We start from the raw sequence: 57,173 nt of genomic DNA, 5'->3' as shown, positions 1-57,173 counted from the left end.
ATTCGGCGGCATAGAATGGATCCCTGTGTCTCTCCGTCGTACGCCCGAAGTGAGTACGGACGGCGTGACACCGAAGGGCGCTTTGGCCTCTTTGTCCAACCCGAACTATCGGCTGTACTTCGCCGGGCAGACGCTGTCACTCACCGGAACCTGGATGCAGATGACGGCCCAGGCCTGGCTCGTTCTGACGCTCAGCGGGTCGGCATCTGTACTGGGTGCGATCGTCGCCCTGCAAGCGCTGCCGATCCTGTTGCTGGGCCCCTACGCGGGAGTGATCGCCGACCGGGTCGATCGCCGTCGGTTGATGATCGTGCTGCAGACCATCATGGGGATTCTCGCCGGCATCCTCGCGGTGCTGACACTCGGCGGGTGGGTGCAGATCTGGCATGTCGCAGTGTTGGCGCTGCTCGTCGGCCTCAACAATGCGTTCGAGAACCCGGCCCGCCAGGCGTTCATCCATCAGGTGGTGGGCGAGGAGCTGATTCGCAACGCCGTCACCTTGAATTCGGTGATGGTCAACGCGGCCCGAGCAGTGGGACCCGGCGTCGCCGGTCTCGTCCTCGCGGCCGTGGGCGCCGGATGGTGCTTCGCGATCAACGCGCTGAGCTTCGTCGCGGTGGTCGTCTCGCTCGTCGCGATGAACACCGCGACCATCGAACACGAAGAGCCCATCGCCCGCGCCAAGGGACAGCTCCGCGAGGGTCTGCGGTACGTTCGCGGCTCCCCCGCCCTGTGGATCCCGCTGGTGATGATGGCGCTCGTCGGCACGCTTGCCTACGAGTTCCAGGTGTCGCTGCCCGCGGCCGCCGCCGATACGTTCGAGGGTGGCCCGCAGGCGCTCGGGTTCATGACCTCGGCCATGGGGGTAGGAGCTGTGGTCGGTGGTCTGCTTGTCGCGGCGCGTGGCACCACCGGCCTGCGGCCCTTGACCATCGCGGCAGCCGGTTTCGGAGTGACCATTGCCGCGACCGCGATCGCCCCGTCGTTGCCGGTCGCGATCGCCGCGCTGTTCTTTGTCGGATGGCTCAGCGTCACCTTCATGTCCACCGGGAATGCGACGCTGCAGCTGAACGCGGACCCGCGGATGCGTGGACGGGTGATGTCGCTGTGGTCGGTGGCGTTCATGGGCTCTACCCCGATCGGAGGACCCATCATCGGCGCGATCTGTGAGGTCACCGATGCGCGGGTGGGTCTCGGAGTGGGCGCGGTCTCGTGCTTCGTCGCGGCCGCACTCGGTGCCGCCGTGTGGCGGCGCGGGAATCGTCGTCGACCGGTCCGGATGCGGTCGACGGAGGGCGGCCCTGCGTGACGCTCCCGGCCGCCGACCGCTCTGCTACCGCGCGACGAAGTACAGCCGCTGGTTGGCGAACTCGCCGATCCCGATGGGTCCCATTTCTCGTCCGAATCCGGAGGCCTTCACCCCACCGAACGGCAGCTCTGCGGACTCGGCAGCAATCGTGTTGACATGTGTCATACCGACTTCGAGTTCTGCCGCGATGCGCGCCGCGCGGGACTCGTCGGTGGAGAACACGGAACCGCCCAGACCCAGATGGCAGTCGTTGGCCAGTTGTAGGGCTTCGGCGTCGCTGGAGACCCGATAGATGGTGGCAACCGGACCGAAGATCTCCTCCCGATACGAGTGCGACCCCACCGGGACGTCGGTCAGAACCGCGGGCGAGTAATAGGCGGCGCTCCCCTCTGCGAGTTCGCCGCCCGCCACGAGCGTCGCACCCTCGGCAAGGGCTTTCTGCACTTGTGCATGCACGGTCTCGGCAGCCGATCGCGAAGACAGCGGAACATACTCGCCGTCGCCGAGACTCAGCTGATCGCCCGGCGTGAGCCCCTCGGCACGCTTCTTCAACTGTGCGACGAACTCGTCGTAGATGTCATTCATCACGATGATCCGCTTGTTCGAGTTGCAGACCTGACCGCCGTTGTAGGTGCGGAACTCCCAAGCCTGCTGCGCGACGTCGGCGACATCGTCTGCGTCGAGCACGACCATCGGGTCGATGCCCCCAAGTTCCAACACACACTTCTTGAGGTGTTTGCCCGCCTGCTGTCCGATCACCGCACCCGCACGCTCCGAACCGGTCAGGGAGACCCCTCGCACGCGCGGATCGGCGATGATCGTCGACACCTGCTCATGCGAGGCGAACACGTTCTGATAGCCCCCGCAGGGCACCCCGGCCTGCTCGATGATCTCCTGAACGGTCAACGAGGAACGTGCACATATCTCCGCATGCTTCAGCAGAATGGTGTTGCCCAACAGCAGGTTCGGGGCAGCAAAGCGTGCCGACTGGTAGTACGGGAAGTTCCACGGCATCACCCCCAGCAGCACTCCGATCGGTCGCTGCTCGATGCGGGCCTTTCCGGGGATCGAGCTGGGGATTTCGTAGTCGGTGATGAGGCTCGGACCGTGCACGGCGTAGTACTCGAAGATCGAGGCGGCGAACTCGACCTCCTCCACCGCCTCCGAGGTCGACTTGCCCATCTCCAGCGAGATCATCCTCGCCAATTCGGCCGAGCGCTCCCGGACCAGGTCTGCGATACGTTGGATCGCTCCGGCCCGGTCATGCACACTCCGCATCCGCCACTCCCGATAGACGTCATCGGCACGTTCGATGGCATCGGCGATATCCGCATCGCCGGCCGTGTCAAAGGCCTCCAGCACTTCGCCCGTAGCGGGATTCTGGACGCGGTAGGTGGAAATGGTCACTGGTTGAGATTAAGGCCATCGACGAGCATCATCCGGGTGAGCCGACGCCAACGCTCGTCATCCGGTCGTGCCGATATCGCCGAAACCGCCCATAGAAACCAACTCCTGCGATTAGGTTGAGCGGATCAACTGTCCCACTCTGGGGGGAGTCGGCTGTGTCTCACCGATCGCTGCTCGTCGACGCGCATCGATCCTCGCCCGGCCACCGGGCGCTGGTGTCGTGCGCGCTGTTCGCCATTGCCGTGACGCTCGCGACGATGAGCGCCGCTGCCGCGAGCGCCGCAACCCACTACTTCCCCGACATCTCGGAGAAGTCAGTCGCGAGAGCGGAATGCGGCCCCGGCGACCTGCCCGAACGCGGTCTGCAGGGTGACGTCAGCGCCGAGGACCGCAACTCGGGTCGCACACGCCTCGGCTACCGCTGCAACATGGCAGAAGTCGGCCAGGTGCGTGGCTCCGGCGGCGGTATCGTCTCGGCGACTTTCGACCACTGCAGCTACACCGGAAGCCTGTTCCCCGGCACCAACCTGGTGCCGCAGCCGGGCGTGCAGGTGGTCGACGTCGCCAATCCCCGCAATCCCAGGATCGTCGGCTCGCTGACCGAACCCGCCATGCGCGGCGGGACCTGGGAGACGCTCAAGGTCAACGAGGAACGCAAACTGTTGGCCGCCACCTCCGTTCCGCTGCTGTGGGGCGGTGGATTCTTCTCGGTCTACGACATCTCCGACTGCGCGCACCCGAAACTGCTCAACCACGGCCCCGGCACGGCCACACCGCTGCCGTTCACCTCGCACGAGGGCGGGTTCTCCCCCGATGGCCGAACCTATTGGGCCTCGGGTATCTCCCCCGGCCATCTGACCGCCATCGACATCTCTAATCCGGCTGCACCACACGTGATCTGGCAAGGACTGCACAGCTTCGTCGGACACGGGTTCGGAATCACCCCTGACGGTAACCGGATGTTCCTGTCCAACGCGGCCGGTGTCACCGTCCTCGACATCAGCGACGTACAGCGCCGCGCGCCCTACCCGCAGGTGCCGCACGAGGCGGCATACCTCTGGCCGGACGGGCAGGTGAATCAGCACACCATCCCGGTGACCTACCGGGGCCGCCCGCACATCATCACCGTCGACGAACTCGGTTCCGGCGGTGTGAAATTCTTCGATGTGAGCCGGGTGAACAAGCCCGGATACGTCGCCCAGATCAAACTCGAGATCAACCTGCCCGAAAACCTCGATACCAACCTGCGGTCGTCGATGGGCGGCGGCGTCTTCAGCAGCAACCCGCACTACTGCGCGGTCGACCGACGCGACAACCCCACCGCACTCGCCTGTTCCTGGGAGTCGTCGGGCATTCGCGTGTTCGACATCCAGAACATCAAGAAGATCAAGGAGATCGGCTACTTCAATCCGCCGGCCCAGAAGAACGCGACCGTCGTCGACCTACCCAACTCTCCGCATGTGTTGGCGTCGGCGTCGGGTGTGCCCGCCGTCGAGTTTCTCAGCCTGGGCATGTCGATCCTGAATGGGAAGGTCCGGTTCGAGGAGATGATCGGGCCGCGCACAGGCATGCTGGTCGGCGGCGACATGGCCACCGACTGGTGCTTCTCACCACCGGAGTGGCGCGGCAATCAAATCTGGACCACCTGCGCCGACGGCGGTTTCTATGCCATGACGTTGAGCCCCCGGGTGTACACCCCGCCGCCCGACCAGGACTCGTATCTCGGATGAGTTCTGCGGTACGGATCGTCGGCGCCCTGGGCGTCGCCTCACTGCTGGTCGTGGTGGGTGTGGTGTTCGGCATGGCCTGGCAAACCCACCGTGATTCCGACGCACAGCCACCGGCGCCGAGCGTCGTCGATGTGGGCTTCGCCCAGGACATGTCGACACACCACGATCAGGCGATTCTCATGTGCACCAGCCTGTCCCGTGATGTGGCCCCGCGGATTCGCGGACTCGCCGACCGCATGACGGCTGCGCAGGCCGCGGAAGTCGCCACCATGCGCGGCTGGCTGACCTGGTTCTCACTGCCCGTGACCACCGAGCACCCGATGTCCTGGATGGCCACGACCGACGGGCACTCCCACGCGCCGACCGCCGACGCACCGCCGATGCCCGGCATGGCCAGCATCGACGAACTGGACCGACTGGCCGCCGCACACGGCCGCGACGCGGAGATTCTGTTCCTGCAGTTGATGATCCGACATCATCGTGGAGGGCTGGATATGGCCCAGGCGGCATACAACGACCCTCGGTCGAGCTCGCCGACCAAACAGCTCGCGCTCACCATGATCGGGGAGCAGGGCGACGAGATCGGCCAGATGACACTAATGCTGCGGGAGCGTGACGCACAGCCCCTGCCGACGTGACACCCCGAGCCGTCAGAAGATGTCCGGCAGGTCTGTGGAGACGCGGTCGGAGAAGGTGGCGGGCCGCTTCTCCAAGAACGAGGTGACGCCCTCGGCGACATCGTCCATGGTGCCGCGGTAATAGATCGCCTTGGAGTCGGCGCGATGGGCGTCCCACGGGCTGGGCGCGCCGGCCATCCGCCACAGCAGTTGCCTGGTCAATGCCACCGAGACCGGGGCCGTCGTCGACGTCATCTCACGCGCCGTGGCGATCGCCGTGGAGAGCACCTCGTCCTTGGGCACCACCTGCTGCACCAGCCCCCGCTCATGCGCCTCGGCGACGGGCACCATCTTGGCTCCCATCGTCCACTGCAGGGCCGTCGGCAGTCCGACCAATTTCGGCAGGAACCACGTCGAGGCCGCCTCGGGCACCAATCCTCGTTGGGCGAAGACGAAACCGAACTTCGCGTCGTCGGAGGCGATGCGAACGTCGGCGGGCAAGGTCATGGTCACCCCGACGCCGGCGGCCGCACCATTGACGGCCATCACCACCGGTTTGAGTGATTCGAAGATGCGCAGTGTGACCTGCCCGCCCATGTCACGGGGTACCTCACCCGGTTCCTGCTGTTCGAGTTCGAACGTGGTGGCGCCGCCACCGAGGTCGGCGCCGGCGCAGAAGGCACGGCCGGTCCCGGTGATCACCACTGCCCGCACCGTGTCGTCGGCGTCGGTCTCGTCGAAAACCGCGATCAGCTCCTCCCCCATCTGGTGGGTGAAGGCGTTGAGCCGGTCGGGCCGGTTGAGGCGGATGATCGCGACGTCACCGTCGCGTTCGAGGACGATGTGCTGTTCGGCGGTCTGCTCGGTCGGAGAGGTCACCGACTCAACCTACTCGACGACCGAGCGATCGTTCGTGTCTGGCGAATGGGGCCCGGCACTCCGCCCGACAGCCTCCGCGGACGGTCGTCGAGAAATTATTCTGGGCGCAGTGTCGATCTGCGCTCGTCTCGTTCGACGTAATGGTGAGGGGCACCGAACGAGCCCTGATTCCCCAGAGATGTTCACCAGAGAAGGGCAAGACCATGAAGTACATGCTGATCATGCGTTCCACCGCCGAAGCCGAGGCCGCGGCCGCCGATGTCGACTTCACCGAGATCATCAACGCCATGGGCCGCTACAACGAGGAGATGATCAACGCCGGCGTGCTGCTGGCGGGCGAGGGACTCACGGATGCGTCAGAGGGTTTCGTGGTCAGCTTTTCCGCCGACGAGGACCCGTTGGTCACCGACGGCCCCTACGGCGAGATCCACGAATTGTTCAACGGCTTCTGGATTCTGCAGGTCTCCAGCAAGGAGGAGGCCGCGCAATGGGCGAAGAAGGCCCCCCTCGGCCCAGGCGTGAAACTCGAGGTGCGACGCGTCAGCGATGAAACCGACTTCGAGGAGTACTCCGACAACGAGTACGTCCAAAAGGAGAAGGGGTGGCGCGAACAGCTCGGCACCGCATGACCGATCCCGAGATCCGACGCACGATCGATGCGGTGTGGCGCGTCGAGGGCAGTCGTGTGGTGGCGACGCTGGCGCGCATCGTGGGTGACGTCGGCCTCGCCGAGGATCTCGCTCAGGAGGCGATCGCCGAAGCACTCGAGAAATGGCCGGGCTCCGGCGTTCCGCGGAACGCCGGAGCCTGGCTGACCTCGGTGGCCAAGCGACGGGCCATCGACGGATGGCGCCGGCAGGAACGGCTCGACGAGCGCTATCAGATGATCGCTCGCGATCTCTCCGAAGTCGACGAGGAGGAGTGGGTACCCGTCCGCGACGACGTGCTGAAGCTGGTGTTCGTTGCCTGTCATCCGGTCCTCAAGCGCGACGCGCAGGTGGCGCTCACGCTGCGGGTGGTCGGCGGGCTGAGCTCCGAGGAACTCGCCCGACTGTTCCTCACTTCAGTCCCGACGATCCAGCAGCGGATCGTGCGCGCCAAGAAGACGTTGTCGGCGGCCCGCGTGCCCTACGAGGTGCCCGAGCCGGCGCAATGGCCGCAACGCCTCAACGGCGTGCTCGCGGTCATCTACCTCATCTTCACCGAGGGATACGCCGCCACAGTCGGCGATAGCTGGATGCGGCAGGATCTGGCGGCGCAAGCCCTGCGGTTGGGCCGGGTGCTCGCCGCACTGGTGCCGCGGGAACCGGAGGTGCACGGTCTCGTCGCGTTGATGGAACTGCAGTCGTCACGGTTCGCTGCGCGGCTCGATGCCGATGGCCGTCCAGTCCTGCTCGCCGAGCAGGATCGTCACCGGTGGGATCGTGGTCAGATCTCCCGGGGGCTCGCGGCGCTCGACCGCGTCGACACCCTCGGTCGGGGTCGCGGACCGTACTCGTTGCAGGCCGCAATCGCGGCCTGCCACTCCCGCGCCACGACGGTAGAGGACACCGACTGGCCACAGATCGTGATCCTGTACGAGGCACTCGAACAGCTCACCGGCAATCCGGTGGTCACGTTGAACAAGGTCGTCGCGGTGTCGATGGCGGCCAGCGCGCACGACGCGCTCACGGTGCTCGACGCGGAGGTCGACGTGGCGAAACTGGCCGGATCTCATCTGTTGCCGAGCGTGCGCGGTGAGTTGCTCGCGCAGTTGGGCCGGACCGAGGAGGCGCGAGCCGAACTGTGCCGGGCCCGCGAGCTGGCCACCAACGGCGCTCAACGTCGGGTACTGGAGGACAAGATCGCGGCGTTGTGACGAGTGCTCACCCAGCAGCAGCCACCACACCAAGTCTGACCCAAAACTCACGACCAGACCCAGTAGCTCCCATTAGTAGGCCTGCAGCGCAATCCGCTGATCGTGTAGGCCGAGCCGCAGGTCCATACGCTGATCGAGTAAGCCGAGCCGCTGATCGAGTAGGCCGAGCCGCAGGTCCATACGCTGATCGAGTAGGCCGAGCCGCTAGGCGAGGGCGTATCGAGATCGCTTGCGGCTCACGTGGTCTCGATACGCCGCTCGCCTAGCGGCTCGCGACTACTCGACCACCGGGAACAACGACCACTCGACCACCGGGAACCACGACCACCGGGAACAGCGACCACGACCACCGGAAACAGCGACCACGACCACCGGAAACGGCGACCACGACCACCGGGAACAATGACCACTCGACCAACCGGAAACAGCGACCACTCGACCACCGGAAACAGCGACTAAACACCCCGAAACGACGACACCACCTTGCTTCGGAAGCAAGGTGGTGTCGTCGTTGTGGGGTATCTGCCTCGGGCTTAGCTCGCTTCGCCCTTGCCCTCGCCGGCATTGGTCAGCTCGGCAGGGGCGTCGGGCAGCTCTCGGGGCTTCTCCGAGCCGCTGAAGACGAACCGGGCGTCTTCGCCGTCGTCCTCGCCGTCCCAGCCTTCGACGTCGACCAGCACGATCTGACCCGCGGTCAGCTCGTTGAACAGGATCTTCTCCGACAGCTGATCCTCGATCTCACGCTGGATGGTGCGTCGCAGCGGACGGGCACCGAGCACGGGGTCGAAGCCACGCTTGGCGAGCAGCCCCTTGGCCTTGTCGGTCAGCTCGATGGCCATGTCCTTGTTCTTCAGCTGCTGCTCGACGCGGGTGATCATGAGATCGACCATCTCGATGATCTCCTGCTGCGTCAGCTGGTGGAACACGATGACGTCGTCGATACGGTTGAGGAACTCCGGCCGGAAGTGCTTCTTGAGCTCGTCGTTGACCTTGAGCTTCATCCGCTCGTAGTTCGACTGCGAGTCGTCTCCGCTGGTGAAGCCCAGTCCGACGGCCTTGGAGATGTCGGACGTACCGAGGTTCGAGGTAAAGATCAGCACCGTGTTCTTGAAGTCGACCGTGCGTCCCTGACCGTCGGTCAGACGGCCGTCCTCGAGGACCTGCAACAAGGTGTTGTAGATCTCCTGATGGGCCTTCTCGATCTCGTCGAACAGCACCACCGAGAACGGCTTGCGACGCACCTTCTCGGTGAGCTGGCCGCCCTCTTCGTACCCGACGTAGCCGGGAGGAGCACCGAACAGCCGCGACGCGGTGAACCGGTCGTGGAACTCGCCCATGTCGATCTGGATGAGCGCGTCGTCCTCGCCGAACAGGAAGTTCGCCAAAGCCTTGGAAAGCTCGGTCTTACCGACACCGGACGGGCCGGCGAAGATGAATGAACCGGACGGGCGCTTCGGGTCCTTCAGGCCGGCACGGGTACGACGGATCGCCTTGGAAACGGCCTTGACCGCGTCCTCCTGGCCGATGATCCGCTTGTGCAGCTCCTCCTCCATGCGGAGCAGACGGGTGGTCTCCTCCTCGGTGAGCTTGAACACCGGGATGCCGGTCCAGTTGCCGAGGACCTCGGCGATCTGCTCGTCGTCGACCTCGGCCACGACGTCCATATCGCCGCTGCGCCACTGCTTTTCCCGCTCGGCACGCTCGCCGACGAGCTGCTTCTCCTTGTCGCGGAGATTCGCGGCCTTTTCGAAGTCCTGCGCGTCGATCGCGGACTCCTTCTCCTTGCGCGCCTCGGCGATGCGATCGTCGAACTCGCGCAGGTCTGGCGGAGCGGTCATCCGGCGGATACGCATGCGGGCACCGGCCTCGTCGATGAGGTCGATCGCCTTGTCGGGCAGGAACCGGTCGTTGATGTAGCGGTCGGCCAGCGTCGCAGCCGCGGCGAGTGCACCATCGGTGATGGACACCCGGTGGTGGCTCTCGTAGCGATCGCGCAGACCCTTGAGGATCTCGATGGTGTGCTCGACGGACGGTTCGCCAACCTGCACCGGCTGGAACCGGCGCTCCAAGGCGGCGTCCTTCTCGATGTACTTGCGGTACTCGTCGAGGGTGGTGGCACCGATGGTCTGCAGCTCACCGCGGGCCAGCTTCGGCTTCAAGATGCTGGCGGCGTCGATCGCGCCCTCGGCGGCACCGGCCCCGACCAGCGTATGCAGCTCGTCGATGAACAAGATGATGTCGCCGCGGGTGTTGATCTCCTTGAGCACCTTCTTGAGGCGTTCCTCGAAGTCACCGCGGTAGCGGCTGCCCGCGACCAGCGAACCGAGGTCGAGGGTGTAGAGCTGCTTGTCCTTGAGCGTCTCGGGCACCTGGCCGTTGACGATGGCCTGGGCGAGGCCCTCGACGACGGCGGTCTTGCCGACGCCGGGCTCGCCGATGAGCACCGGGTTGTTCTTGGTGCGGCGGCTCAGCACCTGCATGACCCGCTCGATCTCCTTCTCGCGCCCGATGACCGGGTCGAGCTTGGCCTCGGCGGCGGCCGCGGTCAGGTTACGGCCGAACTGGTCGAGCACCAGCGAGGTCGACGGGGTGCCGGACTCGCTGCTGCGTCCGCCGGTGCCGGCCTCCTGCGGCTCCTTGCCCTGGTAGCCGGACAGCAACTGGATGACCTGCTGGCGGACCCGATTGAGGTCGGCACCCAGCTTGACCAGCACCTGAGCGGCCACGCCCTCGCCCTCACGGATGAGGCCGAGCAGGATGTGCTCGGTACCGATGTAGTTGTGTCCGAGCTGCAGCGCCTCGCGCAGCGACAGCTCCAGGACCTTCTTGGCGCGCGGCGTGAACGGGATGTGTCCCGACGGCGCCTGCTGGCCCTGGCCGATGATCTCCTCGACCTGGCTGCGGACACCCTCCAAGGAGATCCCGAGTGACTCGAGTGCCTTGGCGGCCACGCCCTCGCCCTCGTGGATGAGACCCAGCAGGATGTGCTCGGTGCCGATGTAGTTGTGGTTGAGCATCCGCGCTTCTTCTTGGGCGAGCACGACGACTCGTCGAGCGCGGTCGGTGAACCGTTCGAACATTGTTCTCCCTCACGTTGCTAGCGCCCCGGCCGTCGGTGACCACAGCGGCGTCGACTGCAGCGGTGTCATAGGTGACGACCAGCCTGCTTCCACTCTAGTGGTCGCTTCAGGTGCAGCTACAGTTAACGCCGGTCGCAGATCATTCACGAAATGGTCATGGCGGGGGTTCTGCTTGTACAACCGCGCACGTCGGCGCTGTGTTCCGGCCTCAGTACGCCGAGAGCGAACGGCTCGTTGACGTGGTCATTTCTGCTGCAGGGCGAGCACGTTTCCGGACGGATCGGTGAACCAGGCGAGGTCGGGTCCCTGCTCGCCGCCCCGCGCGATCCCCCGCTCGTCGTGATCGAATTGCTCGTATCTGAGGAATTCGACGCCTCGGGCGACGAGATCGTCGACCGCTTCCTCGAGGTTCTGTACGGGGATGTTGAGGACGGTGAACTCGGCCGGCCGGTGGTCGGGTTTCGGGTAGACCAACACCGTGGTGGTGCGGTTGATGCGCACACCCAACACCCCCACCTCCAGGTGGAGAACCCGCATACCCAGCACATCGCGATAGAACGTCGACGCGGCATCGAGGTCGATGACGGCGAAGCTGCTGTACGCCGACGTCGGTGTGCTCATCTGCGCTTCGAGTTCGTCGGAGATCCGGACGATCTGCAGCCAGTTGCCGTCGGGATCGGTGACGGTGCCGAAATAGGTGCCTCTTCCTTTGTCCGCGAGGGGGCTGATCCAGTCCGCCCCCAGGTCGTCGATCCGAGCGGCTGTGGCGACCGGGTCATCGACTTCGACGTTGAGGATCAGGCGTGCACCGCCGGTGGCGCGCCCCGACACGTCGTCGCGCTGGTCGAACATGATGTAGAAGCCGTCGAGTTCCATGATCTCGTAGCCCGGCGCATCCGGGTCGGTCTGGATCTCGGCTTCGAAAACGGTGGCATACCAGCGCGCGAGGCGCTTCGGGTCGTCGCTGGACAGGAGCATGGAGGAAATCGTCGCGGTGGCCATGTTCCATACTGACCGGCCCCGCGCGCCGAAGTCATCGGTATCGGCATCGTCTGGGCTGCGATACAGCTCAGCGTCGGAACGAGTCGATGACCCGATCGAGCACGACGAGGACCTCGGCGGCAGCGGTGCCCTTGTCATCGGCGGCGGCCACGTACAGCGCGGATTCGTCGAGCGCGCCGATGGCGACGTGCGCGATCGGACGCACCGGCTGGTCGTCGATCTGCCCGACCGCGATGGCGGCCTGCAATATGCCCTCGATCAGCGCGAAGCCGAACTCCTCGCCGCGGGCCCGCCACTCGCTCCACCCGAGCACCGACGGCGCATCCACCAGCGAGATCATGTGCACCGCCGGGTCGGTCACCCGTTCCAGGAAGACCCGCACCCCGGCCTTCAGTGCAGCCAACGGATCAGTGACGGCAAGATCCCCGACGCGCTCGGCCACTTCCGTGGTGATGTCCTGTTCGACCTGGTCGTAGACCGCGGTGAACAGACCCTTTTTGTCGTCGAACTGGTGATAGAGGGCGCCGCGGGTCACGCCCGCCGCCACCACGATGGCCTGGGTGCCGACGGCGGCATAGCCGTGTTCACCGAACAGGCTTCGCCCCGCGGCGATCAATGCCGAACGGGTCGCTGCTGTTCGTTCCGCCTGCGTACGACGATTGACTTTCATACAGTCTGCACGTAACTTTCATACCGAGTGTTCGTAAGTGAGATATCAGCCTATGCGAGAGGCGCCGCCATCATGACCACGACCTCGACGATCACACTTCCCTCCGGCACCGTGGAGTACGCGTCCTACGGCCCTGACAAGAGTGCGCACCCGCCGATCGTGTTCATGCACGGCGTCGCCGTCGACCATCGGCTGTGGCAGCCGGTGGCCGAGATCCTGGCGGCGCGGGGATACCGCAGCTATGCGCCGACGATGCCGCTCGGGTCGCATCACATCCCGTGGGGCCCGTCTGCGGACCGGAGTCCACGCGGTGCGGCGCGACTGCTGCGCGAGTTCGTCGACCGACTCGGCCTGGCCGACGCCACGCTGGTTGCCAACGACACCGGCGGTGCGATCACCCAGTACGCGCTCGACGCAGACCCACACTTCGTCCGGGCCCTGGTGTTCACGAACTGCGATGCATTCGATCTCTTTCCGCCCCAACCGTTTCAGCTGGTGTTTGCGCTGCTGAGACAGCGACTGCTCCTCAAGCCGCTGATCGAGACGATGCGGTGGCGGGCGCTGCGGCATTCGTCGCTCGGCGTCGGTCTGCTCGTCACCGATCCCGACCCTGACCTGACCCGGTCAGTGTTCGAACCGCTGCGCACCGACGCGCGCATCCGCGACGACCTCATCGCATTCCTGCACGAGATCGATCCGGCCGACCTCGCAGCGGTCACGCCACGGATGTCGCGAGTCCAGGTGCCGGTGGCCATGGTGTGGGGTACCGGCGATCGGTGCTTCACTCCCGAGCACGGCCGCCGCTTCGCGGACGTCTTCGGCGACGCGCAGTTCATCGAGGTGCCGCACGCACGCACCTTCGTCTCGCTCGATCAACCTCAGGCCGTCGCGGACGGCGTGGTGGCGGCATCGGCTCGGTCGGATCGCTGACGCCTCAGCCGTCGCCACGAAGAAATTTCCCCGATCGGGCGTCGGGTTTCGCCTCCCACGGACGACGATGAAGGTGTGAGCAGCGAACACGAGGGCTCTCCCGGAGGTGGGGCGCCCGCACTGCTGGCGGTGTACGACGATGCGCTGCCGGCGGTGTACGGCTACCTGCTGCGCCGGTGCACGGATCAGCGGGTCGCCGAGGACCTCACCTCCGAGACGTTCCTGGCCGCGATGGACGCCGTCCGACGCGACGACACAGCGCGGCCGACGACGCCGTGGCTGATCGGGGTGGCCCGGCACAAGCTGGCCGACCACTGGCGGCGGATGCAACGCACACCCGACCCGGTCGAGGAGGTGCCCGACACCGGCGACGACGAGTGGGACGCCCACCTGGACCGGATGGTCGCCCACCACACCCTGGCCACCCTGTCCCCGACCCATCGCGCGGTGCTGACTCTGCGCTACGTCGATGACCTCCCGGTCGGCGACTGTGCGGCACTACTCGACCGGACCGTCGGGGCCACCGAAGCGTTGCTCACCCGGGCCAAGCGGGCCTTCCGCGCGGCCTATCCGGATACCGACACCCGATCCGGATCCACCGGCTCGCGGAGAGGAGGTCACGCATGAGCGAGTACAACCGCACCGAACACGGCGGCAGCACACCGCCTGACCCGTTCGTCGCCCTGCGGGCCGCCGATGCCCCGGGCTGGACCGACCCGGTCGCACCCGACGCCGAGTTCACCCGGCGACTGCGGGACCGACTCGAACGCGGCGCGACCCTACCCCAAGGAGTTCTCATGAGTACCGCCACCGAACTGAACGCAGCGACCACCCACGACGACGAACCCGCCGTCGAACGTCCGGGCGCGCTGCCCTACCTCACGGTGCCCGACGGGCGGGCCGCCCTCGACTGGTACGTCGAACATCTCGGCGCACGCCTGCGCGGTGAGCCGATCATCATGGACGACGGGCGACTCGGCCACGCCGAACTCGAGATCGGCGGGGGCGCCATCTATCTCGCCGACGAATTCGGGGACATGGGCCTGCGTGCACCGCAGCCCGGCCACGTGTCGGTCAGCCTGATGCTGGCCGTCGACGATGCGGACGCCGCCGTCGCCGCCGCCGAACGCGGCGGGGCTGCGGTGACGCGCGAACCCTACGAAGGGTACGGACATCGCACCGGGACGATCATCGATCCGTTCGGGCATCGGTGGATGCTCACCGGGCCGTCGGAGATGGGCGCGGAGGCCGCCGACCGCATCCGCACCGGCGACATCGTCTACATGTCATTGCAGACCCCGGATGCCGCACGCGCGGCCGCGTTCTATGGCGCGGTACTGGGATGGGACTACGACCCGCAAAGCCGACAGGTCACCAATCTCGGCCACCGCCTGGGTATCTCGGATGCCGGCGGATACGGCTCGAACACATTGTTCTGCGTGTACGCGGTCGACGATTTCGACACCGCACGAGCTGCGATCCGGGCCGCGGGCGGTCGCGCCGCCGACGAGGTCACCGAGGTGGGCCGCGACGGTGCGCACGTTCTCGACGCCGTCGACGATCAGGGCGTCGCATTCTCTGTGCACGTCCCTGCACCCGGGGCGACGCGGACGGATCAGCATCCACGTGGAGTCGGTGAGATGTCGTATCTGACCGTCCAGACGCCGTCGAGCGCTCGCTACCGCGCCTTCTATGGCGCCGTGCTCGGCTGGGAGTTCCGCGCCGGTCGGATCGACGACGGCTGGGAGGTCGACGACGTGCATCCCCAGATCGGGATCGCCGGTGGCGCCGACGATCAGCGGGCCGTTCCGATGTGGAACGTGCCCGACATGGACGCGGCGGTCGGCCGGGTTCGCGCCGCGGGTGGACGGGTCATCACCGACCCGGACGCGCAGGCCTACGGGATCATGGCCTACTGCTCAGACGATCAGGGCGCCGAATTCTATCTGGGTCAGCTCTTCTGAGCGTCGTAGACCGCCCGCGACCGGTCGACGTCGTCGACATGTGCTTCGACGAACTCGATCAATCCGGTCAATCGGGCGGCCACGGCCGCTCCGAGATCGGTGAGCGAGTACTCCACCCGAGGCGGGATCGCTTGCAGCACTGATCGATTCACGAATCCATCCCGCTCGAGGGCCTGCAGGGTCACCGACAGCATCCGTTCACTGACACCGTCGACCCGGCGCCGCAACGCATTGAACCGCATGTCACTCTCCCCCAAAGCGACCAGCGCGAGCAGACCCCAGCGACTGGTCACGTTCTGCAAGATGTCTCGCGACTGACAGTTCCTCGCGAAGACGTCGGCCACAAACGCCTGATCGGCCTCGTCACGCCCTGGATGCGGGGCGGGGTGCGCTGCGGACATGGCCTTCATCCTACCCAGACCGTGCACACCGTGCTTACCATCACGCTTGCACTATATAAATAGTAAGTGCACCATCGATGGATAGCGGTGGTCGCCCGGCGATGGGCGCGACCCGTAGCCACCACAGACGCACACCGACACAGAGGAGAAGTCATGACCACATACGCAGTGACCGGAGCGACCGGCGGACTCGGCGGCTCAGCCGTTCGCGCCCTGATCAGCCGGGGAGTCGAACCCGGTGACATCGTTGCGGTGGCACGCGACGCCGCCAAGGCGGCCGACCTCAGTGATGCGGGCGTGAATGTCCGGGTGGCCGACTACACCGACCGCGCCGCACTCGACACGGCCCTCGCGGGAGTCGACAAGCTGCTCATGGTCTCCGGCTCCGAGGTCGGACAGCGCGTCGCGCAACACACCAATGTGATCGAGGCCGCGGTGGCCGTCGGCGTCGACCTGATCGCGTACACCAGCATCCTTCGCGCCGACAGCTCTCCCCTGGCACTGGCCACCGAACACGTCGCCACCGAGAAGATCCTGGGCGACAGCGGAATCGGGTTCGTGCTGCTCCGCAACGGATGGTATTCGGAGAACTATCTGTCGTCCGCGCCGACCGCGATCGAGGGCGGGGTGTTCTACGGAAGTGCCGGCGACGGCCGCGTCGCTCCGGCGGCTCGCTCGGATTACGCCGACGCCGCCGCGTCGGCACTGCTCTCCGCCGGCCCGGGCGAGATCTTCGAACTCGTCGGTCCGCAGCATCTGTCGTATGCCGACATCGCGGCAACCTTTGCCGAGGTCGGCGGGCGGGAAGTGCGCTACCAGAATCTCCCGGAGGCCGACTATGCCGCGGCGTTGGTCGATGCCGGAATCCCCGCGCCCTTCGCCACGGTGTTGGCCGATTCCGATGCGGGAGTGGGTTCCGGTGCGCTCGACTCCGACTCGACCGACCTGGTCGAACTACTCGGGCGTCCTGCCGTGTCGTTCACGGAGGTCATCCGCAGCGGGCTCGCCTCCACGGTCTGACCCTCGGTGGCGTCACGGCTCAGGATCCCGCCCCCACGAGTCCCACGACGATGACCGCGACACCCGCCGTCGACGCCACCGCACGGATCACATTCCAGCGCACCCAGGGTCCGACGAAGTCCGCCCACGGCGCCGTCGCCGCATCCGCCTCGACGCGGCCTACCGCGTCGAGGCGATTGTTCAACGGCACATTGAATCCCAGGGTGATCGCGACGGACATCGAGGCCAGGGCAAGACCCACGACCAGATACCAGCGCAGCGGGTCACCCCAACACAGCAGCACCGCCAGGCCGCCGAACACCAACGGGCCCAGAAAGATCAGCGCGAACAGCGGGTTCACGATCGCCACATTGATCCGCTGCATCGCGGCCACAGCCGCCGGTGCGGCGGTCCGCTGCAGTCCGGGCATGATGGCGTAGGCGAAGGCCGACAACAGCCCGGCGGTCAGCGCCGAGGTCACCACGGTGAGGACGACAAGCACGTCGCGGAGTGCGCTCATCACGAGACTTGTTGCATCATCTCGGAATTCACGAAATCGGCGAAATCACGGGCCGGTCTGCCCAGCACGTGCTCGACATCGTTGCCGATGCGACTGTTACGACCGTCGAACAGGGTGCCGAACAACGTCATCAGAACGCCGATATCGGCGGAGGAAAGACCGTACTGCGACAACATCTGCCGATAGCCGTCGAGGGTGACCTCGGTGGCGAGGATGTCGACTCCGCGCGCCCGGCCGATCTCTGCCGCAGCCTCGGCGAAAGTGAGCAGACGGGGCCCGGTGAGATCGTAGGTCTGTCCGGCGTGCGGGTTCACACCCGCGGCCCGGTCGAGCAGCGCGGCGACCGCAACCTCGGCGATGTCGTCGGTGTGGATGAACGGTTCGCCGACCGCACCCACCGGGAGGGTGAGCGAACCCATGGCGATCTCGGGCGCGAAACCGCCCTCGGAGAAGTTCTGGTCGAACCAGGCACACGACAGCACCGTGGAATCGATGGCGGCGGCATGCACGACGCGACCGGCCGCCTCGGCCTCGGGCTCGCCGCGCCCGGCAAGCAACACCAGTCGCGTGACCCCAGCGGACTCCGCGCGCCGTACGAGTTCCGCGACGTCGTCGACAGCGCCGGAGGCGATCAGGTCTGGCTGGTACGAGATGTAGACCGGACCCGCACCGTCGAGCGCCGGGGCCCAGGTGGTGCGGTCGGTCCAGTCGAACCGGGTCGCACTCGACCGGCTGGCGCGCCGGACGTCGACGCCACGGGTATCGAGCAGGTCGGCGACGCGCCGCCCGACTTTGCCGGTCGCGCCGATCACCAGTACGGAGTTGGTTGTTGTCGAAGATGCGTGCTGAGTTGTCATGTCCTCAGTCCACCCGGCTCGGGCGAGACGATCCATGGCCATTTCGCTCGATTCCATACGCACTCGTCTCGGCGGCGTAGCATCGAGCCCGTGGACGCACTGGGAAGCCTGCTCAACGGGCCGCGGGCCCGGAGTCCGATGATGCTGCGGGTGGTGATGCGATCGCCGTGGTCGATCAGGATCGAGGACACCGCACCGCTCACCGTGGTCACCGTCACCCGCGGCACCGCCGTCCTCACCTACGACGATGGGACCACACACCGCGTGGTGCCCGGCGACGTCGCCCTGGTGCGTGGCACACACCCATACGCGGTGGGAGATCAGGCGGGCACCGACTGGGTGGCCCGGATCGACACACACGGCGACTGCTTCGACCCGACCGGCACCCACAGCGTGGCCGAGGACATGTGCTTCGGCGTGCGGTCGTGGGGCAACTGCGACGACGACACGTCCGCCGACGCGATCATGTTGATCGGCACCTACGCGACCGGCGAGGTCAGTCAACGACTACTCGACGCACTGGACCGGTGCACCGTGGTCCCCATGGGAGACCACCCCCTGGTGGGGTTGCTGGAGGACGAGATCGTGCGTGATTCGCCGGCCCAGGAAGCCGTCCTGAATCGACTGCTGGACCTGCTGCTCATCACCGGGTTGCGCCAATCGATGGAATCCGGCCGGATGCGTGCGACGCAGTGGTATCGGGCCCATTCCGATCCGGTGGTGGGCAACGCACTCCGGCTGCTACACAACGGTATCGAGGAATCGTGGACGGTGAGCTCGCTGGCGGCCGCCACCGGCGTGTCACGCGCGGTGCTGGCTCGGCGGTTCACCGAGCTGGTCGGCGAGCCGCCGATGGCGTATCTGACCGCATGGCGGATGTCGGTGGCCGCCGACCTGCTGGCCGATCCCGCACTGTCGCTGCGCGCCGTGGCCCGCCGGGTGGGATACGGAACTCCGTTCGCATTCAGCGCCGCCTTCAAACGGCACCGCGGGATGAGTCCGGCAGCGTTTCGTTCTGCGCCATCGCGCGACGCTGCAGAACTCTCGGCACGCGCCACGTGATTCACTGATGGCCATGCCCGCCCGCTCCCCGCTGTCCGGTCCCGCACGGCGCCCACCCTTCGGCATGGGCACGGTCACGATGATCCTCGTCGCCGCGATGGTGGCGGTGTTCGCCGCAGTACTCGCCATCGGCACGCCGGCCGACCCGCAGCTGGACCATTCTGCCGGGCAACTCCGCAGCTACGACCGTGAACCCGATGTCGCCTGGACGCTGTCGGACGACACCCTGCCGGGCTACGGCGCCGGTCGGCGCATCGAGGTCGTCGATACCTGGCAGGATCACTGGCTGATCAGCTATCCCTCGGGCATCGGACGCGCATTCCTGCTGGTGCACCGGTCATCCGGCACCGCCGTCTGGGATGAGCCGATCGTCGCAGGCCTCGGCGACTGCGCTTTCAATGAGTTCGGGCAGGTCGGCTGTGCGATCAAACTCGGCGGCGACGTCGGAGACGGTTTCTATCTCGTCGACGAGCGCGGCAGCCTCGCCACCCCCACCACGCTCGACGACACCAAACAGGTCGTCGGCGTGGGCACCGATTTTCTGCGCATCGATCAGGCGGGCTATCACGTGACCCTCCGCACCCCCGACGGACGCGAAATCTGGTCGCGCACATTCGCTGCGGCCGCATCCGCAGAGGTTCGTCCCGACGGAATGCTGGTCGTGGCGACCGCCGACAGCGGCCGGTACATCCTCGACCCGGCCACCGGCGCCGACCGACTGTCCTGCACGCAATGCATCATCACCAGCTACCCGACCGGGATCACCGTCGAGTACGACGCAACCGCAGAACAGCGAGTGGAGACCTACGCCGTGGACGGCGACGACCTGCGCACCCCGGCGACGTCGGTGTCGGACGGGCTCCGCGTCGTCGGCGGGCCGTCGGTCCTTCCGGTACTCACCGGCACCGGCGACAGCCAAGTGCAGATGGCGCAGGGACGCTACGAGATTCGCGATCCCGCACAATCGGATGCACTGTGGCAGATCACCGATCCCGAACTGTCGAAGGCCAACACCAAACCCTGCGGAACCGAAGTGGCCTTCGCACTGAAGGACCGGTCACGGATCTTCTACGGCCTCGCCGACGGTGATCGGATCGGCGCCATGGCGCCACCGAGCTTCGAGACACCCGGCGAGAACATCGACAATCTGAACTGCATCGGCTCCGCCGGAACAAATCTCGTCTTCGCCAATGCGGATCAGCTGACCGCGGTCGACGCCGAGACCGGCGAGATCGCGTGGACCAGGTCGATCATGGGCGCCGCCGACGTCGTCGACGGATACCTCGTGCTCCAACAGGGTTCGAGCCTGTCGGTGCTGCGACCCAACTGACCTACCGATCACCGATCGATGTGGCAGGCATCACAATTGCAGTGTGACGCGCTCGACCTGCGTGCCGTCGCCGACGATCAGCAAGCGGCCAGGAAGCTCTCAGACTCGGCAGCGCCGCGCTCCCACCACGGCGCGGGTTTCGGGTACGGTCGGGCGCGGCCATGGCCAACCGGGCTTGTGTGCCGGCCCGTATTGTCCGAAATCGTTGTCCGCGAGGTTGATCCGTTTGGGAAAGCACTCCGCTCCGCGTTCGTTGCCGTTCGCCGGAAACCCTGGTCCGACGTCAGCACCCTCACGCAGCCGGTCGCACCGATCACGCCGGCCCCGCCCGCCATGGCTGGCCGCCACCGTCGTCCCTCTGGGCGTCCTGGCTGCGGCGGCCACCACCACCGCGGGTGCCGGGCAGTCCGCAGCACCGCTGGCCTCGACGGTTGACTCGGTGGCGACACCGGCACCCAACCCGCTGCCCCCGGAGGCCGCCACGTCGCCTGCTGCACCACCCCCACCGCCACCACCGGCACCCCCACCGCCGCCACCCGAGCCCGCCAGTGTCGTCAGTGGAGCGGTCCCGGTGGCCAACTATGATGCCTATCGTGATGCTGCACAGTCGATATCGCGGACAGACCCCGGCTGCGGCATCGAATGGCCGATGATCGCCGGGATCGGTCGGGTGGAATCCCACCACGCCAACAACGGGGACGTCGACCCGTCCACCGGAGACCTGCACGCCCCGATCTACGGCCCCACACTCGATGGCACGCTCGCGGGCAACGAAGTGATCGCCGACACCGACGGCGGTGAGCTCGACGGCGACACCCAGTACGACCGCGCGGTCGGCCCGATGCAGTTTCTCCCGTCTACCTGGGAGCACTACGCTGCGGACGGGAACGGCGACGGGAAGGCCGACCCACAGAACGTCTACGACGCGGCCCTGACCACAGCGAGTTACCTGTGCGACGATCACGACGACCTTCGCGACCCCCGCGCCCAGGTGAGCGCGATCCTGCGGTACAACAACTCGATGGACTACGTCGACGACGTACTCGGTTACGCTCGCACCTATTGATCCCAGGCGGTCAGGGCTCGCTCAGAAAAGCCTGCAGCGCAGCCGAATACATCGGCACGTCACCGGCGCCCATCAGTTCGCGGGCGCTGTGCATGGCCAGCTGCGGAGCGCCGACGTCGATGGTCGTCAAGCCTGTTCGGGCTGCGGTGATCGGACCGATCGTCGAGCCACAGGGCAGGTCGGCGCGATGCGTGTACCGCTGCATCGGCACGCCGGCGGCATCGCACGCGACGGCGAAGATCGCCTCCCCCACCGCATCCGACGCATAGCGCAAACTCTGATTCACCTTCAGCACCGGGCCGCCGTTGACCGCGACCCGGTGTAACGGTTCATGCCGTTCCGGGTAGTTGGGGTGGGTGGCGTGCGCCATGTCGCCGGACACGCACACACTGCCCGCCATAGCCTGCAGATAGTCCGCTCGAGATCCCCCCCGGGCCAACACGATTCGTTCGATGATCGTCGCCAGGAAATCCGAGGCGGCACCGCGTTCCGAGCCGCTGCCGACTTCCTCGTGGTCGAACAGCGCCAACACCCGCGTCGGGATCGTGGGCGCGCCGTCGAGCAGCGCTCGCAGACCGGCGTAACAGGTGCCCTGGTTGTCCAGCCGCGGCGCGCTCAGCAACTCGTCGTCAGCGCCGATCAGCCGGCTCGGCGCCACATCGTGGGTCATCAGTTCCCAGCCGCGCACGGTGGCGGGGTCGATCCCGGCGTAGCCGGCGGTCCACTCGAGCACGTCGGGTGCGTCGCTGTCCAACGACCAGATGCCGTCGAGATGGCGCTGCGGGTCCAGGGTGACACCCTTGCGGTCCTCGGACAGGTGGATCGCCAGTTGCGGCACCCGGATCACCGGTTCGGTGACGTGCACGAGCACGTGGTCCACGCGGTCGCCGGCTCGGTAAGCCAGCCGCCCCGATATTCCGAGGTCGCGGTCGAGCCAGGAGTTGAGCCATGCTCCGCCGTAGGGCTCCAGCGCCACCATGCCGATCCCCGCGGACGTGCGTCCGGGTTTCTGCTTGACCCGCAGGTTCGGGCTGTCGGTGTGGCCGCCGACGATACGGAAGGTGTTGCCGTCTCCCGCATCCCAGGCGATGATCGACCCACCCCGGATGACGTAGTGACGTCCGGCGAGCGCAGCCCACTGGTCACCCTCGGCGAGGCGGGTGTAGCCGGCCGACTCCAATTGCGCGGCGACGGTTGCGCAGACATGGAACGGCGACGGCGAGGCGTCGATGAATTCGCCGAGTCCCGCAGCCGTCGCGCTGGTGGTCAAGGTGGTCACAACAGGGCCTCCGATCTCTTCAGTGTCATCTCGGTCGCGGAATCGGCCGCGTGGTCGGGACGGGTAGACCCCCGACGGCCGCCATGGTCACCAGCATGGACAGCATCAGCACGAGTTCGCCGAGGTTGCCGACCCACAGCAGCATGGTGCCGATCGGTGCGGCGATCAGCATGACCAGCGCACCGACGAACAGCCATGGGAATCCGGCGTAGCGGAACGCCATCACGCCGAGGACCAGAATTGCGAGCACGGTGATGATGGCCGGTAGTGGCGGTCCGTCGAAACCGGCGTTGACATACCGCAGGGCGTCACCGGCGTCCTCTGGTTCGAGATCGAGGCGCACCACGTCCTCGACGAACCCGATCACCATCAGCATGACGACCAGCGCCCATCCACCGAGGGTGACGTTGCGGGTGCGTGCCTGCTCCACACCGAGGCGACCGACGAGGTTGCCGGCGACGACGATCAGGAGGGGCACCGCGATCGCGTGAATCCAGAAGCGCGGCAGGTTGATCGCCGACAGGGTGTCGCCGTAGCCAACCAACCGGCCGACCGCGACGGCGATGTTGTCGTAGGCCAGGCCGAGGCTGATCGCCCCCAGCAGGATCGCCACTGCGCCCACCCGCGACGTCAGACGAAATGCGAAGGCCGCCACCACCAGCATGGCGGCGCCGATCGCCACCATGATCACCGATGTCATCGGATCAAGCCGCGGCCAGTACCGAATCTATGACGGAGTAGAACAGACCCAGACCGTCGTCACTGGGACCGGTCAGCGGCTCGGTGGCGTGTTCGGGGTGCGGCATCAGCCCGACGATGCGACCGTCGGCGCTGGAGATGCCCGCGATGTCCAGTGACGAGCCGTTCGGGTTACCGCCGGAGTAGGTGAACACGATCCGACCTTCGCCCTCGAGTTCCTCGAGCTTGTCCTGTGGTGCCACGTAGCGGCCCTCGCCGGATTTCAGCGGGATGAGGATGTCGGCGCCGAGTTCGAAACGGGTGGTCCATGCGGTGGTGTTGGACTGCACCTTGAGCCACTCGTCGCGGCAGATGAAGTGCAGACCCTCGTTGCGGGTCAGCGCTCCGGGCAGCAGACCTGCCTCGCACAGCACCTGGAAGCCGTTGCAGATACCCAGAACCGGCATGCCCTTGGCGGCGGCGTCGACAACCGAACCCATCACCGGGGCGAATCGGGCGATGGCACCGGCGCGCAGGTAGTCACCGTAGGAGAAACCGCCGGGCACGATCACCGCATCGACCGACTTCAGGTCAGCGTCGCCGTGCCACAGCTCCACCGGCTCGGCGCCGGCCAGTCGGGCAGCGCGGACCGCGTCGACGTCGTCGAGCGTTCCCGGGAAGGTGATGACCCCGATACGAGCTGTCATCGTCGATTTACTCCGCGACCCGTGAGACGTTGAAGTTCTCGATCACCGTGTTGGTGAGGAGCTCCTCGGCGATGCGCTCGAGGGTCACATCGTCGACGTTCTCGTCGACCTCGATCTCGAAGCGCTTGCCCTGTCGGACGTCGGCGATTCCAGAGAATCCCAAGCGGCCCAGGGCCCCCACGATGGCCTGGCCCTGCGGATCAAGGATCTCAGCCTTCGGCATCACATCGACCACCACTCGCGCCATGGGCAGTTGCTCCGTTCTCACAGGTGCGCAGTTCCGCGCTCAGCTTACCGGTTGGTCGCCCCCCGTCGAGCGGGCGCCATGACTCCTGACTCCACCAGCCGAGTGGACGCGACAGGGCGTCCACTCGGGCGGGGATGGGACGGGTGGGCTAGAGGACGGCTTCGATGGCCGACACCACGGCCGGGTCGGTCGGCTCGGTGCGCGGACGGAAGCGGTTGACCACGGTGCCGTCGGCGTTCACCAGGAATTTCTCGAAGTTCCACTGCACGTCGCCTGCCTCCCCGTCGGCATCGGCGGTCTGGGTCAGGGCCGAGTACAGCGGGTGTTGATCGTCGCCCTTCACATCTGCCTTCTCCAGCAACGGGAACGTGACGCCGTAGGTGGTCGAGCAGAAAGTGGCGATCTCCTCGGCGCTGCCGGGCTCCTGGCCCATGAACTGGTTGCACGGCATCCCGAGGACGGTCAGACCGCGCTCGCCATAGGTCTTGGCGATCGATTCCAGTCCGGTGTACTGCGGCGTCAGGCCACACTTGCTGGCGACGTTGACCACCAGCAACGGGCCGGCGAAATCGGCGAGGTTCAGTGCGCTGCCGTCGAGCGCCTTGACGGGGATGTCCTTGACATTGCTCATGGCACCCGACGGTAGTCCCTCGCGACGAAGACCCGGGTACCACTCGTCGTTTCGACGACGAGTGGCAGAGGACCGTTGACCAAGCGATCGCGAACACGTCCGGTGAGCCCGGTCACTCGGCGCGAGAGCTTAGGGTGGATCTCACCATAGATTGCGTTGAAGAAATAGTTGCGTAGGCGTTAGCTTTTATCAGTGCTCTCGAACACCCCGTCTGTCGACGACCCTTCGGCTACCTCGGGATCTGTCGACGCCACCACCGGCAAATTGACCGAGTTCCTCGATCGACTGGCGTGCGTTGCCAAAGCGCAGACGATGGACTCGCTGGCCGCGGCCGATCTGACGTTCTCGCAAATGCGCGTGATGTTCGCGCTCGGAGCGCACGGTGACGGCGCCGAATCGATGTCGTTGAACGAGATCGCCGACCACATCAACCTTTCTCTGGCGGCGGCGGGCCGCACCGTCGACAAACTCGTCGGTGCCGGGCTCGTGCACCGTCGCGAGGATGCGACGGACCGCCGCGTCAAGCGCGTATCCCTCACCGCAGAGGGCAGTGACGTGATCACCTCCCACGTAAACATCCACCGGGAACTCCTCCGCACCTTCGTGGCCGGACTTCCCGAACCGCTGCAGGTCGACCTCGGGGCCGCCATGGCCGCCATCGTCGACAACGACGTCGACTACTTTGCCGGACTTCACGGCGAGGAGATGCCCGACGCTACTGCCCGCCCGTTCCAGGACAACACACAGAAAGTCACCTCATGACCTCCTCTTCGACTCCGGCGCACGCACATGCGGGCCCACCGGACACCAAACTGGACCGGCATGTCTTGATGGTTGCCGGTGTGGTGGTGCTCGGCGCCATCATGTCGATTCTCGACGTCACCGTGGTGGCGGTCGCGCAGAACACCTTCCAGCAGGAGTTCAACACCGACGCCGCAGGTGCGGCGTGGACCGCCACCGGCTACACCCTGGCGCTCGCCGCGGTGATCCCGCTGTCCAGTTGGGCGGCATCCCGATTCGGCACCAAGAAGGTGTATCTCACCTCACTCGTGCTGTTCATCCTCGGCTCGGTGCTGTGCGCGCTGGCCTGGAACATCGGCTCACTCGTGGCGTTCCGCGTCATCCAGGGCCTCGGCGGCGGCATGCTGATGCCCATCGGCATGATGATCCTGACCAAGGCCGCCGGTCCGGAGCGGGTCGGCTCGGTGATGGCCGTCCTGGGTATTCCGATGCTGCTCGGACCCATCGGCGGCCCGATCCTCGGTGGCCTGCTCATCGAGAAGGCCAGCTGGCACTGGGTGTTCCTGATCAACGTGCCGATCGGCATCGCGGCGCTGATCTATTCGTGGTTCGTGCTGCGCGATGACGAAGAGACGTCCCGGCCGAAGATCGACGTCGTTGGCCTGCTGCTGCTCTCGCCCGGTCTGGCACTGTTCCTTTTCGGTGTGTCGTCGAGCGCCGAACATCGCACATTCATGACCGCTGGCGTGTTGATCCCCGCCATCATCGGCGCCGTTCTGATCGCCGGCTTCATCTGGCACGCACTGCACACCGACAAGCCGCTGTTGGATCTGCGACTGTTCCGCAACCGCACCCTGTCGATCGCGGTCATCACGATGACCCTGTTCATGATCGCCTTCTTCGGCGCCGCACTGCTGTTCCCGCAGTACTTCATCGGCGTGCGCGGTGAATCGACCCTGACCGCCGGCTTGTTGCTGGCGCCGCAGGGCTTGGGCGCGATGATCACAATGCCGATCGCAGGCCGCATGACCGACAAGATCGGGCCCGGAAAGTTCGTCCTGACCGGCATCGTGCTGTTGACGGCGGGCATGAGCGTGTTCGTCTTCCTCGGCGCAGAGACCTCGTACCTGCTGCTGTGCGGTGCACTGTTCGTGCAGGGTCTCGGCATGGGTATGACGATGATGCCGATCATGTCCGCCGCGTTGGCGACGCTGAACAACGCCCAGGTCCCCGATGGCTCCACGCTGATGAACGTGGTGCAGCAGAGCTCGTCGTCGATCGGTTCCGCGGTGATCTCGGTGGTCCTGGCCAGCGGGCTGGCCGGCAGCATGCAAGCCGGTATCGCGATCACGTCGAACACCGCGCCGCAGAACCTGCCACCGGAGATGCAGGGCACTGCCCTGCCGCCGTCGTTCTTCGAGTCGGCTGCCGATGTCTTCGGGTCCACCTTCCTGGTCTCGGTGGTCCTGATCGCTTTGACCTTCATCCCGGCGCTGTTCCTGCCGCGCAAGAAGATCGCCTCGCCGCTGATCGAAGAGGACATGGATCAGCCGGCGCCGATCATCATGCACTAGGACCGCCGGCACCCACGTCCTGATCGCCACCAGCACGGCGGCCGACAGAACCCCGAAAATCACCGAGAGAACCCACCCGCGTCACACAGCGCGGGCCGTCATCCAAGACGGTGGGTTCTCTCGGTGATTTTCGGGGTTCTGTCGGCGTCGAAGCGGGGGTCTCGATACGCCGCTCGCCTAGCGGCTCACGACTACTCGACCAGCGGACGGCAGGCCTCGCGACTACTCGACCAGCGGTGCCGAAGGCTTCACCGCACCAGTCTGCTGCAGGATCCACGCCAATTCGAAGGCCACTTCCTCCCACTGCTTGTACCGCCCGCTGACACCGCCGTGGCCGGCCGACATCTCCGTCTTGAGCAGGATCGGATTCCCCGAGGTGCTCAGTTCTTGCAGTCGCGCAACCCATTTCGCCGCCTCGGTGAACAACACCCGGGTGTCGTTGAGTGAGGTGAGCGCGAGGATCGGCGGATATGGCTTCGCCTCGACGTTCTCGTATGGTGAGTAAGAACGCATATAGGCGTACACATCCGGATCGTGCAGGGGGTTTCCCCACTCGTCCCATTCGATGACCGTCAGCGGCAGCGACGGATCGAGGATCGAGGTGAGGGCGTCGACGAACGGAACCGACGCGAGGATGCCGTTGAACAGTTCCGGCGCCAGATTGGTGACGGCGCCCATCAACAGCCCGCCGGCCGAGCCGCCCTCGGCCACCATCTGTTGCGGTGTCGTCCACTGAGTGTCGACGAGATGGCGCGCTGCGTCGACGAAATCGGTGAAGGTGTTCTTCTTGGTCAGTGTCTTGCCGTTGTCGTACCAGTAGCGGCCCATCTCACCACCACCGCGGACATGGGCCAGAGCGAAGACCACCCCGCGGTCCAGCAATGACAGCCGCGACACCGAGAACGACGGGTCGATACTGGTCTCATAGGAGCCGTAGCCATAGAGCAGCAGTGGCGCCGGGCGATCGGCGTCGACCGTCTTGCGCCGCACGATCGACAGCGGGATCCGGGTGCCGTCGCCCGCGGTTGCCCATTCCCGCGTCTGCACGTAGTCGGCGGCGTCGTACCCACCGAGCACCGGCTGCCGTTTGAGCAGAACCAATTCGCCGGTGGCCACGTCCAGGTCGAGCACCTCGGTCGGGTCGACGAAACTCCCGTAACCGATCCGCAGTTTCGGCGTCACCCATTCCGGATTCGCTGCCAGCCCGGCCGAGCACAGCTCTTCACGGAACTCGACCTCATGGAAGTCCGCGAGGGTGGGTACACCGTCGATGCCGCGAAGGTCTGCGATGGCCAACTTCGGAAGTGCCGCTCGACGGTAGGACAACACGAGGTAGTCGCGGAATGCATCGAGGTCTTCGATCCGACGGTCCCGATCGTGCGCGATCAGTTCGCGCCGATCCGTGGGGTCGTCGACCGGCGCGATGTCGATCGCAAAGTTCTCGGCCTTCACCCCGTCCCGAATCTCGTTGTGCACGATGATGAACTGATCGGTTCCGTCGATCACCGCATGCTCCACCGAGTACTCCACCCCATCGACTCGCGGAGCGACACTTCGGAACTCGCCGGTGGGGTCGTCGGCAGCGAGCACATATACCTCGGTGGTGATCTTGGAGCCCACCCCGATCATGAGGTACTTGTCGCTGCGGGTGGCTCCCATGCCCACCCAGAACCGCTCGTCCGGCTCGTGGAAGACGCGAACATCATCGGCGTCGGCACCGATGTCGTGCCGCCACACCGTGTCTGGCCGCCAGGCATCGTCGACGGTCTGATAGAACACATGCTTCGCGTCGGCCGACCACACGGCGCCACCCGCAGTGTTCGGGATAACATCGTCGAGTAATTCACCGCTGCGAAGGTCCTTGAATCGCAGGGTGTATCGCTCGTCACCGACGATGTCGGTGCTGTACGCGAGCCAGTTCCCATCGTCGCTGACGGTCAACCCGCCGAGACTGAAGAAGTCGTGTCCGTCGGCTTCCACGTTGGCGTCGAGCAGGACCTCCTCGCCGGGCAGCGAGGCGTCGGCGGCCACCTCCGGTGGTGTCCAGTCATCGGGATCGACAATGGGACAGCGGCATCGGATCGCGTACTGCTTGCCCTCTTCGGTGCGGGCGTAATACCAGTACTGGCCACGGCGACTCGGGACCGACATGTCCGTCTCCTGCGTGCGGCTCTTGATCTCGCCGAAGATGTCCTTGCGTAGGCCGTCCAACTGGGCCGTGTGCGACTCGGTGAACGCGTTCTGGCCTTCCAGATAGGCGATGACCTCGGGATCGTCCTTGTCGCGCAACCACTCGTAATCGTCGACGAACGTGTCGCCGTGGTGGGTGCGCTCGCTGGGAACCTTTTTGGCGACCGGCGCGGTCACGTCGGTGGTCACATCATCTCCTAATCATGGTCCGGCCAGTCGGCGAAGGATCTCTGCGAGATCCATTCGTAGGCCTCGATATAGCGTTCGCGGGTGCGTGCCACCACATCCTCGGGCAGCGCTGGCGGTGTTGTGTCGGCAGCCCGGTCCCAACCGGAATCGGGACCGGTGAGCCAGTTGCGCACGATCTGTTTGTCGAAGCTGGGCTGCACCTGCCCGGGCTGGTAAGTGGCCGCCTCCCAGTAGCGTGACGAGTCCGGTGTCAGCACCTCATCGGCGAGCACGAGCTCCCCGTCCGCACCCGATCCGAACTCGAACTTGGTGTCGGCCAAGATGATTCCACGTTCGGCAGCGAGCTGCGCACCCCGTCGGTAGATGTCGAGCGTGGCCGACCGCAGTCGGTCGGCGAGATCGGCACCTTCTTGTTCGACGACCCGCTCGAAGCTGATGTTCTCGTCGTGGTCGCCCTGAGCTGCCTTGGTGGCCGGCGTGAAGATCGGCTCGGGAAGCCGACTCGCCTCATCGAGCCCGGCGGGCAGCGCTACGCCGCAGACGCTGCCGCTCGCACGGTAGTCGAGCAGGCCCGATCCGGTGAGATAGCCACGGGCGACGCACTCCACCTGCACCATCGGCAGGCGGCGCACCACCATCGACCGACCCAGCGCCTCGGCGGGAATCCGTTCGTCGGTGGGCCCGCCGGCGAGGTGGTTGGGCACCCCGAGCGTCTCGAACCAGAAAAAGCTCATCGCGGTGAGGATGCGCCCTTTGTCGGGGATGGCGGGGCGCAGGATGTGGTCGTAGGCGGAGATGCGGTCGGAGGCGACCAGCAACAGGGTGTCGGCGTCGATCTCGTAGATCTCGCGCACCTTGCCCGATGCCAGGTGCCGGTACGACTGCAGTTCAGGACGCATGGCTTCGACCCTAGGACATGCCCGGGAAGCCGCGTGCCCCGGCAGCACGGACACAGAGTGGAAAGTCGTTCTATCTCGACCGCAGGGAGACCCTGCGAGCTCTCGGATCGGGCCCGGCATCGGTCGTCGGCGCGTTGTGTTCCCCGGCGACGTTGGCGATCATGGTCGGCATGAATCATCGACCTCGGCGTCTGCGCGCACGATTCGGCCCGAGCCGGCAGTCCGACGAGACCACCGTCGTGGCGGGATCAGCGTGACCGGCCCGCAGATCACCATTACCTACTGCACGCAGTGCAATTGGCTGCTGCGGGCGTCGTGGATGGCCGGCGAGCTCCTGAATACCTTCGGCACCGACCTCGGGGCGGTGACGCTGGTACCCGGAACCGGGGGTGTGTTCCACATCGACGTCGACGGTGAGCAGGTGTGGGAGCGCAAACGCGACGGCGGCTTCCCCGATGTGGTGACGCTCAAGAAGCTGGTACGCGACGTCGCACTGCCGGACTGGAACCTCGGGCACGCGGATCGGGCGTCGGAAAGCACTTCGTGACGGTCCTCCGCAAGCTCCGAACCTCATCAGGGACCAGGGTGGCGAGCAGCTACAGGATCGGCGCCGGCGTGTAGGCAGCCGCGTCGGGGTACTGCGCGACGACCTTCTCCGCCGCGGCCAGCACATCGGCGACCTGCTGTTCGGCGGCGCCCACGAACACCGACTTGTCGGCGAGCAAGTCCTCGAGCTGGGCGCGGTCGAGCGGAATTCGGTCGTCGGCGGCGAGGCGGTCGAGCAGGTCGGGTTCGCGCCCTTCCTCGCGCATCGCGAGCGCTACGGCCACCGCGTTCTCCTTGATCGCCTCGTGCGCGCTCTCCCGGCCGACGCCGGCGCGCACCGACGCCATCAGCACCTTGGTGGTGGCCAGGAACGGCAGGTAGCGGTCAAGCTCATTGGCGATGACCGCCGGATAAGCCCCGAACTCGGCAAGCACGGTGAGGAAGGTCTCCATCAGCCCGTCGATGGCGAAGAAGGCATCGGGCAATGCCACCCGACGCACCACCGAACAAAAGACGTCACCCTCGTTCCACTGGGCGCCGGCCAGCTCGGCCGCCATGGAACCGTAGCCGCGTAACACCACCTGCAGGCCGTTGACCCGCTCGCAACTACGCGTGTTCATCTTGTGCGGCATCGCCGAACTGCCGACCTGGCCGGGCTGAAATCCTTCGGTAACCAGCTCGTGGCCGGCCATCAGTCTGATGGTGTGAGCCAGCGACGACGGACCGGCCGCGAGCTGCACCAGTGCGGACACCACGTCGTGGTCGAGGGAGCGCGGATAGATCTGGCCGACAGAGGTCAGCGACCGTGCGAAACCGAGGTGATCGGCCACCCGAGCCTCGAGATCGGCGAGCTTCACGGCGTCGCCTCCGAGCAGGTCGAGCATGTCCTGCGAGGTTCCCATCGGGCCTTTGATGCCCCGCAACGGGTAACGGTCGATCAGTTCGTGCACGCGGGTCAGCGCGATCATCAGTTCGTCGGCGGCACTGGCGAAACGTTTGCCCAAGGTGGTGGCCTGCGCGGCGACGTTGTGACTGCGACCGGCCATCACCACCGATGAGTACTGGGCGGCGCGGTCGGCCACCCGGGCCAGAACCGCAACGCCATGGGCGTGCACGTGTTGCAGCGATCGCAGGATCTGCAACTGTTCGACGTTCTCGGTGAGGTCGCGGCTGGTCATCCCCTTGTGGATCTGCTCGTGTCCGGCCAGCGCGTTGAATTCCTCGATCCGCGCCTTCACGTCGTGTCGTGTGATCCGCTCACGCTCGGCGATGGAGTCGAGGTCGATCTGGTCGACAACTCTCTCGTAGTCGGCGATGGCGTCGTCGGGGACATCGATCCCCAGGTCGCGCTGCGCCTTGAGCACTGCGATCCACAGCTGACGCTCCAGCGCGATCTTGTGGCGGGGTGACCAGATCTCGGCCAGCTCAGCAGAGGCGTAGCGACCGGCCAGGACGTTGGAAATGGAGGGCTTCGACACGCACACAGTGTAGTCGCGGCCCACTCACCCATTGCCGAACACGTCCGCGCCGCCGCTCACAAAGCGAAACAGGCCCACCCCGACCCATAACCCTGATGCACGCGCAACACCGCGACCGGGCCGGTCACCCCGTTCTGCGTCGCATACAACTGTGTGGTGGCCACCCGGCGCGGCACCCAACTGATGGTCGCGATGGCCCCGTCTGCCTCGGCCGAGCCGAGGACTCGGGCGGGCGCGCCCTGCGGCCTCTCCCAGAAGGTCACCGTGCCGACCGAGTTGACGTCGACGGTCAGGTCGTAGCGGCATCCGGTGCCGTAGACGACCGACGAGAACGGCACACCGGCATCGACCTTGCCGACCGGAACTGCCGTAGCCGACCCGGGTGAGACCATCATCGCCGTCGCTGCTGCCAGCAGCGCTGCCGGCACGATCCGCACCCGCGGCCATCCCCGTTGTCGCATCTCTGGCGCCCTCCCTCGCTTCATGCGCCCGCGCTACTCGCGAGGCGCAAGTACCTCGATCACCTCGTACAACGCCTCCCGCGTCGCCGTGTAGGCGCTCGCCTCCCGACGACCCAACACCCCGACCACGGCTCCGTCTTCTACCGCGATCAACTGCTGCACGCGTGCGGATTCGGCGATCCGGAACGACTTCTGCAACACATCGGAATGCATCTCCGCCAACAAGATCCGACGATCCGCCACCACATCGTGCAAACGCGGATAGCGGGCGGCCAACGCGATGGTCTCGTAGCGGGCGGCCAAGGTCTCGATGGTGGTGTCGGGCCCCACGAAGACCTCCGCCAGCGCATCGGCGGTGGCGTGCCCGCCGCGACGTCGACGCGAGACGGCGTCGCGGCGGGCCGCAATACATTTCTCCTCACGGTGGCAGACCTCGGCCGCCGCCTCCGCCATCAGATCTTCGAGAGATCCGAAGTAGTAGGTCGTCGACGCCAACGGCAGCTGGGCCCTTTCGGCGACTGCCCGGTGACGAACCGCGTCGAACCCGCCTTCGAGCAGCAATTCACCAGCGGCCTCGATCAATCGGGACCGACGTCGCAGCCCCTTCGGGGTTGCCGCCGAAGTCATGAAAACATGCTGCCAAAGGGTTGGCTGCCGGGTGTTGCTTTGGCAAAAGCCGCTTCACGAACGGTGAATTCGGCGCTATCCCGGCAACGGAGGTGGCACCGTGCTGAGATCATCGAGGGATGGACGACGTCGCATTTCTGCATCAGGCCATCGATCTGGCGGCCGAGTCACGGGCCCACGGAAACCACCCCTTCGGCGCCCTGCTGGTGAACGCGGACGGTGAGGTCGTCTGCACCGCCCTCAACACCGTCGACACCGACAACGACCCGACCGGCCACGCCGAGACCAATCTTGTTCGGGTCGCGGGCAAGCGGTTCGATCCGGACATCCGCGCGACGCTGACGCTCTACACCAGCACCGAGCCGTGCGCGATGTGTGCGGGTGCCATCTATTGGGCCCGCATCCGCACGGTGGTGTTCGCGCTCGGCGAGGACGAACTGCGCGCGATGACCGGTGATGACGTCAAGAACCCGACCATGTCGCTGCCCTGCCGGGAGGTCTTCGCCCGCGGCCGACATCCGACCGCGGTGCGCGGACCATTCGACATCCTGGCAGCCCGCGAGGTACATGCCGGTTTCTGGCACTCCTGAGCGGTCAACGAAAGTAGTGGCCGGCGTCGATGTCGGCGATGAGCCCTGGGTGTTCGGGCTGCCATTGCAACAGCTGTTCGGTGCGCGCGGCAGATGTCGGATTATCCACGGGCACAAAGGCGGCGAGGAAGCCGAAACGAGCACTGGCATCGTCGGGCGCCACTCGACGGGTCGGGATATCCAGCCCACGTCCGATGGCAGCCGCGATGTCGCGGAACTCAACCCCCTCGTCGCCGACCGCGTGCAGCCGGGTGCCCGCGGGCGCCGACTCCACGGCGAGCCGGTAGAGGCGTGCGGCGTCGCGGGTGTGCACGGCCGGCCACCGATTGGTGCCGTCGGCCAAGTAGCCGGCGAACCCGTTGTCGCGGGCGAACCCGATCAGTGCGGGCACAAAACCGTGCCGATCGAGGTCGCTGTGAACCGAGGGCGGCAGCCGCACCACCGATGACCGCACACCCTGCTCGCCGAGGGCGATGATCTCGTTCTCGGTGTCGATCCGGTACCCACCGTCGCCGACGTCGCCTTCGGTGCCGGCACGGCCGCGGACACCCATGTGCGCCAGCATCGCGGTGCCGGAGGTACCCACCAACGACTTGCCGGTTCCGACCAGCGGCTCGGCCATCGCCCGGACCGCTGACAGATCGGCCTCGGCAGCCGCCGCGAGGTCGCCCACTTGCATCAGGTCGTGCCGAAAGGCCAGGTGGATGACGGCGTCGGCCTCGGCAGCGGTCGCGGACAGCACATCGAGGTCATCGAGTCCGCCGCGCCGCACCGCAGCGCCGAGCGCCTGCACGGATTCGGCCGCCTTGCCCGAACGTGCCAGCCCGACCACGGAATGGCCGGCGGCTACGAGCTCGGGGACCACCGCGGAACCGAGGTGGCCAGATGCGCCGGTGACGAAAACCTTCACGAGAGTCTCCTTGAAAATCGCGGAACCCGCCCTCGGGTCCATGGATTTGTGATGTCACAATCTGACATCACGAACGGTACGCCTGATGTCACGTTCTGTCATCACGTATCGTGTCGGCCGTGGGACGATGGCCGACAGGATCGCGGGAGCGCCTGCAGAACGCCGCGCTCCACCTCTTTGTCGAGCGGGGCTACGAGGCGACGTCGGTGGCCGACATCGCCGCCGCCGCCGGGGTCACCGAGCGCACGTTCTACCGCCAGTTCGGCGACAAGCGCGAAGTCCTCTTCGACAGTGGACACACCCTGGAACACGCCATCGTCGATGACCTGAACCGGCAACCGCCCGGCCGCCCGCCACTGGAATCCGTGGCCGCGACCTTGCACCGCGCCGCGGGCACATTCTTCGCCGACCGCATGCAGTTCGCGCGGACCCGACAACGCGTCATCGACGCGAATCCCGAACTGCGCGAACGTGAAGCGCTCAAGATGACCTCGCTTGTCGACGCCGTCGCCACCTCCCTGGAGAACCGCGACGTCGACGCCACGACCGCCCGACTGTCCGCCGAGATGGGTATCGCCGCATTCAAGGTCGCCTTCGCCGAGTGGGTGGCGGCCGACAACGTCGAAACACTCGACGCATTGCTGCACACGGCGGTGGCCCGATTGCGCAGCCTGGCCACCGACTGAAGGTGCTGCTCGTAAATTCTTTCGGGATTGCCTCGAACACCGAAGACGCCCGACGAATTCACAGACGGGACCACTAAGACTCCCAAACCGAACCGAGGGGCCATCCGAGTAGATGATCCCCCTTGCCTACTCATACCCCCTGGGGTATGGTCGCCTACGTTCCGATCAATACCCCCCTGGGTATATTCCCGGGCGTCTGGAGGCAACCTCGTGACAACAACGGCAGAAACAGATACCGAGGAGTCCCGGAAAACCGGGCCCCTCGGGCGATTGGGTGGCGCCACCGCCACACACCGACGCTGGGTCTTCGCGATCTGGGCGCTGCTCGTGATCGGCCTCGGCGCTTTCGCACCCTCGGTCTTCAACTCACTGGCCGGCGCCGGGTGGCAGGCCAATGGTTCGGAGTCGGTGGCCGTACGCGAACTCGCCGAGGAACACTTCGGCGGCAACTCGTCGGCGGCGGTCCAGGTAGTCGTCCACTCCGATGACCAGGACATCTCGAGTCAAGACATGCAGCGGGTCATCGGGCAGGTCACCGATGTCGCCACGACCGACGACCGCTTCGGCGCGGTCGTGCCGCCACAACCAGGCATGACCATCAGCCCGGACGGTCATACCGGTATCGTCCTGATCGGAGCCAACGGCACCACCGACGACATGGTGAAGGCTGTCGACGACCACAAAGACGAACTGACAGCGTTGTCCGGCAACGGAATCGACGTCTATCCGACAGGTGCGTCCGCCCTGTGGAGCGACTTCAACAAGGCCAACCACGACGCGATGATCAAGGCCGAGATGGTTTCCTGGCCGATCACACTCGCGATCATGGTGCTCGCCTTCGGTTCACTGGTCGCCGCCGGCCTGCCGCTGCTGCTCACCATCGCCGGCCTGGTCGCCTCTGCCGGCGGCCTGGTGCTGCTGAACATGATCACGCCAATCTCGGTGTGGGCCATGAACTTCGCGATGATGTTCGCGCTCGCCCTGGGCATCGACTACGCCCTGTTCATCGTCTCTCGCTTCCGCGCCGCGATGGCTCACCGCAAGGACAAGGTCGCGGCCACCGTCGAGACCATGGACACGGCCGGCAAGGCCGTGATGTTGTCCGGCCTGACGGTGTTGGTCAGCTTGTCGGCGGTGCTCCTGGTGCCCGCGCCCGCGGTCCGAACCATGGCGGTGGGCATCATGCTGGCCGTCGTGTTCGTGCTGGCGGCCACGATGACCTTGCTGCCCGCGGTGCTCGGCGCCATCGGTAACGGCGTCAACGCCGTCTCACTGCCGTGGGCCAAGCGCCAGCAGCATCGCTCGCCGGTGTTCGCCAGGTGGGGTGAACTGCTGCACCGCCACCCGTGGCCGTTCGCGGTCGGATCGCTGGCGATCCTGATCGTGTTGGCGTTGCCGGTGATCGGTATCAAGGTCGCCATGCCGTCGATCAGCGTCGTCCCCGAGGACGCACCGGTGCGCCAGGGCTACGAGGTCGTACAGGAAGCCATGGGCCCGGGTGCACCCGGTGCGCTGCAGATCATCGCACCCGAGGCTCAGGCCGCACAGACCGCCGAGGTTGCGTCCTCGACACCCGGCGTCGCGATGGTCACTCCCCCGCAACCGGACGCCGACGGCTCCGGCTACGTGATGCTGCAGGCCATCCCTGCGGTCGACCCCTCCGATGACCAGATGAACACGATCGTCACCGAGCTGCGCACTGCACTTCCGCCCGACGCCCTGGTCGGCGGCGCTCCCGCGGAGAACATTGATCTGCAACAAGCCCTGAATGACTGGTTCCCGATCGTGGTCGGGGTGATCCTCACGCTCGGTTTCCTGTTGCTGCTGATCGCGCTGCAGGCCCCGTTGATCGCACTCCTGGGCACCGTGGTGAGTCTGCTGTCGACCGCCGCCGCCTTCGGCGTCGCGCGGTTGATCTTCCAGGAAGGCTGGGGATCGGGGGTGCTCGGTTTCCAACCTCAGGGCTTCCTGAACGGCTGGGGCCCCGTGTTCTTCTTCGCCATGATCTTCGCGATCGCGATGGACTACACCGTGTTCCTACTCGCCACCGCCAAGGAGCACTATGAACGCTCCAAGGACCCCAAGGTGGCTCACGTGGACGGGCTCGCCCATTCCGGTCGGGTGATCTTCGCCGCCGCTGCGGTGATGGTCGCGGTGTTCTTCACTTTCGCCCTGGCAGATCCGCTGCCGCCGAAGGAGATGGGCATCATTCTGGGTGTCGCGGTCCTGCTCGACGCCACGCTGATTCGGTTGGTACTGCTGCCCGTGCTGCTGCGGATCACCGGCCACGGTGCCTGGTGGAGTCCGGCGTGGTTACGGCGAATCCTGCCCAAGGTGTCGTTCAGCCACTGAGGATCGCTCTCCCGATACCCCGAGGGGTATACACTGAGAGCGTCACTGAATGAAAGAAGGAACCTCATGGTAGGCGATCAAGAATCGATGACCGTGGTGCTCAACCGGTTGCGGCGGGCGCACGGCCAGCTCGCGGGCGTCATCTCGATGATCGAGCAGGGCCGCGACTGCAAGGACGTCGTCACCCAGCTCGCCGCGGTGTCTCGGGCTCTCGACCGGGCAGGATTCAAGATCGTCGCCACCGGATTGCGTCAGTGCATGTCCGGCGAGGAGGTCGAGAACGCCGAACCCATGACCGAAGAACAACTCGAGAAGCTGTTTCTGGCACTGGCCTGACCCACCGGGGGTCCGGGCGGTCGGACAGCATGAGAACACCCCCAACAGAAAGGATGAGAGCGATGCAACTCGGCTACACCGCGACATTGCAGACCACCTTCGACGACGCCGTGACTCGCACCCGCGAGGCCCTGTCCGAGCAGGGATTCGGCGTGCTGACCGAGATCGACGTGAAGGCCACGCTGAAGAAGAAGCTCGACGAGGACATGGAAAACTACCTGATCCTCGGCGCCTGCAATCCACCGCTGGCGCATCGCGCCCTCGACGTCGACCGGCAGATCGGGCTGCTGTTGCCCTGCAACGTCGTGGTCCGCGACGACACCGAGCACGACGGCACCGTGATCGTCGAGGCCATGAATCCCGACATCATGGTCCAGGTGACCGACGCCCCGGGCCTCCCCGACGTCGCGGCCGATGCCTCGACGAAGCTGCAGGCCGCCATGGACGCGCTGAAATCGGCATGAGGGGCGGAGACACAATGACCGACACCGACGTCAAGATCTACGGAGACCCAATCTGCCCGTTCACCTGGGTCACCTCGCGATGGCTCACCAGCGCCGCCGAGCACAGCGACGTCCGCGTGACCTGGCGTCTGATGAGCCTCGCCGTACTGAACGAGGACCAGGACGCCGACGACGCCCAGGCCGCGCGCCTACAGACATCGCGCCGCATCGGACGCCTGGTGGCCGCGGCAACGGGGACCGAGGACTTCGGCGAGCTGTACACCGCTCTCGGCCGACGACTGCATGCCGAGGGCAACGAGCTGACCGACGAACTGGCCCGCGAGGCGCTCAGCGAGTGCGGGCTGGAACCGTCACTGGTCTCCGCCATGGACGACGAGAGCTGGGATGACGCGGTACGTGCGGCACACCAACGCAGCCAGGATGCACTCGGCGACTCTGGTGGCAGTCCGATCACCGTCGTTAACGGTCGCGCCTTCTTCGGCCCGGTACTCACCGAGATCCCGGCACCTGAGGAAGCGGTACGCCTCTTCGGCGGGTTCACCGCACTGGCTTCGTCACCGGCCTTCGCGCAGGTGGAGCGACCGAAGTCCGGCCCACCGAACATGCACGAAACGCCGGCCTGACATGTGCCATCCCACCCGTTGCCCCCAATGCGGCAAGACCACGTGGGCCGGCTGCGGCAGCCACGTCGACGCTGTGCGGCGGATGGTGCCCGCGAATAAGTGGTGCCCGGGGCACGCCGATGCCAGAAAGCGTGGCTTCTTCCGGCGCGGCTGACCGTCACGACGACACCAGTACGCTGTGGAGTCGATGCCCCGCGAACCACGTTTCCCGATCGCAGCTGACCCGTTCACCCACAGCGGTGGACGGGTCAGCCGGCGTTCGGTCCTCGTCGGCGGTCTGGGTGCGGCGATGATCGGTGGATTGTCCGCCTGCGCCCACGACGAGCAACCCGACATCGACCCGCCGCGTCTGGGCGCGCACGCCGCCGACGACGAACTACCCCCCGAGCAGAGTCCGGCGGAGATCCCCAGCGAGGGTCCGGCGCTGATCACCGGCAGTTTTCGATCGGCCAAGATGGGCGGCCGCGAGACACGCTGGGCGGTCGCACGCCCGGACGGCGTCACCGGGCGACTGCCGGTCGTGGTGGTACTGCACGCGCTGAACACCAACGAGCAATCGATCTTCTCCGAGAAGCAGCAGATGCAGAACGTGCTGCAACGCTACGTCGACGACGGCGGTGTGCCGTTCGCGTTGGCGTCGGCCGACGTCGGGCGCAACTACTACCACCGGCGCACCGATGGCGCCGACGGTGCCGCGATGATCCTGGACGAGTTCCTACCAATGCTCGAGGCCGACGAGGCGCTGAACCTGTCCACCGAGCGAATCGGCCTGTTCGGCTGGTCGATGGGTGGCTACGGCGCGCTCCGGCTCGGCGCGCTGGTCGGGCCACCCAAGGTCGCCGCGGTGTCGGTGAGTTCCCCTGCGCTGTGGGCAGATCCACGCAACTTCCCACCCCGCGCCTTCGATTCGGCCGCCGATTATCGAGTCAACTCGCTGTTCGGGCAGCAATCCGCGTTCGCCAGGATCCCGCTGCTGATCTGCATCGGGTCGTCGGACCAGTTCTTCACCTACACCCGACAGTGGGCCGCCGACCTCCACCCGCCCGCCGCATTCGGCACTTCCGCAGGTGGGCACACCAACCGCTACTGGCGCAGCGTGTTACCCGATCACGTGGAGTTCCTCGGCCGCAGTCTCGCACGATGAGCGTCCTCGGCCGCCACGTCCCGCCCTCCTGTCCGAACGGCCAGTGCCGCGCCTGACCAACTCGGTTGCAACGTTGTCTCAATAGTGTCAGGGATCACGTTTGTCAGTCAGTGTTGTTCACATCATGAACCGGTGCGCAGAAGGAGGCCGACCGTGGCAACCGAGGACCCAAGGCATCCGCATCACCTCACCGGTGGTGTCGACACCCACTCCGAGTCACAGAGCTATCTCGCAAAACGCCAACTACAGGGCGGCAGCGCCGGCTGGCTGCTGCTGGCCGGACTCGGCGTCAGCTACGTGATCTCCGGTGACTACTCCGGCTGGAACTTCGGACTCGGCGAGGGCGGATTCGGCGGCCTCGCCATCGCCGCCGTCATCATCGCGGCGATGTATCTGTGCCTGGTTCTGGGCATGGCGGAATTGTCCTCCGCCCTCCCGGCAGCCGGCGGCGGCTACACCTTCGCCCGGCGCGCCCTCGGCCCGTGGGGCGGATTCGCCACCGGCACAGCCATCTTGATCGAGTATTCGATCGCCCCGGCCGCCATCGCCACGTTCATCGGCGCCTACGTCGACTCGCTCAACCTGTTCGGCATCGTCGACGGGTGGTGGATCTACCTCGCCGTGTACGCGATCTTCATCGGTATCCATCTCTCCGGAGTCGGCGAGGCGCTGAAGGTGATGTTCGTGATCACCGCCATCGCCCTGGTCGGTCTGGTCGTCTTCGCGATCGCCGCAATCGGGCATTTCGACGCCGGAAATCTCACCGACATCGCGGCCACCGACGCGGCCGGCTCATCGTCGTTCCTGCCGTTCGGCTACCTGGGAATCTGGTCGGCCATCCCGTTCGCGATCTGGTTCTTCCTGGCCATCGAAGGGGTCCCCCTGGCCGCCGAGGAGACCTCCAACCCGGAACGGAATGTCCCGCGCGGCATCATCGCCGCCATCGGCGTCCTGTTGATCACCTGCGTGACGGTACTGGTGCTGACCACCGGTGCCGGTGGTGCGGGCCCGATGTCGGAGTCCGGCAATCCGCTGGTCGAGGCGTTGGGCGATTCCGGGATGGCCAAGGTGGTCAACTACATCGGCCTGGCGGGCCTGATCGCGAGCTTCTTCTCGATCATCTACGCCTACTCACGACAGTTGTTCGCCCTGTCACGCGCCGGTTACCTCCCGACGATCCTGTCGGTCACCAACCGACGCAAGGCTCCGACACTGGCGCTGATCGTGCCCGGCGTCATCGGGTTCTTGCTGTCCCTGACCGGCGAAGGTGACCTGCTACTCAACATGGCGGTATTCGGCGCCGCCTCGAGCTACGTGCTGATCATGGTGAGCCACATCGTTCTTCGTCGTCGCGAGCCCGATATGAAGCGCCCCTACCGCACACCGGGCGGCGTGGTGACCACCGGATTCGCCTTGGTGATCGCGGTCATCGCCGTGATCGCGACGTTCCTCGTCGATGTGGTGGCCGCGCTGTGCTGCCTCGGCGTGTTCGCACTTTTCATGTTGTACTTCGCTGTGTACAGCCGTCATCGGCTCGTCGCGAACTCGCCGGACGAGGAGTTCGCTGCCCTGGCGCAAGCGGAGGAGGAGCTGCGGTGAAGTTCAGCCAGACCATCTCGGGGACGACATATGAGTTCGATGGCCTTGTCGACCTCATGGCCAAGGCGACGCCCCGACGATCCGGTGATGAACTCGCCGGATGTGCCGCAGAGTCGGATGCCGAACGGGCCGCCGCGGCCTGGCAACTCGCCGATCTGCCGCTCACCACATTCCTCGACGAGCAGGTCGTTCCGTACGAGTCCGACGAGGTCACCCGCCTGATCATCGACTCCCACGACCGCGAGGCGTTCAGAGTCATCTCCCATCTCACCGTCGGCGGACTGCGCGACTGGTTTCTCGAGACCGCTGCCCGCGACGACAGCGCCGCCCGGATCGCCTCTGTCGCCAGGGGTTTGACGCCCGAGATGGTGGCGGCCACGTCGAAGATCATGCGCAACCAAGATCTGATCCTGGTGGCCTCGGCCGCGACGGTGACCGCAGCCTTCCGCACCACCATCGGACTGCCCGGGACCATCGCGACCCGACTGCAGCCCAATCACCCCACCGACGACCCGCGCGGAATCGCGGCGGCCACGCTCGACGGGCTGCTGATGGGGTGCGGTGACGCGGTGATCGGGATCAACCCGGCCACCGATTCCCCCCACGCCACGTCCGATCTGCTGCATCTGCTCGACGACATCCGGCAGCGATTCGCCATTCCCATGCAGTCGTGTGTGCTGTCGCACGTCACCACCACCGTCGACCTCATCGAACAGGGGGCGCCGGTCGACCTCGTCTTCCAGTCGATCGCCGGCACCGAGGGCGCCAACCGCAGTTTCGGCGTCGACATCGCGCTGCTGCGTGAGGCCAACGAAGCGGGACGCTCGCTGCGTCGTGGCACCGTCGGGAACAACGTCATGTACCTCGAGACCGGGCAGGGGTCGGCGCTGTCGGCCGACGCCCACGTCGGGACCGGCGGCAAACCCGTCGATCAGCAGACCCTCGAGACCCGCGCCTATGCCGTCGCCCGCGACATCGAACCCCTGCTGATCAACACGGTCGTCGGATTCATCGGCCCCGAATACCTCTACGACGGCAAACAGATCATCCGGGCCGGACTCGAAGATCACTTCTGCGGCAAGATCCTCGGACTCCCGATGGGCGTCGACGTCTGCTACACCAATCACGCCGAAGCCGATCAGGACGACATGGACACCCTGCTGACCCTGCTGGGCGTGGCCGGAGCCGCGTTCGTCATCGCCGTGCCCGGCGCTGACGACGTCATGCTCGGGTACCAGAGCCTGTCATTTCACGACGCGCTGTACGTGCGTCAGGCACTCTCGCTACGCCCCGCCCCCGAGTTCGAGACGTGGCTGGCCGGCCTCGGAATGGCTGACGACGACGGACGGATCCTGCCCGTCGATCTGGCCGGCTCGCCCCTGCGATCCCTCACTGCGGCTCGATGACCGGCGCACACCGCCCCGCCGAGGACATCTGGTCCGAGCTGCGGCGCACCACACAGGCCCGCATCGGTCTGGGACGAGCCGGCAACTCGATGCCGTCGCGTCGGGTGCTCGAATTCCAGGCGGCGCATGCCGCCGCACGCGACGCCGTGCACGATCCGCTTGACCTCGACGACCTCCGAAAGCAACTCGCCGACCTCGACATCGCGCCCGCGCTGGCAGTCGAGAGCCAAGCGCATTCCCGCAGCGAGTACCTGCGCCGCCCCGATCTGGGTCGCCGACCTGCCGACGTCGCCCATCTCCCCGACACGGGCGCCGACATCGCCATCGTGCTGGCCGACGGACTGTCGCCACGCGCACTCACCGATCACGGGTCGGGGCTGCTGGCGGCGCTATTGGCGAGACTCGGCTCGCGGTTCACCCTCGCGCCGCCAGTCATCGCCACCCAGGCCCGCGTGGCACTCGGCGACCACATCGGGCAGGCGCTCGGGGCGCAGACGGTGATCATGATCATCGGAGAACGCCCCGGACTGTCTGTCGCCGACAGCCTCGGCATCTACCTGACCCACCGACCGCGAGTGGGCCTCAACGACGCCGACCGCAACTGCATCTCCAACATCCATCCGCCCGACGGACTCGACTACGACACCGCTGCCGCCATCACCGCCGCCCTCGTCGACGGCGCCCGCAAGCTCGGTCGGTCCGGCGTCGCACTCAAGGACACCTCGCGCGCCGAACTCCCCGACAGCGCCCGCGAAGTGTTGGATCAGTCGTGACGAGACGGTCACTCCGCCGGTCCGAGGACGTCAGAGACTGATGCGCCCCTCTAGTGCGGCCTGACCGATGTCCGTGCGGTGATGCGATCCGGGCAGTTTGACCGCCGCTATGCGGTCGTAGGCCTGTGCGCGCGCCTCGGCGAGGTCGACGCCGGTCCCGACGACCGAGAGCACCCGTCCGCCGGCCGAGACCACCGCACCGTCGTCGGACCGCGCGGTGCCGGCGTGGAGGACACCCTCGCCCTCGGCACCACCGATGACGTCACCGGTGCGCGGCTTGCCCGGATAGTTCTCTGCAGCCACCACCACGGTGACCGCGGCACCGTCCGCCCATTCCAGCGGCGCCAGCTCACCGAGCGTCCCGGTGGCAGTCGCGTTGAGTGCTTGCCCCAGAGGCGATTTCAGCAACGCCAGTACCGCTTGAGTCTCCGGGTCGCCGAAGCGGCAGTTGAACTCGACGACGGCCGGCCCGTCTTTGCCGATGGCCAGGCCGGCATAGAGCAGACCCGAGAACGGGGTGCCGCGCTTGGCCATCTCGGCCGCGACCGGCTTGACCACCTCGTCGACGATCTGCTGGGTCACCTCGGCGGGCAGCCACGGCAGCGGTGTGTAGGCACCCATGCCTCCGGTATTGGGGCCGGCGTCGCCGTCGCCGACGCGTTTGTGATCCTGCGCGGGGATCAGCGGCACCACGTCCTCGCCGTCGACCAGCGAGAACAACGACACCTCGGGTCCGTCGAGGTAGCTCTCCAACAGCACCGGGTGACCGTTCTCCAGCAATTCGGCCGCGTGGTCGCGTGCGGCCGAACGATCCTCGGTGACCACCACACCCTTGCCGGCGGCCAACCCGTCGTCCTTGACCACCCAGGTGGGTCCGAAACGGTCCAGGGCGGCGTCGAGTTTGGCCGGGTTGTCGACGATCTCACTGTGTGCGGTACGCACGCCGGCCGATGCCATCACGTCCTTGGCGAACGCCTTGGATCCTTCGATACGTGCGGCGTCGGCGCTGGGTCCGAATGTGGCGAAGCCGGCGGCGCGCAGGGCGTCGGCGACGCCTGCCACCAGCGGCACCTCGGGTCCGATGACCACCAGATCCGCCTCGACGCCCTTGGCCAGCGCGACGACGGCATCGGCGGAGACGATGTCGACCGGATGATTGGTCGCGATCGCCGAAGTGCCGGCATTCCCGGGCCCGGCGTGCAGTTCGGTGACCGAGGGGTCCTTTGACAGTCCGATGAGCAGGGCATGTTCGCGGCCGCCCGAGCCGATCACGAGTACGCGCACGCAGATGACTCTAGTGGGTCTTCGGTGCACCGCCTCTCCTCCGGTTCGTTCGTACCCGGGTTTGTGGTCCTCCGCCCGCCGTTTCCGGACGGGTAACCGACACCGGGCGGAGGAACCGGCTCACTCAGTTGGCGCCGTCAAGTCGTACACCGTGGTGCCGTCGACGGTTTCGGCGGTGAAGTTGTCGGCCACCCACTGGGCGATCTGCGCCGAGGGTTGCGACTCATCCGACATGCCGAACCCGCGGCCACCACCGAGGAAGTAGTGGATCTGCCCATCGGAGACCAACTTCTGGAACTGCTCCAGCGTCGGCGATGGGTCGGTCCCGTTGAAGCCGCCGATCGGCATCACCGAGTACCCGGACTCGAGTTGGTATCCCGACGCCTCGTTGGATCCGACCGCCGCACCCACCCAGGTGTAGCTGTCGGCGTCGGTGCGCAGCATCGCGACGAGTTCGGCGCTCGGTGTCGAGCCGTTGAGCAGCCCGCCCGGTCCGCCGGTGCCCGCCTCAGGGCCCATCATGCCGGGACCCGCCATGCCGGGGAATCCACCGTCGGCGGGCATGGCCGGACCGGCACCGTTCGCACCGGCGTTTCCGCCCGGCGTCATCCAGGGCGCACCGGCCGCACCACCGCGCGCACCGTCGCGTCCCCCACCACCCCGGCCGCCGGGTCCACCCCCGCCGGGGCCGAATTCGCCCTCGACACGGGGGCCCGCACTGATGATCGACCCTTGTTTGGGTGTGGCGATGGTGTCAACCGTGTAGGCGATCGGCCCGGCCAACCCAGCAGCCAGTGCGGTGATCGCCGCGACCGCCGACAGGTAGGTCCGATGTGCCAACAGCATCACGACACCGCTGACCAGCCCGACGAGCAGCACCATCCACCTCAGCCACGGCACGAAGTCCGGTGACCGGTTCAGCAGTACGAAACCCCAGATCGCGGCGATCCAGACGGCCGCGGCGAGCACGATGCGCACCCACAGCCGATCCCGCTGCGACCAGCACACCGCTGCCCCACCAGCCACTACCGCGGCGACCGCAGGTGCCAGCGCCGCGGTGTAGTAGCTGTGGAAGATACCGGCCATGAAGCTGAAGACCGCCATCGTCACCAGCAGCCACAGTCCCCACACCGCGAGGTAGGCGCGGCGTGCGTCGGTGCGTCGGGCCTTGCCGATCAGTACCAGCGCAGCGATCCCCAGCACGATGCCGGTAGGGATCAGCCAGGCGATCTGACCACCCTGCGCCGGTTCGAACATGCGCAGCCAGCCGGTCTGCCCCCACATCCCGCCACCGCCGCCGGGTCCACCACCGGGTGGCCCGCCCGCACCGACGTAACCGGCGGGTCCGCCCATCGCTCCGGTGTAGCCACCGCCCCGACCACCAGGGACGACGCTGCCGGTCTCGTTGCCGTTGAGTCGACCGAAACCGTTGTAGCCCAGCGTGAGTTCCAGGATCGAGTTGTTCTGCGAGCCACCGATCCAGGGGCGCGACGACGCCGGCCACAGTTCGACGGCGAGAATCCACCAACCGGCGCTGACGATCATCGCTCCCAACGCGGCGAACAGGTGCCCGATGCGCTTGACCCAGGTGTGTTGGCCGAAGGCCAGGTAGGTGATCGCCAGCGGCGGCACGATGAGCATCACCTGCAGTTGCTTGGTGAGGAAACCGAAACCGACGAAGACACCGGTCAGGACCATCCAGCGCAGTCTGCCGTCCTCGACCGCCTTCAGCGTCGCCCACACCGCCGCGATCATCAGCAGCAGGAGCAGGGCCTCGGGGTTGTCGAAGCGGAACATCATCGCAGCGACCGGCGTGACCGCCAGCACCAGGCCGGCGAGGATGCCCGGCCAGTGGCCGAAGTATTTCTTGGTGATCAGGTAGAGCAACGCCACCGACGCCACACCCATCAGCACCTCGGGCACCAGGATCGACCACGAGTTGAGTCCGAAGATACGCACCGAGATCCCCGGAATCCACAGCGAGGCAGGCGGTTTGTCGACGGTGATGGAGTTGGCCATGTCCGACGACCCGAAGAACCACGCCTTCCACGACTCCGATCCGGCCTGGATGGCCGCCGAGTAGAAGGAGTTGGCCCAGCCGTTGGCGGAAAGATTCGCGAGATACGCGATCGCGGTGCCGAGCAGCAACGCGACCAGTGACAGACGCTGCCACACAGGGGCGTTCCGCCCGGACGCGGGTGCGTCGGGCGGAACGGGTGCGGCGGAGTGTGCGTCGACAACGGCGGTCATTCGGCGGCGCCTTCCATCGCGCCGGCCGGGCCGGCGACGTCACGGGCATTGTTGTGGCTGCGGAACACCCAGCGCAGGCCGACGAATCGGGTCAGCGTGGCAACGAGGTTGGCCACCACCAGTACCACCAGTTCGACATGCTTGGACGCCTCGGGCGCGGCCCCGTGCAGGATGACCAGCGAACCGGCGGTCACTGCCCAGCCGAACAGGAACACACCGAGTCCGAAGAATTGGTGCCGCATCATCCCCGCACGCCCCTGCACGCCGAAGCTGAAGCGCCGGTTGGCGGCGGTATTGAGGACGGCGGTGATCGCGAGTGCAGCGAAGTTGGAGACCTGAGCGCCGAGGAAGGCGTGCAGCATCAGGTACAGAACGGCATACGCGATGGTCGAGGCGATGCCGATCACGCAGAACCGGGCGAGTTGGCCGACCAATCCGAACGGGACGCCGTCGATGTCGGGGCCGGGCCCTCGGCCGCGGCCGAGGGCGGCACGCAGTTCGGCGATGGGCAACCGGCCCGTCGTCAAGGCGTAGCCGACGCGGGCGCAGCCTTTCAGGTCGGCGACCGCAGTGGAGACGATGTCGACGGTGCTGTCGGGGTCGTCGACCCAGTCGACGGGCACCTCGGCGATCCGCAGGCCGATCCGCTCGGCCAGCACCAGCAGCTCGGTGTCGAAGAACCAACCGGTGTCCTCGACATAGGGCAGCACCTGCCGGGCGATATCGGTGCGCATGGCCTTGAAACCGCACTGCGCGTCGGAGAACTTGGCGCGCATCGTCGTTTTGAGGATGAGGTTGTACGAGCGGGAGATGAATTCGCGCTTCGGTCCGCGCACCACCCGTGACGACCGCGACAGCCGGGTGCCGATCGCGATGTCGGAGTGCCCGGAGATCAACGGCGCGATCAGCGGCATCAACGCGTTGAGGTCGGTCGACAGGTCGACGTCGCAGTAGGCGACGATCTGCGCGTCGCTGGCCCGCCACACCGCGTTGAGCGCGCGTCCTCGACCCTTCTGGTCGAGATGCACCACCCGCAGACCGTCGATCTCGCCGGCGAGTTCGGCGGCGATGGCCAAAGTGGAATCGGTGCTGGCATTGTCGGCGACGGTGATCCGGGACGGGTACGGCACGTTGACCCGTAGATGGTCGCGCAGCCGCCGCACCGCTCCGGCGACATCGGTCTGCTCGTTGTACACGGGGACGACGATGTCGAGGACGGGCGCGGGTGTCGAACTGTCGGCCACCGTCACCACGCGCTCGCCTGTCGTCGGAAGGGCTTCTGCTGTCATGTGTACGAGGATCGGATGCCTAACTTCGCCCACTCTGCGCTGAAGCTGTCAGGTTCCTGTGAGGGCCTGACGTCTGTGGACAACGGATCGAGTCGACCATCGGGTGTCGGTCACGACCGATAGGTTGGCGTCATGAACTCCCCCACATCCCTGCGCCCTGACCAGCAGACGGCCGCCGACCGGGTGATCGAGAGTCTCGCCGGGCCGGGTGCACGCCTACGCGACGATCAGCTCACGGCGGTGGCAGCGCTGCTGGAGCCGTCGGCGCGCGTGCTGGTGGTCCAGGCCACCGGGTGGGGTAAGTCAGCGGTGTACTGGTCGGCGACGGCGATCCTGCGCAGCGCGTCTGCCGGGCCCACCCTGATCGTCTCGCCCTTGCTGTCGTTGATGCGTGATCAGGTCGCTGCGGCCGAGCGGGCCGGGCTACGGGCGGCGACCCTGAATTCGTCGAATGTCGACGAGTGGTCGATGATCGAGGCACAGCTGCGCGGCGGGGATCTCGATGTGCTGCTGGTGTCCCCGGAGCGTTTGGCCAATCCCGGGTTCGGCCGGCGTGTGCTCGACGCGCTCACCGGTCAGCTCGGGCTGTTGGTGATCGACGAGGCCCACGCGATCTCGGACTGGGGTCACGATTTTCGACCCGATTACCGTCGCGTCTCCGACGTGCTGCAGACACTGAACCCGCAGACGCCGGTGCTGGCGACCACCGCAACCGCCAACGCCCGGGTCACCGAGGACGTGGCCGCCCAACTCGGCTCGCACACCCTGGTGCTGCGGGGCGCACTGGCACGACGATCGTTGCACCTCAACGTGATCGATGCGCTCTCGCCGATCCAACGCTACGGCTGGGTCGCCGAGTACCTTCCGCAGCTGCCGGGGTCGGGCATCGTCTACGTCCTCACCGTCGCCGATGCGGACCGCCTGGTCGACGCCATCACCGCTGTGCACGGCACCGAGTATCCGGTCGCGGCCTACACCGGCCAGCTCGACGCGCAGCGGCGGCACGAGCTGGAGGATGCGTTGTTGCGCAACGAGGTCAAGGCACTGGTGGCCACCTCGGCCCTGGGCATGGGCTACGACAAACCCGACCTCGGTTTCGTGGTGCACGTGGGCGCACCACCGTCACCGGTCTCCTACTACCAGCAGGTCGGTCGTGCCGGGCGCGCACTCGACGAGGCGGTGGTGATGTTGCTGGCATCACGCACCGATGACGCCATCTGGGATCATTTCGCCACCGCGACCATCCCCGAACCCGACAAGATGCACGCACTGCTCGATGCCCTGAACTCAGCGGACGGCCCAATGTCGGTTCCCCAACTCGAGGCATCCACCGGATTCCGCAGGGGCCGAGTGGAACTGATGCTCAAGCAACTGGCCGTCGACGGCGCCACCGACCGGGGGCCCGACGGATGGCAGGCGACCGGGGTCGAATGGACCTACGACCAGGCACACTACGACGGCGTCATCGAGGTGCGCCGTCGCGAGGCCGACATCATGCGCTCCTATGTAGCCGGGCGGCAATGCCTCATGCAGCTGCTCACGTCGTCGCTCGACGACCCCGAGGCACAGCCGTGCGGGCGCTGCTCGGTGTGCCGCGGCCGGTTGACCGAACCATTGTCGGCCGACGTGCCCACCGAGACGGTGCGGACGATCACCGGCGCACTACGTCGTTCGGCTTTGCGGCTCGAGCCACGCAAGATGTGGCCGGGCGGCGTGTTCGGCACGCGCGGACGCATTCCGGCCACGCTCGCGGCGGAGACCGGACGAGTGCTGGCGCATGCCGATGCCCCGGAGTGGACCGAGTTGCTGGCCGGAGCACGTCGAGGTGACGACGCCGCGCTGAGCGATCTCGGCGACGCGGCAGTCGCGACTCTCGCGGCCTGGGTGCGCGAAGGCGGCGTTCGTCCGGATGTGATCGCGTCGCTGCGGCTGACCGGTACCACGCTCGCCGAGCAAGTCACCGAGTATCTGTGTCGGGTGGGCAAGCGTCCGGGCCTCTCGATCCCGGTACGGATGGGCGAACCCCCGGGTCGCGACGCGACCGGCGCCACCGAGGCCGTCTACTGGCGCGATCACCTCGGTGACATGCCCGACGTCGCCGGTCAGAACGTGCTCCTCGTGGTCGACGAGAACGCGTCGGGCTGGCCGATCACACTGGCCGCCGCCGCGCTGCGCGAGGCCGGCGCCGCCACAGTGTCGCCGCTGCTCATCCACCGCACGGTCTGACCCGGATCCGTAGTACGAACCGTGCAGAAATCGCCGGTTCATACTACGAAATCGGGGGTCAGGCGTCGGCGACGTACTCGCCGTAGCCGGTGGAGCGCAGGGCTGCGCGGATCTTGGCGGCCGCGTCGTCGAGTTCGGCGGGGTCGGGATCCTTTTGCGCATTGCCCAGGTCGAAGGCGTCCATGCTCTCCAGCGGGAACACGTGGATGTGCACGTGCGGCACCTCCAGCCCCGCGATCATCGTGCCCACCCGGGACGCCCCGAAGGCTTCTTTCACCGCCCGGCCCACCTTCTGCGAGACGTCGGTGAGGTGGGTGTAGGAGGCGGTGTCCATCTGTTCCCAGTGGTCTACCTCTTTGCGGGGCACGACGAGCACATGTCCGGGCGTCACCGGGTTGATGGTGAGGAAGGCGACGGCCTGGCCGTCACGCCACACGAACCGTCCGGGCAGTTCTCCGTTGATTATCATGGTGAAGACGGAAGCCATGGGGATCACTGTAGCTGCGAGCCCGGTGCCGCCCGACGTGTTGTCGGCGACCTGTCGGAGGTCCATGACATTCTTTTCGTGTGAGTCGACCAGAGTTCACCCGCGGCGGACCGTCCCGGGTCCACACCGTTGCCTCGACCGACGTGGTCGAGCACGCCCAGCGGTTCCCGCGGTTGCGGTACATGGGTTCGAAGTTTCGGCTCCTACCGCACCTGGAACGCACCTTCGCAGAGATCGGCGGCAGCACCGCCGTCGACGCGTTCTCCGGTTCGGGCGTCGTGTCGTACCTGTTGAAGGCGCAGGGTTTTCAGGTGCTGAGCAACGACTTCCTCACCTTCCCGCACATCATCACCCGGGCCACGGTCGCCAACTCCAGCGTGCGACTGGAGTCGGACCTCATCGACGAGATCTGTGGTCCGCCCGCCGACGATCGGGATTTCATCCAGACCACCTTCGACGGCCTGTACTTCGACGCTGAGGACCGCGCATTCCTGGACTCGGCCTGGTCACACATCGACCGGTTGCGCGGTTACCGCCGCGACCTGGCCATTTCGGCGCTTGTGTTGTCGGCGGCCCGTAAACAACCGCGTGGGGTGTTCACCTTCACCGATTCGTCGCGCTATGCCGACGGCCGCCGTGACCTGCGGATGTCGTTGCGCGACCATTTCCGCACGCGGTCGGCCGCCGAGTACAACGCCACCGTGTTCAGCAACGGGCGGTCCAACCGCAGCGTGAGCAGCGACATCTTCGATCTCGATCTGTCGGCGCTCGACGCCCCACCGGACCTCGTCTATCTCGATCCGCCGTACGCGCCGCCGACCGACGACAACGATTACATCAAGCGCTACCACTTCCTCGAAGGCCTCAGCGCGTATTGGCAGGGTATGACGATCATGGAGCACACCAAGACCAAGAAGCTCACCAAGCGCTACACACCGTTTGCTTACAAGCATTCGATCGAGGACGCACTGGTGCGCACCTTCGAGCATTTCGAACAGGCCGGGGCGATCGTGCTCTCCTACTCGTCCAACGCGCTGCCCGGCGCCGACCGGATCGTCGATCTGCTGGGTAAGGTCAAGCCGTCCGTGGAGGTGATCGCGATCGACCACAAGTACAGTTTCGGCACGCACGTCGCCGCCACCCGGCGGGACGTGAGTGAGTACCTTTTCATCGGTCGCGACTGAGCGGTGATGACGTTCTCGGTAGCTGCATCTGGTCTCGATACGCCCGCTCGTTCCTCGCGGGCTACTCGACCAGCAGAAACCACGCCCGCTCGTTCCTCGCGGGCTACTCGACCAGCGAAGAAAGCCACCTCCATCGGTGGTCGAGTAGCGAGCGAGCCCCCCAGGGCGAGCCCGCGTATCGAGACCACGCAACCTGGTCTCGATACGCCCGCTCGTTCCTCGCGGGCTACTCGACCAGCGAACACCACACCCCCTCGTACCTCACGGGCTACTCGACCAGCGAACACCACACCCCCTCGTACCTCACGGACTACTCGACCAGCGGAAACCCCACGGGCTACACGACCAGCGGAAGCAGCGTCGGATGAGTGACGCGGGAGACTTCGACGACTACCTGAAGACGCTGGGCCGCTTGACCTCTCACGTCGACCCGACCGCATCGACGCCGGAGGCCGAGCGGATCACCACGGCCACGGGCAGCCTGGGTGAGCTCCTCGACACCGACGTCGCCGGGCTCGCGGCCTGGGTCCGCGATCATCCCGCCGACGTCCCGGTTCTCGGGCTGGCGGTCGGTCTCTCCCAGGAGAAGCTGAAGAATGTGTTGCGTGACCGGTTCGGCACCACCGGATGGCACGGCGTCGCGCGCACTCAGCCGGTGGATCTGGTCACCTGGCTCGACACCGAGTTCGACCTGGTCCGGATGCTGCGCACCCAACTGGAACGTACGTACACTTTTGCCGACATCCTGGTCGCCCGTGCCGGCAGTCGGGTGACCGCCACCCGGGCCGGCGCTTCCGGACGCCGCATCGAGGACGAGATCGAGTCCATCGCACAGGATCTCGGACTCGACTACACCACGCGGTCGCGCTTCACCGGCCGCAACGGCCGCACCGCCCCGGCCGATCTGATCATCGGCGATCCCGACACCGCCGACATCGTGGTGGCCGCCAAGGGTTTCGACTCCACCGGCAGCAAACTCACCGACGCGGTCCGCGAGATCGAGGAGATGGCCGAGGTGCGGCTGCCGCGACAACTCGTCCTCGCGGTGATCGACGGAATCGGCTGGAAATCAAGGCAATCCGATCTACGGCGTATCCACCAACTGTGGGCCGACCGGCAGATCGACGGCATGTACACATTGGTCAGCCTGGACCGGTTCCGGGAGGACGTCCGCGAGTTCGCGACGCTGCGCCGACTGATCTGACTGCTATTCGCCGTAGAGCCGAGCGATGTCCGGCGAATCCAGCCAGCCCGAATACGTCGGGGTGCGCGGCCAACCGTCGGGGGAATCCTGCCATTCCTCGCGCCGCCCGTAGGGCAGGGCGTCGATCAGTGGGAAGGTGTGCGAGAGCTGCTCGGTGCCGCGACCATTCGTGTGCCAGGTGCGGTAGACGGTGTCGCCGTCACGGAGGAAAACGTTGACGCCGAATCCCTCACCCGGCCCGGCGTCGACGTCGGCGCCGAATGAGCTCTCCGACGACGAGTACCACTCCATCTGATTGCCGACGCGTGCCTTGTAGGCGAGGGCTTCCTCGATCGGCCCGTTGGTGACGATGACGAACCGCGCGTCATAGTTCGCCAGGAAGTCGAGCCGGGTGAACTGTGCGGTGAAGCTCGTGCAGCCGCCGCACTGGAATTCTGCGCCGTCGCTCCACATGTGGTTGTAGACGATCAGCTGGGCGCGGCCGTCGAAGACGTCAACCAACGAGATCGGCCCGTCGGGTCCGATCAGTGTGTAATCGGGCATCTCGACCATCGGTAACCGGCGTCGCTGCGCGGCGATCGCGTCGAGTTCGCGGGTGGCGGCCTTCTCCCGGGCCCGGAGTTCGGCGAGGGCGGTTCGCCAAGACTGTTCGTCGACGACCGGCGGCATCTGTGCGGACATGAGTGATCCCCTTTCGCTGTCCCACTACTGACCGTGCCGGGCGACGAAACTCATCGGTCTAGTCGATCCGACGCGGCAATCGCACCCAGAACCGCGATCCCTGCCCTGGTGTCGAGTCCACCCCGACGGTACCGCCGTGCGCGTCCACCAGTGCCGAAACAATGGACAACCCCAGCCCGCTGCCGCCGCCACGGTCGCCGCGATGACGCGACGAGTCGCCCCGGTAGAACCGCTCGAACACATGCGCGGCCTCCTCGGGGGTCAGACCTTGCCCGGTGTCGGCCACGGTCATCACCACGTCATCGTTCTCGGCGGTCGTGTCGACGTCGATGCCCACGGTGATCGACGCGTCGTCGGGTGTGTGCGCGATGGCATTGTTGATCAGGTTCCGCAGCACTTGCAGCAACCGCGGCGCGTCGCCGGTCACCACGGGCGGCTCACCGGTGGTACCTATCTCGACGTGGATCTCACGGTGCGGGGCGGCCGCCGCAGCACCGTGCACCGCGTCGGCGACGACGGCCAGCAGATCGACCGGGCGGTTGTCGACGGGGCGGTGGGCGTCGAGGCGAGCCAACATCAGCAGGTCCTCCACCAGCAGACCCATCCGGCCGGCCTCGGCGTCGATCCGGCCCATCGCATCGGCGGCGTCGGGCACTGCGCCCTGCTTGTACAACTCCGCGAACCCCTTGATCGAGGTCAACGGTGTACGTAGCTCGTGGCTGGCGTCGGCAATGAACCGGCGCATCTTCTCCTCCGAGGTGCGTGCCTGTTCTTCGGATGAGCGAGCCTGCTGTTCAGAGGCGGCTGTTCGTGCAAATGCCCGCTGGATCTGGCCGAGCATTGTGTTCAGCGACTCCGACAGACTGCCGACTTCGGTGTTGGGCGGGGCCGGCGGCACCCGCATGTTGAGGTTGCCCGCCGCGATCGCGTGGGCGGTCTCCTCAACCCGACGCAGCGGCCGCAGACTCGACCGCACCAGCAGATAGCTGAGCACACCGATCGCCAGCACGACCAACGCACCTATGCCCAACTGCAGCCACATCAGCCGTGTCAGCGTGGCGTGGACATCGCTGAGCGGGGTGGCCACGATCGACACACCGTAGGGCGTCTCGTCCTTGATCACCCGCCACTGCGGGCCGTCGCCGTCGGCCGAATCGACGGTCATCGGTCCGGTGCTGCCCTCGGGAAGCGACTCCAGATCGGGTTGCGACGAGAAGTCGTTGTTGACGATGGTGTTGCCGTCGCTGGTGACGATCATCGAATAGAACTGCGACGGCGGGCGACGCGGCCCCAACGGCGGTCCCGGGGTGAAACTGACCGGGTCGCGCGGCTTGGCCCAGGTCTCCACCGACGACGTCAGACCTTCGTCGGTGCGCGAGAGCAGGTCCTGCTTCATCGCCGACGTCACCGCGATGCCTGACGCAAACAGTCCCAGCACCACCAGGACCAGGGTCAGGCCGACCAGCGACAGCCGCAGCGGCAGCCCGCGCTTACGGGCCGGCTCCGGTGCGTGTCCGGTCGGGTCGGTGGTAGGTGGGGAGGTCACTCGCGGGGCTCTCGCATCACGTAGCCGACGCCGCGCAAGGTGTGGATCAGGCGCTTGTCGCCGGTGTCGAGTTTGCGGCGCAGATAGGAGACGTAGGACTCGACCACATTGACCTCGCCACCGAAGTCGTAATTCCACACGTGGTCGAGGATGCGGGGCTTCGACAACACGGTTCCGGCGTTGACCATGAAATAGCGCAACAGGGTGAATT

General features: G+C 66.4%; 56 protein-coding genes (1 of these 56 running past the window's edge). 30 read left to right on the top strand and 26 right to left on the bottom strand.

Annotated elements, in window-relative coordinates:
• The first annotated feature begins 64 nt into the window (after nt 1-64).
• On the top strand, nt 65-1,309 hold the full coding sequence (locus OSB52_RS04720) for an MFS transporter (RefSeq protein ID WP_266060433.1): 1,245 nt from the start codon (nt 65-67) through the stop codon (nt 1,307-1,309).
• A gap of 24 nt (nt 1,310-1,333) precedes the next feature.
• Here the strand turns inward: OSB52_RS04720 and OSB52_RS04715 are convergent, their stop codons facing one another.
• On the bottom strand, nt 1,334-2,710 hold the full coding sequence (locus OSB52_RS04715) for an NAD-dependent succinate-semialdehyde dehydrogenase (protein WP_266060553.1): 1,377 nt from the start codon (nt 2,708-2,710) through the stop codon (nt 1,334-1,336).
• 263 nt (nt 2,711-2,973) lie between these two features.
• Here OSB52_RS04715 and OSB52_RS04710 point away from each other — a divergent pair, with 263 nt between their 5' ends.
• The gene (locus OSB52_RS04710) at nt 2,974-4,446 is read left to right on the top strand and encodes an LVIVD repeat-containing protein (RefSeq protein WP_266060552.1); all 1,473 of its coding nucleotides are present in this window, start codon (nt 2,974-2,976) and stop codon (nt 4,444-4,446) included.
• Nucleotides 4,443-5,084 carry a DUF305 domain-containing protein gene (locus OSB52_RS04705; RefSeq protein ID WP_266060432.1) on the top strand — a complete coding sequence of 214 codons (642 nt, stop codon included), beginning with the start codon at nt 4,443-4,445 and terminating at the stop codon, nt 5,082-5,084. Before OSB52_RS04710 ends, OSB52_RS04705 begins: the two co-directional genes overlap by 4 nt.
• Nucleotides 5,085-5,096: 12 nt before the next feature.
• Here OSB52_RS04705 and OSB52_RS04700 read toward each other — a convergent pair whose 3' ends face one another.
• Nucleotides 5,097-5,942: an enoyl-CoA hydratase-related protein gene (locus OSB52_RS04700; protein ID WP_266060430.1), complete on the bottom strand. Its 846-nt coding sequence runs from the start codon at nt 5,940-5,942 to the stop codon at nt 5,097-5,099.
• A 203-nt stretch (nt 5,943-6,145) separates the two neighbouring features.
• Here OSB52_RS04700 and OSB52_RS04695 point away from each other — a divergent pair, with 203 nt between their 5' ends.
• Nucleotides 6,146-6,571, top strand: coding sequence for a YciI family protein (locus OSB52_RS04695; protein ID WP_160903697.1), 426 nt, complete (start codon nt 6,146-6,148; stop codon nt 6,569-6,571).
• Nucleotides 6,568-7,800 carry an RNA polymerase sigma factor gene (locus OSB52_RS04690; RefSeq protein ID WP_266060551.1) on the top strand — a complete coding sequence of 411 codons (1,233 nt, stop codon included), beginning with the start codon at nt 6,568-6,570 and terminating at the stop codon, nt 7,798-7,800. The genes OSB52_RS04695 and OSB52_RS04690 overlap by 4 nt, the downstream gene beginning before the upstream one ends.
• Nucleotides 7,801-8,333: 533 nt before the next feature.
• On the opposite strand, the gene OSB52_RS04685 is transcribed toward OSB52_RS04690, so the two are convergent.
• From OSB52_RS04685 to OSB52_RS04675, 3 genes are all read right to left on the bottom strand, one after another.
• A complete protein-coding gene (locus OSB52_RS04685) occupies nt 8,334-10,880 on the bottom strand; it encodes an ATP-dependent Clp protease ATP-binding subunit (protein ID WP_235724025.1) in 2,547 nt (848 codons plus the stop codon).
• Nucleotides 10,881-11,123: 243 nt separating this feature from the next.
• Nucleotides 11,124-11,882: a VOC family protein gene (locus OSB52_RS04680; protein ID WP_235724024.1), complete on the bottom strand. Its 759-nt coding sequence runs from the start codon at nt 11,880-11,882 to the stop codon at nt 11,124-11,126.
• 67 nt (nt 11,883-11,949) lie between these two features.
• Complete coding sequence (locus tag OSB52_RS04675; RefSeq protein WP_235724023.1) at nt 11,950-12,552, bottom strand: TetR/AcrR family transcriptional regulator; 603 nt, start codon at nt 12,550-12,552, stop codon at nt 11,950-11,952.
• Between the two features lie 72 nt (nt 12,553-12,624).
• Here OSB52_RS04675 and OSB52_RS04670 point away from each other — a divergent pair, with 72 nt between their 5' ends.
• From OSB52_RS04670 to OSB52_RS04660, 3 genes are all read left to right on the top strand, one after another.
• Entirely contained in the window at nt 12,625-13,482 is an 858-nt protein-coding gene (locus OSB52_RS04670; protein WP_235724022.1) for an alpha/beta fold hydrolase, read from the top strand.
• 75 nt (nt 13,483-13,557) lie between these two features.
• Nucleotides 13,558-14,109: an RNA polymerase sigma factor gene (locus OSB52_RS04665; protein ID WP_372475041.1), complete on the top strand. Its 552-nt coding sequence runs from the start codon at nt 13,558-13,560 to the stop codon at nt 14,107-14,109.
• Entirely contained in the window at nt 14,106-15,446 is a 1,341-nt protein-coding gene (locus OSB52_RS04660; RefSeq protein WP_266060428.1) for a VOC family protein, read from the top strand. The genes OSB52_RS04665 and OSB52_RS04660 overlap by 4 nt, the downstream gene beginning before the upstream one ends.
• Here OSB52_RS04660 and OSB52_RS04655 read toward each other — a convergent pair.
• A complete protein-coding gene (locus tag OSB52_RS04655) occupies nt 15,434-15,847 on the bottom strand; it encodes a winged helix-turn-helix transcriptional regulator (RefSeq protein ID WP_266060427.1) in 414 nt (137 codons plus the stop codon). The two genes, OSB52_RS04660 and OSB52_RS04655, sit on opposite strands and share 13 nt — an antisense overlap.
• 153 nt (nt 15,848-16,000) lie before the next feature.
• Here OSB52_RS04655 and OSB52_RS04650 point away from each other — a divergent pair, with 153 nt between their 5' ends.
• Nucleotides 16,001-16,867 carry an SDR family oxidoreductase gene (locus OSB52_RS04650; RefSeq protein WP_266060426.1) on the top strand — a complete coding sequence of 289 codons (867 nt, stop codon included), beginning with the start codon at nt 16,001-16,003 and terminating at the stop codon, nt 16,865-16,867.
• A 19-nt stretch (nt 16,868-16,886) separates the two neighbouring features.
• Here OSB52_RS04650 and OSB52_RS04645 read toward each other — a convergent pair whose 3' ends face one another.
• Together OSB52_RS04645 and OSB52_RS04640 are read right to left on the bottom strand one after the other, a co-directional pair.
• Nucleotides 16,887-17,366 (bottom strand): anthrone oxygenase family protein, encoded by a 480-nt coding sequence (locus tag OSB52_RS04645; RefSeq protein ID WP_266060424.1) that lies wholly within the window; start codon nt 17,364-17,366, stop codon nt 16,887-16,889.
• On the bottom strand, nt 17,366-18,223 hold the full coding sequence (locus OSB52_RS04640; protein WP_266060422.1) for an SDR family oxidoreductase: 858 nt from the start codon (nt 18,221-18,223) through the stop codon (nt 17,366-17,368). The genes OSB52_RS04645 and OSB52_RS04640 overlap by 1 nt, the downstream gene beginning before the upstream one ends.
• Before the next feature lie 90 nt (nt 18,224-18,313).
• On the opposite strand from OSB52_RS04640, the gene OSB52_RS04635 reads away from it, so the two are divergent.
• The 3 genes from OSB52_RS04635 (at nt 18,314) to OSB52_RS04625 (ending at nt 21,681) form a co-directional block, all read left to right on the top strand.
• Nucleotides 18,314-19,285: an AraC family transcriptional regulator gene (locus tag OSB52_RS04635; protein WP_266060421.1), complete on the top strand. Its 972-nt coding sequence runs from the start codon at nt 18,314-18,316 to the stop codon at nt 19,283-19,285.
• A gap of 13 nt (nt 19,286-19,298) precedes the next feature.
• Nucleotides 19,299-20,615, top strand: coding sequence for a hypothetical protein (locus OSB52_RS04630; protein ID WP_266060420.1), 1,317 nt, complete (start codon nt 19,299-19,301; stop codon nt 20,613-20,615).
• 226 nt (nt 20,616-20,841) lie between these two features.
• Nucleotides 20,842-21,681, top strand: coding sequence for a lytic transglycosylase domain-containing protein (locus OSB52_RS04625; protein ID WP_372512321.1), 840 nt, complete (start codon nt 20,842-20,844; stop codon nt 21,679-21,681).
• 10 nt (nt 21,682-21,691) lie between these two features.
• On the opposite strand, the gene OSB52_RS04620 is transcribed toward OSB52_RS04625, so the two are convergent.
• The 5 genes from OSB52_RS04620 to OSB52_RS04600 all read right to left on the bottom strand — a co-directional run bounded on the left by OSB52_RS04620 (nt 21,692) and on the right by OSB52_RS04600 (nt 25,223).
• A complete protein-coding gene (locus OSB52_RS04620) occupies nt 21,692-22,960 on the bottom strand; it encodes a M18 family aminopeptidase (RefSeq protein ID WP_266060419.1) in 1,269 nt (422 codons plus the stop codon).
• 25 nt (nt 22,961-22,985) lie between these two features.
• Nucleotides 22,986-23,660 carry a hypothetical protein gene (locus OSB52_RS04615; RefSeq protein ID WP_266060417.1) on the bottom strand — a complete coding sequence of 225 codons (675 nt, stop codon included), beginning with the start codon at nt 23,658-23,660 and terminating at the stop codon, nt 22,986-22,988.
• 4 nt (nt 23,661-23,664) lie between these two features.
• Complete coding sequence (gene purQ / locus OSB52_RS04610) at nt 23,665-24,345, bottom strand: phosphoribosylformylglycinamidine synthase subunit PurQ (protein ID WP_235724012.1); 681 nt, start codon at nt 24,343-24,345, stop codon at nt 23,665-23,667.
• A gap of 7 nt (nt 24,346-24,352) precedes the next feature.
• Nucleotides 24,353-24,592: a phosphoribosylformylglycinamidine synthase subunit PurS gene (gene purS / locus OSB52_RS04605; RefSeq protein ID WP_235724011.1), complete on the bottom strand. Its 240-nt coding sequence runs from the start codon at nt 24,590-24,592 to the stop codon at nt 24,353-24,355.
• Nucleotides 24,593-24,740: 148 nt separating this feature from the next.
• Nucleotides 24,741-25,223 carry a glutathione peroxidase gene (locus OSB52_RS04600; protein WP_266060415.1) on the bottom strand — a complete coding sequence of 161 codons (483 nt, stop codon included), beginning with the start codon at nt 25,221-25,223 and terminating at the stop codon, nt 24,741-24,743.
• 192 nt (nt 25,224-25,415) lie between these two features.
• Between OSB52_RS04600 and OSB52_RS04595 the strand changes: the two genes are divergently transcribed.
• Together OSB52_RS04595 and OSB52_RS04590 are read left to right on the top strand one after the other, a co-directional pair.
• Nucleotides 25,416-25,985 (top strand): MarR family winged helix-turn-helix transcriptional regulator, encoded by a 570-nt coding sequence (locus tag OSB52_RS04595; RefSeq protein ID WP_266060414.1) that lies wholly within the window; start codon nt 25,416-25,418, stop codon nt 25,983-25,985.
• The gene (locus tag OSB52_RS04590; RefSeq protein WP_266060413.1) at nt 25,982-27,538 is read left to right on the top strand and encodes a DHA2 family efflux MFS transporter permease subunit; all 1,557 of its coding nucleotides are present in this window, start codon (nt 25,982-25,984) and stop codon (nt 27,536-27,538) included. The genes OSB52_RS04595 and OSB52_RS04590 overlap by 4 nt, the downstream gene beginning before the upstream one ends.
• A gap of 222 nt (nt 27,539-27,760) precedes the next feature.
• Here the strand turns inward: OSB52_RS04590 and OSB52_RS04585 are convergent, their stop codons facing one another.
• Together OSB52_RS04585 and OSB52_RS04580 are read right to left on the bottom strand one after the other, a co-directional pair.
• Nucleotides 27,761-29,917: a S9 family peptidase gene (locus OSB52_RS04585; protein ID WP_266060412.1), complete on the bottom strand. Its 2,157-nt coding sequence runs from the start codon at nt 29,915-29,917 to the stop codon at nt 27,761-27,763.
• A gap of 8 nt (nt 29,918-29,925) precedes the next feature.
• A complete protein-coding gene (locus tag OSB52_RS04580; protein WP_235724006.1) occupies nt 29,926-30,816 on the bottom strand; it encodes a phosphoribosylaminoimidazolesuccinocarboxamide synthase in 891 nt (296 codons plus the stop codon).
• Between the two features lie 17 nt (nt 30,817-30,833).
• Between OSB52_RS04580 and OSB52_RS04575 the strand changes: the two genes are divergently transcribed.
• Nucleotides 30,834-31,073 carry a hypothetical protein gene (locus OSB52_RS04575; protein WP_266060410.1) on the top strand — a complete coding sequence of 80 codons (240 nt, stop codon included), beginning with the start codon at nt 30,834-30,836 and terminating at the stop codon, nt 31,071-31,073.
• Entirely contained in the window at nt 31,070-31,363 is a 294-nt protein-coding gene (locus OSB52_RS04570) for an Rdx family protein (protein ID WP_235724005.1), read from the top strand. Before OSB52_RS04575 ends, OSB52_RS04570 begins: the two co-directional genes overlap by 4 nt.
• A 49-nt stretch (nt 31,364-31,412) precedes the next feature.
• Here OSB52_RS04570 and purB read toward each other — a convergent pair whose 3' ends face one another.
• The 3 genes from purB to OSB52_RS04555 are packed head-to-tail and all read right to left on the bottom strand — an operon-like array spanning nt 31,413 to nt 33,928.
• Complete coding sequence (gene purB, locus OSB52_RS04565) at nt 31,413-32,840, bottom strand: adenylosuccinate lyase (RefSeq protein ID WP_235724004.1); 1,428 nt, start codon at nt 32,838-32,840, stop codon at nt 31,413-31,415.
• A 56-nt stretch (nt 32,841-32,896) separates the two neighbouring features.
• Nucleotides 32,897-33,301 carry a hypothetical protein gene (locus tag OSB52_RS04560; protein ID WP_266060408.1) on the bottom strand — a complete coding sequence of 135 codons (405 nt, stop codon included), beginning with the start codon at nt 33,299-33,301 and terminating at the stop codon, nt 32,897-32,899.
• Between the two features lie 33 nt (nt 33,302-33,334).
• Complete coding sequence (locus tag OSB52_RS04555; RefSeq protein WP_266060406.1) at nt 33,335-33,928, bottom strand: TetR/AcrR family transcriptional regulator; 594 nt, start codon at nt 33,926-33,928, stop codon at nt 33,335-33,337.
• Between the two features lie 119 nt (nt 33,929-34,047).
• On the opposite strand from OSB52_RS04555, the gene OSB52_RS04550 reads away from it, so the two are divergent.
• Nucleotides 34,048-34,518 carry a nucleoside deaminase gene (locus OSB52_RS04550; protein WP_235724001.1) on the top strand — a complete coding sequence of 157 codons (471 nt, stop codon included), beginning with the start codon at nt 34,048-34,050 and terminating at the stop codon, nt 34,516-34,518.
• 4 nt (nt 34,519-34,522) lie between these two features.
• On the opposite strand, the gene OSB52_RS04545 is transcribed toward OSB52_RS04550, so the two are convergent.
• Nucleotides 34,523-35,428: an SDR family oxidoreductase gene (locus OSB52_RS04545; protein ID WP_266060404.1), complete on the bottom strand. Its 906-nt coding sequence runs from the start codon at nt 35,426-35,428 to the stop codon at nt 34,523-34,525.
• Nucleotides 35,429-35,547: 119 nt separating this feature from the next.
• Here OSB52_RS04545 and OSB52_RS04540 point away from each other — a divergent pair, with 119 nt between their 5' ends.
• From OSB52_RS04540 to eutC, 10 genes are all read left to right on the top strand, one after another.
• A complete protein-coding gene (locus OSB52_RS04540; RefSeq protein ID WP_266060403.1) occupies nt 35,548-36,114 on the top strand; it encodes a TetR/AcrR family transcriptional regulator in 567 nt (188 codons plus the stop codon).
• Between the two features lie 210 nt (nt 36,115-36,324).
• Nucleotides 36,325-38,466 (top strand): MMPL family transporter, encoded by a 2,142-nt coding sequence (locus tag OSB52_RS04535; RefSeq protein WP_266060402.1) that lies wholly within the window; start codon nt 36,325-36,327, stop codon nt 38,464-38,466.
• Nucleotides 38,467-38,532: 66 nt separating this feature from the next.
• Entirely contained in the window at nt 38,533-38,802 is a 270-nt protein-coding gene (locus OSB52_RS04530) for a metal-sensitive transcriptional regulator (protein WP_235723997.1), read from the top strand.
• Nucleotides 38,803-38,864: 62 nt separating this feature from the next.
• Entirely contained in the window at nt 38,865-39,266 is a 402-nt protein-coding gene (locus OSB52_RS04525) for a DUF302 domain-containing protein (protein WP_235723996.1), read from the top strand.
• 14 nt (nt 39,267-39,280) lie between these two features.
• Entirely contained in the window at nt 39,281-39,889 is a 609-nt protein-coding gene (locus OSB52_RS04520; protein ID WP_235723995.1) for a mycothiol-dependent nitroreductase Rv2466c family protein, read from the top strand.
• A 1-nt stretch (nt 39,890) separates the two neighbouring features.
• Nucleotides 39,891-40,043: a DUF8730 family Cys-rich protein gene (locus OSB52_RS25240; protein WP_494516548.1), complete on the top strand. Its 153-nt coding sequence runs from the start codon at nt 39,891-39,893 to the stop codon at nt 40,041-40,043.
• Between the two features lie 33 nt (nt 40,044-40,076).
• On the top strand, nt 40,077-41,033 hold the full coding sequence (locus tag OSB52_RS04515) for an alpha/beta hydrolase (RefSeq protein WP_266060398.1): 957 nt from the start codon (nt 40,077-40,079) through the stop codon (nt 41,031-41,033).
• A 153-nt stretch (nt 41,034-41,186) separates the two neighbouring features.
• On the top strand, nt 41,187-42,632 hold the full coding sequence (gene eat, locus OSB52_RS04510) for an ethanolamine permease (RefSeq protein WP_266060396.1): 1,446 nt from the start codon (nt 41,187-41,189) through the stop codon (nt 42,630-42,632).
• Nucleotides 42,629-44,038: an ethanolamine ammonia-lyase subunit EutB gene (locus tag OSB52_RS04505; RefSeq protein ID WP_266060394.1), complete on the top strand. Its 1,410-nt coding sequence runs from the start codon at nt 42,629-42,631 to the stop codon at nt 44,036-44,038. The genes eat and OSB52_RS04505 overlap by 4 nt, the downstream gene beginning before the upstream one ends.
• Nucleotides 44,035-44,811, top strand: a complete 777-nt coding sequence (gene eutC / locus OSB52_RS04500; protein WP_235723991.1) for an ethanolamine ammonia-lyase subunit EutC — start codon at nt 44,035-44,037, stop codon at nt 44,809-44,811. Before OSB52_RS04505 ends, eutC begins: the two co-directional genes overlap by 4 nt.
• Nucleotides 44,812-44,841: 30 nt before the next feature.
• Here the strand turns inward: eutC and purD are convergent, their stop codons facing one another.
• The 3 genes from purD to OSB52_RS04485 form a co-directional block, all read right to left on the bottom strand.
• Nucleotides 44,842-46,095: a phosphoribosylamine--glycine ligase gene (gene purD / locus OSB52_RS04495; RefSeq protein WP_266060393.1), complete on the bottom strand. Its 1,254-nt coding sequence runs from the start codon at nt 46,093-46,095 to the stop codon at nt 44,842-44,844.
• Between the two features lie 120 nt (nt 46,096-46,215).
• On the bottom strand, nt 46,216-48,345 hold the full coding sequence (locus OSB52_RS04490) for an ArnT family glycosyltransferase (protein WP_266060391.1): 2,130 nt from the start codon (nt 48,343-48,345) through the stop codon (nt 46,216-46,218).
• Nucleotides 48,342-49,634, bottom strand: coding sequence for a bifunctional glycosyltransferase family 2/GtrA family protein (locus tag OSB52_RS04485; RefSeq protein WP_266060390.1), 1,293 nt, complete (start codon nt 49,632-49,634; stop codon nt 48,342-48,344). The genes OSB52_RS04490 and OSB52_RS04485 overlap by 4 nt, the downstream gene beginning before the upstream one ends.
• A 132-nt stretch (nt 49,635-49,766) precedes the next feature.
• On the opposite strand from OSB52_RS04485, the gene OSB52_RS04480 reads away from it, so the two are divergent.
• Nucleotides 49,767-51,860 carry a RecQ family ATP-dependent DNA helicase gene (locus OSB52_RS04480; protein WP_266060388.1) on the top strand — a complete coding sequence of 698 codons (2,094 nt, stop codon included), beginning with the start codon at nt 49,767-49,769 and terminating at the stop codon, nt 51,858-51,860.
• A gap of 58 nt (nt 51,861-51,918) precedes the next feature.
• Here the strand turns inward: OSB52_RS04480 and OSB52_RS04475 are convergent, their stop codons facing one another.
• On the bottom strand, nt 51,919-52,347 hold the full coding sequence (locus tag OSB52_RS04475) for an HIT family protein (protein ID WP_235723986.1): 429 nt from the start codon (nt 52,345-52,347) through the stop codon (nt 51,919-51,921).
• A gap of 80 nt (nt 52,348-52,427) precedes the next feature.
• Between OSB52_RS04475 and OSB52_RS04470 the strand changes: the two genes are divergently transcribed.
• Together OSB52_RS04470 and OSB52_RS04465 are read left to right on the top strand one after the other, a co-directional pair.
• Nucleotides 52,428-53,531: a DNA adenine methylase gene (locus OSB52_RS04470; protein WP_442903640.1), complete on the top strand. Its 1,104-nt coding sequence runs from the start codon at nt 52,428-52,430 to the stop codon at nt 53,529-53,531.
• A 364-nt stretch (nt 53,532-53,895) separates the two neighbouring features.
• The gene (locus tag OSB52_RS04465; protein ID WP_266060386.1) at nt 53,896-54,735 is read left to right on the top strand and encodes a hypothetical protein; all 840 of its coding nucleotides are present in this window, start codon (nt 53,896-53,898) and stop codon (nt 54,733-54,735) included.
• A 3-nt stretch (nt 54,736-54,738) separates the two neighbouring features.
• On the opposite strand, the gene OSB52_RS04460 is transcribed toward OSB52_RS04465, so the two are convergent.
• The 3 genes in view from OSB52_RS04460 to OSB52_RS04450 are tightly spaced (at most 58 nt apart) and all read right to left on the bottom strand, a layout consistent with a single transcriptional unit that may run on beyond the window.
• Nucleotides 54,739-55,416 (bottom strand): DUF899 domain-containing protein, encoded by a 678-nt coding sequence (locus tag OSB52_RS04460; RefSeq protein WP_235723984.1) that lies wholly within the window; start codon nt 55,414-55,416, stop codon nt 54,739-54,741.
• A 58-nt stretch (nt 55,417-55,474) separates the two neighbouring features.
• The gene (locus OSB52_RS04455) at nt 55,475-56,962 is read right to left on the bottom strand and encodes a sensor histidine kinase (RefSeq protein ID WP_266060385.1); all 1,488 of its coding nucleotides are present in this window, start codon (nt 56,960-56,962) and stop codon (nt 55,475-55,477) included.
• Nucleotides 56,959-57,173: the final stretch of a response regulator transcription factor gene (locus OSB52_RS04450; RefSeq protein WP_235723982.1), read on the bottom strand. The gene runs 511 nt beyond the window's last position; 215 of the gene's 726 nt are visible here — the last part of the coding sequence; its start codon lies beyond the right edge, outside the window; it ends in the stop codon at nt 56,959-56,961. Before OSB52_RS04450 ends, OSB52_RS04455 begins: the two co-directional genes overlap by 4 nt.

The organism is Gordonia aquimaris (genome assembly GCF_026262595.1).
GTDB lineage: Bacteria > Actinomycetota > Actinomycetes > Mycobacteriales > Mycobacteriaceae > Gordonia > Gordonia tangerina.
Note: the sequence above shows the minus strand (reverse complement) of the source record. Positions and strands in the feature narration are given on the sequence as shown.

Bases quoted from the DNA above. Each gene is read 5' to 3' on its own strand.
- OSB52_RS04710 (WP_266060552.1), top strand. From the start codon at position 2,974: ATGAGCGCCGCTGCCGCGAGCGCCGCAACCCACTACTTCCCCGACATC.
- OSB52_RS04705 (WP_266060432.1), top strand. From the start codon at position 4,443: ATGAGTTCTGCGGTACGGATCGTCGGCGCCCTGGGCGTCGCCTCACTG.
- OSB52_RS04695 (WP_160903697.1), top strand. From the start codon at position 6,146: ATGAAGTACATGCTGATCATGCGTTCCACCGCCGAAGCCGAGGCCGCG.
- OSB52_RS04690 (WP_266060551.1), top strand. From the start codon at position 6,568: ATGACCGATCCCGAGATCCGACGCACGATCGATGCGGTGTGGCGCGTC.
- OSB52_RS04685 (WP_235724025.1), bottom strand. From the start codon at position 10,880: ATGTTCGAACGGTTCACCGACCGCGCTCGACGAGTCGTCGTGCTCGCC.
- OSB52_RS04680 (WP_235724024.1), bottom strand. From the start codon at position 11,882: ATGGCCACCGCGACGATTTCCTCCATGCTCCTGTCCAGCGACGACCCG.
- OSB52_RS04675 (WP_235724023.1), bottom strand. From the start codon at position 12,552: ATGAAAGTCAATCGTCGTACGCAGGCGGAACGAACAGCAGCGACCCGT.
- OSB52_RS04670 (WP_235724022.1), top strand. From the start codon at position 12,625: ATGACCACGACCTCGACGATCACACTTCCCTCCGGCACCGTGGAGTAC.
- OSB52_RS04660 (WP_266060428.1), top strand. From the start codon at position 14,106: ATGAGCGAGTACAACCGCACCGAACACGGCGGCAGCACACCGCCTGAC.
- OSB52_RS04655 (WP_266060427.1), bottom strand. From the start codon at position 15,847: ATGTCCGCAGCGCACCCCGCCCCGCATCCAGGGCGTGACGAGGCCGAT.
- OSB52_RS04650 (WP_266060426.1), top strand. From the start codon at position 16,001: ATGACCACATACGCAGTGACCGGAGCGACCGGCGGACTCGGCGGCTCA.
- OSB52_RS04645 (WP_266060424.1), bottom strand. From the start codon at position 17,366: ATGAGCGCACTCCGCGACGTGCTTGTCGTCCTCACCGTGGTGACCTCG.
- OSB52_RS04640 (WP_266060422.1), bottom strand. From the start codon at position 18,223: ATGACAACTCAGCACGCATCTTCGACAACAACCAACTCCGTACTGGTG.
- OSB52_RS04630 (WP_266060420.1), top strand. From the start codon at position 19,299: ATGCCCGCCCGCTCCCCGCTGTCCGGTCCCGCACGGCGCCCACCCTTC.
- OSB52_RS04615 (WP_266060417.1), bottom strand. From the start codon at position 23,660: ATGACATCGGTGATCATGGTGGCGATCGGCGCCGCCATGCTGGTGGTG.
- purQ (WP_235724012.1), bottom strand. From the start codon at position 24,345: ATGACAGCTCGTATCGGGGTCATCACCTTCCCGGGAACGCTCGACGAC.
- purS (WP_235724011.1), bottom strand. From the start codon at position 24,592: ATGGCGCGAGTGGTGGTCGATGTGATGCCGAAGGCTGAGATCCTTGAT.
- OSB52_RS04600 (WP_266060415.1), bottom strand. From the start codon at position 25,223: ATGAGCAATGTCAAGGACATCCCCGTCAAGGCGCTCGACGGCAGCGCA.
- OSB52_RS04590 (WP_266060413.1), top strand. From the start codon at position 25,982: ATGACCTCCTCTTCGACTCCGGCGCACGCACATGCGGGCCCACCGGAC.
- OSB52_RS04580 (WP_235724006.1), bottom strand. From the start codon at position 30,816: ATGCGTCCTGAACTGCAGTCGTACCGGCACCTGGCATCGGGCAAGGTG.
- OSB52_RS04575 (WP_266060410.1), top strand. From the start codon at position 30,834: ATGCCCGGGAAGCCGCGTGCCCCGGCAGCACGGACACAGAGTGGAAAG.
- OSB52_RS04560 (WP_266060408.1), bottom strand. From the start codon at position 33,301: ATGCGACAACGGGGATGGCCGCGGGTGCGGATCGTGCCGGCAGCGCTG.
- OSB52_RS04555 (WP_266060406.1), bottom strand. From the start codon at position 33,928: ATGACTTCGGCGGCAACCCCGAAGGGGCTGCGACGTCGGTCCCGATTG.
- OSB52_RS04550 (WP_235724001.1), top strand. From the start codon at position 34,048: ATGGACGACGTCGCATTTCTGCATCAGGCCATCGATCTGGCGGCCGAG.
- OSB52_RS04530 (WP_235723997.1), top strand. From the start codon at position 38,533: ATGGTAGGCGATCAAGAATCGATGACCGTGGTGCTCAACCGGTTGCGG.
- OSB52_RS04525 (WP_235723996.1), top strand. From the start codon at position 38,865: ATGCAACTCGGCTACACCGCGACATTGCAGACCACCTTCGACGACGCC.
- OSB52_RS04520 (WP_235723995.1), top strand. From the start codon at position 39,281: ATGACCGACACCGACGTCAAGATCTACGGAGACCCAATCTGCCCGTTC.
- OSB52_RS25240 (WP_494516548.1), top strand. From the start codon at position 39,891: ATGTGCCATCCCACCCGTTGCCCCCAATGCGGCAAGACCACGTGGGCC.
- OSB52_RS04515 (WP_266060398.1), top strand. From the start codon at position 40,077: ATGCCCCGCGAACCACGTTTCCCGATCGCAGCTGACCCGTTCACCCAC.
- eutC (WP_235723991.1), top strand. From the start codon at position 44,035: ATGACCGGCGCACACCGCCCCGCCGAGGACATCTGGTCCGAGCTGCGG.
- OSB52_RS04490 (WP_266060391.1), bottom strand. From the start codon at position 48,345: ATGACCGCCGTTGTCGACGCACACTCCGCCGCACCCGTTCCGCCCGAC.
- OSB52_RS04485 (WP_266060390.1), bottom strand. From the start codon at position 49,634: ATGACAGCAGAAGCCCTTCCGACGACAGGCGAGCGCGTGGTGACGGTG.
- OSB52_RS04480 (WP_266060388.1), top strand. From the start codon at position 49,767: ATGAACTCCCCCACATCCCTGCGCCCTGACCAGCAGACGGCCGCCGAC.
- OSB52_RS04475 (WP_235723986.1), bottom strand. From the start codon at position 52,347: ATGGCTTCCGTCTTCACCATGATAATCAACGGAGAACTGCCCGGACGG.
- OSB52_RS04465 (WP_266060386.1), top strand. From the start codon at position 53,896: ATGAGTGACGCGGGAGACTTCGACGACTACCTGAAGACGCTGGGCCGC.
- OSB52_RS04460 (WP_235723984.1), bottom strand. From the start codon at position 55,416: ATGTCCGCACAGATGCCGCCGGTCGTCGACGAACAGTCTTGGCGAACC.